The organism is Pseudomonas sp. D3 (assembly GCF_029320995.1).
Lineage (GTDB): Bacteria > Pseudomonadota > Gammaproteobacteria > Pseudomonadales > Pseudomonadaceae > Aquipseudomonas > Aquipseudomonas paraveronii.
This window is the reverse complement of sequence record NZ_CP119772.1, coordinates 2,806,367-2,864,037: the sequence shown is the minus strand read 5'-3', so window position 1 is coordinate 2,864,037 and position 57,671 is coordinate 2,806,367. Positions and strand designations below refer to the sequence as shown.

Genomic DNA, 57,671 nt, shown 5'->3' with positions numbered 1-57,671 from the left:
GCAACGCAGCTCAAGACCGGAAGCATCCACGCCAACCTGCACGCAGTTCTCCCAGCCCTTAAAGCGTTTCTGAGCGAAGACCGCACCAAACAAGGCACGACATTCCGGCCCATAAGGACTCTTGGCGCTGGGGACCTGGCCCATGTTCGGGTAGCTGTGAGTTGCTCGACCTGTTACAGCCCCGTTGGGGTTGATAGAGCCGTGCATTGAGCCGTCCGAATGGACCAGTCGCATCCATGCGTTATCACCTTCGGCCAACATCCCGATTCTCTTTTGGATCATCAGGTAGTCACGCACCAGGGCGATGCAGGCTTGGGCGTCCGAGTCAGCAACGGTCACGCCTTCAAGGGTCTCGTCGTCAACCTTTGGGGCGCCCTTGTCTGTGAACTCAGTCGGTTCCCATCCGGCGTCTTTGAGGACCTTGATTAGGTGCGCGCCGGATGCCGGATTGAACGTTACGAACTCGACAGGCGTGTATGGGGCACCCGCAAAGGTCTCCCGTGTGTCCTTCTTCTTGCCGTCCTTGAGGTAAACACCGCCGACCTTTGGGTACTTGACCCGAGGCATTGGGCGACCGTCAGACCACTTCTCAATGGCCTTACCTGTCTTGGGGTTTACGAACAGCTCATTGCCGCCCTTGGGTTGATACCAAGAGCCAAACGTCTTAATGAGCTTCACCAAGAGGTCAGAGCGCTGGCCTGCAAGATCAGCGTAGAGCCTTTCAGCCCCGTCAGAGTCGAACGGGAAACCGTTGCGCTCCATCTGAGCCAGAGTCCACGCAGTGTCATGCTCAAGGTGAACCGCACGGATTGACTGCATCCAGTGTTCGCCATTAGGAGCAAGCCCACTGGGGAAGTAGTACGGGTCTGACATCAACTTGGTAACGAGCTTGGTCGTGACTACAACGTCCTGAACGCAGTAGTCCTGCATGGCCTTTGACCAGTTCTTCCATTCGAGACCCGGCGTGTAAACGGTGCCATCTGCAAGGCACTGGGCCTTAAAGTCGGTCGTGTATTCCCCTTTCATCTCGCCTAAGCGATAACCCCAGGCTTCCAACGCATGCGACCCAAAGCGATTGCCTGGGAGTCGCCCAGTACGCAGAAGGCCACCGTCTGTGTCTCTAAGATTCGCGTGGATCAGTCGGGACAGGACAAGGGTGTCCATGACCTTCTTGCGGGGGATGTTGAGGCGTTTACCGAAGTACTGACGCTTCAGCTTGTCGAGGACCGGGATGTCGTATTTGATCCCGTTATGGAAGACCACAAGGCCATCCGGTTTGGCCGCTTCCGCTTCGAGCTGGGCGATGTATTCCTTGAGCTGGTCAGGGCCGAACTCGAAGACCTCACCAGTGAAATAATCCTTGCTGACCCCACAGTGAAACTTGCTGACGTTCTCAAGGAGCCCGTCTGTCTCAATGTCAGAAGTCAGCATTAGGCGTTACCTTGATGCAGCTCAGCGGCAACCACAGGCCTTGCTTACGGGCCGTACCGCGCATCTCAAAGTGAACTGCCCAGCCGGAAAACCCCTTCAACTTTTCGGATTTTTCAGAACCCGGCGCGATCCATTCCGAGGACTCTACGGAGAACACATACCGGCGATACATGTATGCGTTCAGGTAGTGCCCAGGAGGCAGGGAAGTCACAGTGAACGAAGCCCCATCACGTACAGGACTGGTGCGCTTCTCAGGAGGCGTAAGAAGCTCGTGAAGCTGCTCTTTGAACAACTCCAGCTCACTCTTCGCCGGGGCGACCCAACGAGGCTCTCGCTGAAGGTGGACTTTCGATTCGTCGTAGGAGTAACCCAGCGATTCCAGCAGCTTTACAGCAATTTCACCTTTGCGCAGGTGGGCGCGTACTTTTTGATTGTCCACAGTGAATCCTCCAAAGGAATTGGTGACTGGTTGGGTGTTCGAATTAAGGTTGAACGAAGGGTCCCCAAAGCGGAGACCCTTGAGTCACTCTTAGATCAGAGCGGAAACCTTGGCGGCTTCTTCAGTCAGGCGCTTACTCTCCTTGGCAGCTTCGAGGGCTTCAGCAGCCGCCTTTGCGCTGGCCTTAACGAGGAAGTCGGCTTGAGCCTTCTTGGCGTTTGCGGCCTTGGTCATTGCAGCGGCCAGTTTCTTCAGAGCGAATTTGTACAGTTTGATAATGGTCATAGGGTTTCTCCTTGAGTGGGTTAAAAGTCGGGGTTTGGTTCTTTCGGTATGTCGTCCTTCCAGTCGTCATCACTGTCCGGTTTCCAGCCATCGGGCATCTCGTCCAACCACCCGGTTTCCTTGTTGTAAACCAGATATCCGGCCACACCTGTGTCACCCGTAAAGCGGCACTTCAGGACCCTGATCGTGACCACGTTCGGGTTGTCCCCTTGCTGGTTACGCTCCATGGCAATGATGGTGTCGCTGAGCTGACGTAGAGAGCCGGAACCGCGAAGGTCCGTAATGGAAACCTGACGGCCTTCTTCGTGGGCCTTCCCTTTCTCGGGGTTCTTCAGGTGGCAGATAACGACCATGAGGATGTCGTTGGTTTTGGCGAAGGTCTTCAGCTTGGTCATCAAGCGGTCAATGGTCTTCCGCTCGTCGCCGTTGTCATCCATGCCCGAAACCACGATAGAGATGTGGTCCAGCACGATCACCTTGCAGCCCTGCCCCTTCACCATAAAGTGCAGCTTGGACATCAAGCGGTCTTCTACGGATTCCGCAAAGGAGTCATAGAGAAACAGCTTGTCCGTCTCAAAGATGGCGTCAAAGGCAGCGTCAAACTCTTCCTCTGTGGTGCCGTCAGGGTTCTGTCGATAGCGACGGCGCATGTGCAAGCCCACGAGGTCCTCAACGGTTTCCTCAACGGACTCTTCAAGCATCGCAACGCCTACTTCGAGGCCGTGTTGCTGGAACCAGCTATAGACGTTCTGGCGCACAAAGGTGGACTTACCCATGCCTGACCCGGAAGTCACCATAAGCAGCTCACCGGCCCGTGCATCCTTGGTCATACGGCGCAGTTCAGCAGGACCCGCCAAGGGAATCCTCGGGATGTCTTGCTTGTTCTTAATGCGGGACTTCAGGGACTTCGCGGAGACCACGCCATCGGGAACGAAAGGCGCGGCGTTCCACATTGCATCCATGATGGCTTTCGCTTGGCCGTTCATAACGCATTCGTTCGGGTCTTTCATGGGCAGTACGGCGATCTTCACCTTGCCCGCTGGCAGAACCTCAGCAGCATCCATTGCCGCTGCACGGCCAACGTCATCCATGTCAAACATGAGGATGATTTCGTCGAACGTATCGAGATACTCGTAGTTCTTAGCGCAGGCCTTACGGGCACTCGGAGCGCCTGTAGGAAGGGACACCACGGGATACTTCCCGCCCTGCAATTGGGCCACGGTCAGACAGTCAATCTCACCTTCCGTGATGATGATCTTCTTGCCTCCAGACCACAGATGCTTGCCGAAGAGGCAGTCAGCTCCATGCTTGCCCGTAGATGAGAAGTTCTTGTCTGCATCGCGGACCTTCTGACCTACCAAGTTCCCATGTTCGTCACGGTAGTCAGCGACTTGAATGTTCTTGCCACTGTGGGTCTTGCCTACCCAGTATCCGTACTGTTTGCAGATGGCCTGTTGCAGGCCACGCTTAGGCAAATCCTGAAAGCGGCCTTGGTGTTCTCCCATCGCCATTGTGCCGTTGGCACGCAAGGTGTTCGCTCGGGTCCTGTGACCCTCTGAGCCATCGCCTGGGGTGTGGTGATTGCACACGAAGCAAAAGGTATGGCCGTCTGAGTAAGTCGCCATGCCATCGCTGGATGAACACTCTTCAACGTTCGTGCAAGGACCTTTGTAGAGCAGTTCGCTTTCCGGTAGGTCCTCAGAACGGTCCATTAACACCGCCTACAGGAACCTCCAGGGCTTCCCCGGTTGCCCTACGATTGCGGAGGTCCACAAACTTGGCCTGCATCTTCTCCAGGCGCTTCAGCGAGTAGTCTTTACGGACAGCCGCCAAAGTGGACCAGTGGGTCTGCCCGACAAAACGAACATGTGCCCCGTCGATCCCGTGATGAATCCCTGAGATAACGAACTGGTTCAGGTTGAAGTCGAAAGCGTCAACCGCTTCGCCGACATCAGTGCAGTCGTAAAGGCAAACATCGATGTTCGTGCCTTCGATCTTGAAGACACCGATGATTCGATCGGAAGAAGACTCGTTGTAGAAGTGAATGACAGAGTGCGCGACCCCTGCCTTTTCAAGAAGCGATGAGGCATACAGTTTGTCATCGCAGCAGATAATCACGTCGACATCTTTAGGAGTGACCCCAAAGTAAATATCACGGGCTGCACCACCTGCGATAATGCTGGGGACGCCTTCTTTCTGGAACAATTCACATAGGTCAAAAGCCCCTTGCATAGTTGCCCGATTAACAGACATAAGTAATCCTCCTAAGTTAAGAGGTGAAATTGCTGTTAAAGCGAACCCATTAGGCCCGCCTTACAGTTGCTTGATGGGTATTACGCAGGGGTTCTCTTAAATGCCCATTCAGCCACGTCAAAGGACGGGCAGGCTTTGCCAGAGTCGAGGTCTCTATGGCCTTTAAGAGTGGCGTTCGGATACAGCGGCACAAGGGTTTCCCATACCAAAAGGTCCAGGGCTTTCCATTGAGCATCCGTGAAGTTGTTCTGAGGCTTCAACTTGTCGTCAACGCCTCCTACAAGACACACTCCAACAGACTCTGAGTTGTGCCCTTTAACGTGGGACCCTACGACATCGTGAGGACGGCCGATTTCCACGGTGCCATCTCTACGGATGATGTAGTGATAGCCAACGTCAAGCCAGCCTTGCTGTACATGCCACTGACGAATCTCACGCAAGCCAATGTCCATAGAAGGACGTGTAGCCGCGCAATGAAGAACGATAAGGTTTGTCACCTCCCGCTGTTTGAATTGGACACGAGCCATTAGTTACGCTCCTTTCTCTTTCAGAATTCCGTCAGGAATCTGCTTTTTCTTCTCCTTCATCCAAGCCAGTGGGACCAGCTTGTCTGCGAATTGAATATTGTGTTTCTCACACCACGCCCCGTAAGTTGTGGGTGAGCCCTTATAGAGCTTCGCCTTGCTCGATGAGAAGACCAATCGAATATCAAGCTGAGGATATTGTTCTCGCAGTAGCAGATGCTTTTTGCGGTCTTCAACTTCCCATATGCCCTTACACTCAATGATGATGCCGTTCCCCAGGATGAAGTCCGGGAGATACTTAGCGACTCGTGCAGGGATCGTGTAGTTAATCCAATGCTGCTCAAAGGTGTAAGGGATACCGTGCTTGTCCATCAGTTCGCTATTCTTCTCTTCCAGACCTGACCGAAAGGAACTTGCAGCCCTTCGGGGTCCGGCGTAGCGGCCTAATGCGGCCACGGTTAGAAGTCGCCGTCGTTGTCTGGGATTTCCTCGTCAGCGTGACCGCGAGAGCCGGACTCTTCGCCCTCTTCCCATTCGCCGGAATCATCAGCGGAGTAGCCGCCCTCTTCCACATCATCAGCCCAGTCGTTGCCGCCCTCGAACTCTTTCAGGTTCAGCAGCATTACACTGTCGATTTGCAGCTTCACGGAAGCACCGGCCACAGCGGTCCAGCCATACGGGAACAGAGTGAACTTCACTTTCAACTCAGAGCCGCCAGCAATGGCCGGTACGTTGTCGATGCGCTTACCTTTGGAATCGACCACCTTCAGGGGAATCGCTTTGTTCTCCTGGGTGTTCTTGTCGATGTACGAGGCGTAACCCTTGATCTTGAAGGTCACAGTGCCGTCGCCGTTATCCACGAAAGGCATATCGCCCTCGTAGGGCAGCAGAGGCTTCTTACCGCGAGGAACCGCTGGTGGGTTCTTTTCGTGTTCGGCCAAGAGCTTCTTATAGTTGGCTTCGTGCGCCTGAACGATCTTGTCGATCAGGGGCTGAGCCTCACGGGAAGGAACGGTGTGGTCAACCTTCCAGAGACCACGGGGATTGCCGAAGCCCTTTTCTGGATTGCCGTAGTCCGGCTTTTGAAGGGCGCAGTACGGTTCCGCGATCCCTTTAGGAGTGGTGAGAATTTCTTTACGTGGACCTGCCATAGTTATGGGTCTCCTTGTTGTGTCTGAATTGAAGGCGCAGGAGTCCGCTCAAGACATTTAAGTCTCAAGTGAATAGTCCGTGTGCTTTAAGTGGGTGTTTAAAACTTACGAGAAGCTCGGTTGAATAACCTTGCGGGATTCGCTTTGCAGTTCTTCACGACTAATAGCCATGGAGATTTCTTGTGCTGGCGACTTACGCACCGAGCGATATACCGAATAGACCACATGGACAAAGTGTTCCTTCAAGAACGACTTTTTGAATCTCCATACGTCATGTCTGAAGTGTGCATGACTTTCGGCACCCGCAAGCTCCAACAAAGTCAGCTCGACCAGCTCCTGTTGCTTTACGGTCATTAGGCGTTCATAGAGAACACCAGCAAGGCCCGACTGCCGGACATGGCTGAAGTTGTTCAGGTGCAGGAAGCCGTCAGGCTTTGCCCGACCGTTGCCCTGTGAGAGGTTCACAGAGTCACCCCAAAGCGATCCACATTCGGAGCGACCATAGGACGGATACGAGTTACACGGGCACCACTGCTAAAACGGGCCTCAGCAGATGCCCATGCAGCGTCCATACTGACCGCGTAGATAGTTACTTCGTCTACGTGATCGTCAATTTCTACTGTTGCCTTAAAGGTCTTATGCGCAAGTTCCACTATTTGATTACTCCTTGTTCTTTGAGTTGATCCAACATCGCCCACGGCTCGCCCAGTCGATTCACCACAAGGGCGTCGAAGGGATGGGCCATTAGTGCAATGTCGGAGATGTGATAAGGCTGATCGTCTACGCCTGGAATGAACCAATCGCGGACTATTCGGATTGTCTTAACGGAAGGCGCATAAAGCAGCCCTTCGTATTCGTTGATCATTCGCATGTCAGTAACCACAACATGGTCGTAAGTACCGACTTCGAGTGCCTTGCGAACTTCGATCATGCCCAAGTCAAACCAGACGTTAGGCTTACCGAGGAACTCACGGTGGTATTGAGTCCCGAAGGTCTGCAAGTGCCAGCGTAAAGAGCGAGGCTTTTGAAAGTCTTCACGACTCTCCATACGGGACTTCAGGAAATCCGTATAAGCGGAACGCTCCAGCTCTTCGATGGCCATACCTGGGCACGGCTTGTCCTTAGCAGAACTGTGCATGTCACGTTCAAACATGACCGCCAGCCCTTTACGGCGACCGGCCAGTTCTTCGGCGCACATTCGTTTAAGGACATCCGCAAAAGCCACACGAAAAACTTTGCGGCCCTCAGATTCCAACAGACTAATCAAAGTATCCTTACCGGACTTCCCTCGAATACTGTTAAGACACAGGAGGTCAGTCATTCACGTATTCCTTTACTTTCTGCCAGATGTCCAACAGACGATTCTTTATGCGAACCCACAGAGCCTCTTTAGGCTTCGGTGTCGATGTATGGCGTTGGGAGCGCTGAGAAGTAAATAGTGCAGCGTTATATGCACGATCATTTGCGGACTGCGCCAAACGATAGGCGAACGCAGGCGTGGAGCGAGACATAGGAGTCCTCCATTAAATATGGTTTAGAGAATTATTAGAGTTTCGGGTAAATCCCCATTGCAGCAGCTTGTTCAAGAGTGAGCAGGTAACGGACAGGCTTCATGCTTTCTATCTGAACCAACTGGTCCACCCAAGGCTTAGCCCGCTCCATGTACTCACGCTGTAAAGCCACAAGATGTTCACGAATAAACTTTTCGTGCTCTTCCATTAGTTACTCCACTGGGTTGCCCATTTGCAGAGCCTTCATGATGTCCCGCTGATTCAACTGCATGTCCCGTATCAGAGCAGATTGCTTTAAGATTCTCTGGTCAAGGTACGCAATAGTTTCGCTTTGATCCTTGAGGCGATTGACTCTCAGAATGAACTCAGCAAGATTCTTCCAGCGATAGTGCCCCAGCGGCTCACGGTGGCCGTATCGACGGTCTACCAACATGTCAGGGGTCGCAATGATCTGTTCAAGGTCGCTATACAGTTCCTTTCGGAAGTTGTTGCGGCGATCCTTCTCGCGCCCCTCAGCGACTTCCTTAGCGGCCTTTTCGGCAACTATGCGCGCCTCTTCCTTAGCCTTCTCACGAAGTGGTTTGTTAGTTTTCCAGCAGGCGAAGCAGGCCACGGAAAGGGCGGCGGTGACGATAGGGAAAAACAGTTGCAGAAGGGTCATGCATTACTCCTTAATGAGAGAGGACACGGAGACAGTAGAACCACGAGTGATCTACACGGCACTCCTGCCAAAGTGTTACTTCGTACCAAGCTGCGAGACCGATTACCGAAACCACGCCGAAAACAATAAGAGCTGACTTCATTGGTTACTCCTTAATAGTTGGCTCAGAGATGCCACGGAAAGAATCGAAAGATGGGTGACGCAAAGAACCGTCCGGATATCGCTCCATGAACGTGACGCGGACTGTGTGGCCGTGGTAGGGGTTCAGGTAGTCGGTATACGAGCGTTCCTCTTGATGTTCCTTAACCTTGGCCGTGAACTCTTCCATAAGTGCCTTGCTGATCTTGCAGGCATTCACAACATGGCCGGATTCAAGGAGAACCTCGAAGCCAATCACCTTTCCTTCATTAGCCAGCCCAGGAGTGCCCCAAACGAGACCCACAACCTTTCCGTCTTCGTTGTCATCGGGAACCATCTTCCACATACCGGATTGCTTAGAGCGCTTCCAGATACCGTTAGGGTCTTTAAGCACCACACCTTCTAACTTCCGCTCACGGACGGACTCATAAAAAGCGTCAACCTCTTGCATGCTGAAGCAGTCCATGGACTCAATAACCGACCAAGCAATCTCAGGGAAGCGCTCTTGCAGCAACTTCACTTGGTACTCAATGTGGTACTTCATGACACTGTGGGTCACGTCATAGTCTTGGCCCGAACGGACCACAGACATTGGCACAATGCCGAACACGATTACTTTCAGGCGACTCAGGTCGATAGGCTGGTGACGGCGAAGAGTCCCGGCGATGTCTTTACACGGTAGGTCATCAATACGCAGCTCAGCGTCCAGCATGAACCCTTCAGAGAACAAAGCCTCGTCTAACTCGAAGAACTTTGACCAACGAGGGTCAAGAGCTAAAGGAAGCTGATCATTAAACGCAGGAAACTCTTTACCTTCCCGGCTCAACCAATGGACTCGATGCACAGAACCAAAAGGCTCAACACAAAGGTTCAAACGGACACCATCCTCTTTAACATCAGCAATCAAATAGGTCTCATCAAGAACCTTAGTGACGGCTTTCGTATTGAAGTTGACTGGTCGGTGCGGGCTGGTTTCGAGGATTACACTTTGAACCTTGCTCATTAATTAGCTTCCTTGCCGGTCAGCATTTGGACTTTCGTGAAGGTCGTTGCGAACGCTCGGCGCACTCGCATCTCTACGGTGTCGTTGAGAAACTTCGCGTACTGATAGCAGCGCTTTGCGTCCGTAGTTGCCGTAATGAAACGAAGGGAGCGCAATTCGCGCTTATCTACCAATTGCCGGGTAGTCTTAGACGCATCCTCAATAGTCAACGTTGTGTCGAAACAAAAGGTCTTCTTATCGAGAGCCGAATAGGAGGTCTTTACGTTGATCATTCTGCGCTCTCCCAGTTATGGCGGGCTTGGCGCTGCACTTTATTCAACTTGCCGCGACGGACCCGTACAGCTTCCATCTCGTCATCAGTGCGGCGCTTGGAAGTGCGGGTGTTGCGTTCAATTGTCTTAGTGGATTGCATAGCGGAAAGAACTCCTAAAATATTGGGAAGGTTTGTGGTGCTTTTAGTGGGTGTTTTAAATCGCACAGACAAAGAAAAACCTCAGAGAGACCGGTTAAATCTCAATGAGGTTTCTTTGTGCTTTTAGTGGGTGTTTTTGAATCCGTACCGAGTAGTAAGCCAATTAGGCAAAGGCAAACTGGCTCTCAAGGATCTTGGTGATGTCAAGGGTCCCCTTCTGTGGAATCGGCGGCATCTTTTCAAGCTGGCTCTCGTGCAGTTGCTCCATGAACTGCTGACGGAAGTCCTCCAAGACATCGTTCTCTGTGTACGTCTCAACCATCGCTTCGCGCACAGCCCTGAACATCGCTCCGGCCTTCGCTGGGATGGTCCCGAAGCTGTCGTGAATCAACGCGAAGAACTCCACGCCGTAGCACTCGGAAGCCTTAACGACTGTCTTGCGCAGGTGGGACCCATCCTGACTGTGTACGAAGTTCGGAGAGATACCCGATTCCTGTTTGGCCCCGTCGATTTCGTTGGAATCCCGAACATTGATCGTTGAGCGCAAGCGAGCAGCACCCAGGAAGATCAGGTCGACCCGGCGTTGCACAGGCACCATGTATTCCTGCCACACAGGGAACCCGTCAGGCGTCACCCAGTACACAGGCATGCAAGGCTTCAGGATTTCGGGCTCGGGGTTCTTCTTGGTCTTCTTTGTGGCGGTCACTTCAGTAGCCAGCAGCTTTGCAGCCTTTTGGAGCCACAACATGGCCTCAACGGCCTTAACTACGACCAAGCTCACAGAATCCCAAATGAGGTTCGCCATATACCGGGCACATTGCTGTGCATCAGGGAACCACTGTTCACCGTCACCAGCGTCAAGAGCTGGTTGGATGATGTCTTCGCGTACTTGGTCGGTGAACCCAAAAGCCTTGGAGCCATACGCCAGAGTCATTACGGAACGCTTAGTCACCTTCCGGCTGATCCCGTAGCCCATCCAACCAGCGGCCATTGAGCGAGTACCCAACACGCGGCGTTCTGTAATCTCACCGGTCTTCTTGTTCGTCACCACTTCGGTGCTGTCTTCCGTGCCTTCAAGCATGTCCCGTTTGACCGCCTCAATGACTTCCTCAGCAACCAAGCGGTAGATGTCCTGCACCTCATCCGAAGGCAACAAGTTCACAGCACGACCGCCCCGCTCGTCTCTGAGCATCGCGGAGAAGTGCTGAATACCAGAGCAAGACCCATCGAATGCGATAGGCAGTGCCGACTCCCACAGCTCACCGTGTTCAACCACACCGGCCCACTCGAAGCAGAACGCCAGGAAGCAGAAAGGGCTATCCATCTTGGTCCACTCAGGCTGGCCCAGTGGGTCCCGAGCAATCTCAAGGATCAGCTCTTCGTTGTCCTCTACCCACTTCGTGCGCTGCCCAAAGTCGACCTTATCGACCCCTGCACAGTTGGCCCCGTGGATCTTCAGCCACTCAATACCGTCCTTGCCTACAGGCTCCGCAATGGAAGCCATCAGGAGGCCCTTGGTCAGGTCGTTGCCTTGTGGATTGAACGATGGGATGGCGTAAACACGGCCCCGCCAGTCGAGGTTGTACGGGAAGTAAATGGCCTCGTATTCAGAGAACTTTGTGGCTTGCTCTAAGATGAACTCATAGGACAGACGGCGGCTCACTCGGGCCCGGTCCTTGCGGTACACAGTCGAAGCGGCTTTCTTCCAGACCTTGAGGACCTCGGGGTCTTCGTCAATGTTCGCAGGCTTGACCGGTAAGGCTTCCTTGTCGGCTGTAGGAAACTTGTCGATTGGAACATGCTTCCACTGCATCACCTCCTTGGCGACTTCGAGGACCTTTGCGTTCACCTTCCACGCGGACGCCTGGGCGATGTTCACGGCCTTGTAGACCTCGGGCATCGACACGTCCTTGTAGCGCTGTAGAGCCTTCTTTGAGCGGACCCGAATCAACGGCACAGGCTTACGGCCCTTCGCCCAGTAACCACCACCAATCATTCCAGTCCACTCGCGTGGCGGTACGATCATTGGTTGGTAACGCGGAGTAATCTCGGCCAGTGCATATGCACGGTTGCATAGCTTTTCGGCCCACTCAGGGGTTAGGTAGATGAACTCGCCGTCTAACTTTGCGTTGCCTGCGTGTTCCCGCTTCATCTCGACCAACTGAGTCGACTCAATGAGCAGCTCCAGGAGCTTCACGCCAATATGAAAGGTGACGTAGTTGTCCAGTGAGTCCCAGGAGGTCCACTTAGTGGTCAGCTCATTAGCGGCCATCATGTGAGCCTCGACCTTCTCCATGAACTTAACTTTGTAGGTGTGGCCGTTGCGCTTGTTGAGTGCTGGGCGGATACGCTTGTTGAAGTGTTCCGCCTCCTGCTCGCGGATACGGCCAAATCTGGCCTCTTCCTCAACCGCCTTACCGAGGGATACTGAAACCTGCTGCACACTCAGCGGCCCCTTTTTGGCGACCATATTAAGAACTGTCTTGACGGTAATTGCCGCGACGTTCTCAGCCTTGACCAATTGCAGATAAGGCAGACCAATATTCTTTCGCTTCACCTTATTCACTTGATGCTCAACCCAGTCTTCGAAAGCCTTAGCCATCAGGGGAATCAGTGAGGCCAGCACAGGCTTAGCTGTGGCGTTGTCCGCGAACTCATTACGATCAATAGAACGATCAAGGACTTTCTTAAAGTGATCTTCACCAAGCGTGTAGGCTTCATGCTCAAGACTTAACTGAGCCGCCGCAAGGTCGGGGCCGTAGATATTAGAAAGGGTCTCATAGGCCCAGGATGAAACATCAGTGATTGCGCTAAAGTCATGCTTGGTTAGTTGGATGGTTTGGCTTTCTGCGGACACAAGAATCCCTTAGAGGCCACTTGGGCCTCCAATAAAGTTATGGAAGTTGGTTAGTTGGGTGATTTACTGAATTGAGGGCGTAGAGGGTCCTTAGAGGGGACTTAAAGAAGTCTCTAAGTTAAAGGCTCATAGGGTGGGAACAGCAGGGCTGCTTTTAGTGGGTGTTTAAACCCGAGGGCGAATCGTTACACGGAAGCAACCTCTATCCGACCAGTTATTTCGCTTACTAAGTAGATAAACTTCTTGACTTCGATTTTTCCCTCATCGGGAGCTGCACACTCTTGAAGGATCGTGAGGAAGTCCTTGTCCAGTTGATAACCGAGGCGCGTTGCAGTCCGCCCGCATGGACCGAGCCCTAATGTGAACTCACAGCGTTGGGTGCTGGAAGCATATTGACGGCGGCGAAAGTCTTGGAAACTTGGAACCTGTGCGAGAAACCGAATACGACTTACAGGGTTGCCAAATGATGTCACTGTGCTACTCTCCTTGTAACTGTTGACCTTTGAGCCGCCCTTAGTTGGGTGTTGCCCAAGTACGCATTCAATTCCTAACAGGCACGAAAAAAATGGCGGTGTCATTTAACTTCACTCCAATGCACTAACAGATTCCTTTCCCCGCTCGTTACGGGCATCCCGTAGTGCCTGTGCGCTTTCCCGTTGAAGAACATCGCGTGTCCTACAGGCAACTGAGGGACCACTATGTTTTCGCTGAAAGGCCCGGTATGAACTAACGTCCCGCCGCCTGTATGGGTTGCTGTTAGAGCAACTACCAACGTCACGTCTGAATCTTTATCGTTATGCCAGTGACCTCTTGGGGTGTTCTCAACGGTGTACTGAGCGGCCTGGATGGTCTTGAGGACGCTCGGGTCCTGCCCCATCAGAACCTTTGCCAAAGGGATGCCCGCGTTTGCCCATAGGCTGTGCAAGCAATCAAAGAGAGGGCGGCACTCCGTCAGAAAGGTGACTTCAGGAATCTGCGCCTCTTCTGGTTCATCGTCGTTCACGCTGTACGCCATGCAATCCAGCTCAAGCATTAGGTCCTTACAGAACGCCTCAGAGAGGTACGGGAACGAGTAGACCCCGCAGCCGTAATGGGTGATCGCGCTTAATGCACCTGCCCAGTCTGACGCCGCGATGTAATCCCCCAGGCTTATCGGGTGCTGGTCCTCAGCGTAATCGGCCATGTCCTTGATGGTGTCAAGAACGTCCCGAAGGTCCGTGTGGTACTTGTCCATAGATGGATAGGCCGTGAGAGCCCTACTCAATACGTGGTTCTGTCCTGCTGTGTTCATGCGGTTTCTCCATCCTAAACACTGGTTGCGCATACAGTATTATGCATTTTCGCAACAGATTCTATGCACTGATGCATATACGTTAGTAAAAGACCTCTGTCAGAGAGCGATACCAGGCCAGTTCAAGCGGTATCCAATCCACTCAGCGACCTTACGTCCCCATGAGAATTCTCGGCGCGCCCTCTCCGCTTCCTGGGCGTCCAGAATGGTATCCAGAGGATGCTGTGGGAGCCGGTACAACTCGGCGTGGAGCCCTGAGAACTCACGTTCATCCTCACGGGCCCAGTGGAACAGAGCGGCCTTTAAGAGGTGGTGCCCGACCTCCTGCATGGTGTCTGTGAGGAACTGGAAGTAGAGGCGCCCGTGGTCGTCCCGCTTGATGTCCACACGAAGCCACAAGCGGCCATTGCGGTTGGTCACGTACTGCGCGAGGCCTGTCTTGATGGCGTCTTGCATCGCGCCCAGGATCTTGTTAGCGACTGCGGCGGAAGTGAAGTTGGTCAGGTTGTAAATAGTCATCGGTTTTTGCCCTCCTGGGCATTCTTAAAGGTGGCTGTGGCTTACTGAGTTAAATCGTTGAGTAGGAGTCCAGGGCAACAGCAGCCCACGCGCCGCTTGGCATCTGGCCTACAGCCCAACCTACGGTGTACCCATTCGCCGCTGTCCAACCCAGCTTGGCGAGAAGCGCACTCACAGCGGCCTTTACGTTTCCTTCAGTGTTAAGGCCGTAGTCATAGCCCACCGTGATGGAGCCAGCGGCGGCAGTGGCCTTGAAGCGGGAGCCCTTGGTGTTGGTAGCTGGCAGGTACTTGATGGTGATTGCTTGCATGGTCTGAACCCTATTAATCGCACATAATGTGTTTATCTATTTAAGGCTTCCTGCTGGACCGCCTTGGTGTGAGATAAATCTACGCACCAAACGTGTTCATGTCAACACACCAAATGCGTTTATCTGCACAAAAGAAAACCCGGTGAATCCATGGGAGGACTGACCGGGCTCCTTGAGTGCGCTTTTAGTGGGTGTTTTAAATCACATCAGTAGATCGGGTGCCGTTTAACGGCCTGAAGGAGAACCAAACGCGTGTCCTCTCGGGAGACCTTGAGCGCCAGTGCCAGGCACAGCCAGGACCCGAACTTCAGGGCGACCCGCTCCCGATTCATCGAGTCCACATAGTGGTACTCTTCTGCGATCACCGTTTGATCTGCAAAGTATACCCCGAGCGCCCCGCCCTTCCGTGTAATGACACCACCTTGTGCAAGCTCTGAGAGCCCCTTGAGGATGGTACGCATCAGGTCGGAGTGAGTACGTACCGGCGCCAGTTCGTGAAGGCGCTCGGATGTCATGTGGAGTTCTGGCAGTGGGCATTGCATCTGTAATCAATCCTTAGAACGGAGCGTAAACGCCTGGGCTGTTCCTCCCAGGACGTACCAACAATTACGGTTAAGGCCGGACTCTTTCGTGATCTTTACGCCTGTGATTCCATCAGCGCCTTGAGCATACGCAGCCACCTTCAAGTCAATCAACACACTGGCTTCTGTAGGTGATTCCTCTACGAAGCTCCTATGGCACCGTCCAGCAGACACAGTGGTCAGTGGTTCAGCACCAGCAGGCATAGCCTCATAGACCTTCACGGTGCGTACAGCCTCACGCTGGTCCTTTAGGCTCGCGTAAGACTGCTCATTGCCGACTTGGAGATTCGAAGAGTGACTACCACAGCCAGCCAGGAGCAAAAGACCCAGCGCACCCGCAACACCAACATAACCACAGCGCATCACATGAAGCTCCCTTTAGAAAGCCTCACATGATACATCAAACGCCTTTTAGCATTCTTCGAGCGCAACCTTGATAGCGACTGCCATACGTTGTACCTGCACGCTCCTACCAGACCCGTAGAGGTCAAACGTAATACTTCCTGAGCTGTGCCCCAATACACCCTGAGCTGTGCCCTCATTGACCTCTACGGCCTTCATGGCCCCCGCAAGGTGGTGGCGCAGCGAATGGAAGGACTGGCCGCTACTTGATTCAAGCATCAGGATGGCCCGCAGGCGCTCGTTAAGGAGAGATGAAAAGCTGCTCAGAGACATCGTAAAGAGCGATCCTTGGGCGTCCTGGGCAAACTTCTCGAAGGCTTCCACATCGAAGCCCAACGCATCCACCACAGGAACCTGTCGGACGCTAAATTTGTTCTTTAGGGTCTTACCCTCGTTCTCGTTTACATCAATGACCAACTGATCACCGTCTTTGAAGACATCTGATGTGGTCAACTGATGAAGCTCACCGATACGAGCCCCTGTGACTACTCCAAGAGAGAGCGCCCAGCGCTGCCAGGAGTTCAGCGGGAGACCATTGGCGTATTCCATAATGGCCTTCACTTGATCCGCTCTGTATGCCTCACGCTCACTTTCAGCGCCCTTACGAATCAGTAAGCCCTTGTCGTAGCTCTTATCGATGTAGCCGTTATCTTCTGCCCAGGTCATAACCGATGAAAGATCAATCAGCAGCTTGTTGGCTGTAGATACCTTGCGACCATCCATGAGACGTTCTTTGAGGTCCGTCATGTCCTTACGAGTGTGCTTGCGCAGGTCCAAGTCACCCAGCAGTGAGCCAATCGTCTTAAAGCCCGTCTTCTTGGTCTTCTGAGTGTTCGGTTGCCAATCATTAGCGCGCTCAGACATGTGCAGCTCAGCGAGCTTCGTAAAGGTCAGTGCGCCAGAGTCCTGCACAACCTCGGGAGCCGCTTCAGGCACACCCACAGGACGCTCTGTAGGGACGCTAATAGTCTGATGCCCAGCTTCCCGCTTGATCTCTTCAAGTATCTTCAAGATAGGCGCGAAGTCACCCTCGGCGCGGCGCTCAGCGGCCCACATGACCCTCTGTGCAAAGGGCACTATCTTGGCCTGCTCAACATTGAGTGGCTCTGTGAGGCTAATGTCCTTCAGGTTGTCGTTAATGTCCGAGTAGGTAAGCCCCATGCCGCCGTGAGGGTTCCACTCAGTGCGAGCCTCTAAGACTCCCTCAGCGATGTCCCGTAGGCGCTCCCACAGTTCCTCCCTGGTAGCGTCCAGGCGGTCCAAGTGGAATGTCTTAAGGGTACTTAGGAGACGTGTTGCTGTAGCCAATGCTGTGTGCCTGTTCGTTGTCTTGAGGGCTATTGTACAGGTGTCCTTGGAGCCCTTCACGCGGACTCTTAGGGAATAACGACCCTCCCTCCTGTACAGATAAGGACGGGCAAGCTCTAACAAACTGTTAGAAATCTTCAAGGGATTCGCGGGGTTGTTCATGGTCAGAGCCTTACGCTGCGTGGCTTAGGGCTCATTGGTGGTCAACTTTAAGCATTCTCTGACAGAATACGGCGCAATTTCGTTCATCTACTGGAGCGCTTCTTCATGGCCACTTTCACCAAGACCGCCGTTCTGCTAGCCCTGGCGCTTAGCGCCGGCTGCGTATTCGCCGCGGCCAAACCGGCTGACCAGAGCATCTCCACCTTGGGCGGCAAGTTCACCTTCAACTTGCCCAAAGCCTACGTCGCCGACACCCTGCCAGCCGGCAAGGCAGCAGACGGCACCGGGGATACCCAAGGTACGATGTACGCGAACCCGACCACGAAAAGTGTGGTCATCGTCGCCGAAACCGTGCGCAACGACGGGGTAACCATTAAAGACAATGACCCGCAGTTCCTCGACGGCGCGGTAGCTGGCTTCATCAAGGACCAGAGCGCCGCCCTGCCCGACTTCAAGAAACAGAACGAAAAGAAACTGACCTTCAAGGGCCTTGGCCTGCGCCAGGTCGACAGCACGGCCACCCAGGGCGGCGGCAAGACCTTGAACTCCACCTTCCTCGGCGGTTCCGGCAATCACTTGCTGGTGATCCAGGCCATTTCGCGGGCGGATGATGTGAAGGGGCATGCAGAATTGGTGAAACAGATCACCGGCGGCAAGTAAACCGATCTATCAAGCGACACAGATCAACTGTGGGAGGGGGCTTGCTCCCGATGGCGGTGTATCAGTTGATAGATGTACTGACTGACACTCCGCTATCGGGAGCAAGCCCCCTCCCACAGTTCTAGCGGTGTTCACTTCACATTGGTTTCCAACCAGACCTTCAAATCCTGCACTTCTGCCGCGCTGATGGTGTGGTTCATGCCCGGGTAAGTATGAAACTCCGGCTTCAACCCCAACCCCGACAACACCTCGTTCGCCCGCGTCGCCGAGGCATACGGCAGCGCTTGGTCCAACGTGCCGTGGCCAATGAAAATCGCCAGTTGGCCCAATCGCTCATCCGGCTTGAGCTGCGCCTTGAGCACCGGCAGCACGCTGCCACTGAGCGCAGCAATCCCGCGCACCCACTCAGGGTCACGTAACGCCACCTCGTAGGACATGATCGCGCCCTGGCTGAACCCTACCAAAAACACCCGGTCAGGCTGGGTGTGGTATTTGGCGGTGGCCTTGGCGACAAACGCCTTGATCAGCCTGGCGCTGTTCTGCAGGTCCTCAGTCACCCCATCGTAATCGCCGTCGCCCGGGGTCTTGGTAAACCAGCGAAACCCATTGGGGCCTACCGGCGTCGGCGCCCGCGCCGACAGGTAGGTCCAGGTGGACGGCAGCGCATCCTTGATGCCAAACAGGTCTTCCTCGTTGCTGCCGAAACCGTGCAGGAAGATCACCAGCGGCTGGTTGCGCGCATCGCCCTGGGTCTGTTCCAGGTACGACAGCGGCAAGTCTGTGTGCAGGCTGGAATCGGCATGGGCGGCACCGGCCACCAGGGTCAGTGCCAGAGCGAACAGTTTGATCATGGGAATCGACCTCAGGGTTTGCGCAGCAAATAAGTGTCCATGATCCAGCCATTGGCCAGACGCGCAGCCTTGCGCACCCGTTGGATTTCTTCACCGACCTCACTCACCTTGCCGCTGATGAGGATTTCATCCGGCGTGCCGAGGTAGGCACCCCAATAAATATCCAGGTCCTGATCGGCCACGGTGCGGTAGGAATCTTCGGCGTCGAGCATCACCACCAGGGTGTCGGCATCACTCGCCTGCCCCGCCGCCAAGCGGCGCCCGGTGGTGATCTCGATGGAGCGGCCGATGCGGTTCAACGGCACTTTGTGCTGGGCCGCCAGGGCCTGCACGCTGGTAATGCCGGGGATCACTTCGAATTCAAAGACGCAGCGGCCACTGGCCAGGATCGCCTGCAAAATGCGAAGGGTGCTGTCGTACAACGCAGGATCGCCCCACGCCAGGAAAGCCCCCACTTCGCCGTCGGCCATTTCCTCGTTGATCATGCGCTCGAAGGTCTGCTGCTTGTCGCGGTTGAGGTCCTGCACGGCGGTGGTGTAGTCGATGTCCCCGCGCACCCGCTCGGGGCAATCGGCCTCGACGAAGCGGTAGCCGGGCTCGGTGATGTAGGTCGCGCAGATCTCACGGCGCAGGTCGATCAGCTTGTCTTTGCTCTGGCCCTTGTCCATCAGGAAAAACACGTCGGTGCGGTTCAGCGCTTTCACGGCCTGCATCGTGATGTAGTCAGGGTTGCCGGCACCAATGCCGATGATCAGGATGCGTTTCATGGGTTGCTCTCATTGCGGGGCGTGGATTTTGCCATGTTCACGCACTCAGGCGTGAGTTTCCAGGCGCAGACGCCAGACGCCGTTGAAACGCAGTTCAGTGCAAGACAGCGGCTCCACATCGATGCGATAGAACATCGAGATGGGAAACTGCATGACGTACAGCATTGCGGCGCGGATGACAAACGGGTGGGTAATTGCCACGACCTGGCCGGATTCGGTTTGCAGCGACTGCATCCACTGCGCGACCCGCGCGCAGAGCTGATCCACCGACTCGCCACCGTGAGGTGCGCTGGCGCTGTCGGTGAGCCAGGTGGTCAGTTCGGCGCTGTCGAGTGCGGCGATGTCCTGACCTTTCCAGTGCCCCACATCGCCATCGCGCAAGGCTTCGTCGATCACCGCCTGATTGCCGAACAAGCTCGCCGTCTGACGGGTTCGCGCCTCGGGCCCACAGCGCAGCCGCAGGCCTTTCTTGTAGCGGCCGGCCAGGGATAACGCCGCGCTTTGCCAATCCATCGCCACCGATTCGTCATCGGCAAAGAAACCGCGCTTTTGCAACGGCGTGGCGGCATGGCAGATCAATGTCAAACGGCTGGCTTGCATCGCAGATCGCAGCTAGGTGAAGGATAAGGCGACCAAGACTGGCGCAATTGGCGCCATGACGCAACGCCTTGAGCCAGAGGGCGCGGCTGCGCTAATCAAACCACTCCCGCCGCCCCTCGAACGTACTGGCGATCAACTCGACAATCCTCTGCACCGCCTCGGCATGCTGCACCCGCGCATTCACCGCCAGCCACACCTGGCGCTGCATGGGCTCGGCGAGCAATCCCGGCAAGGCCACCAGGCCACGGTCTAAGCTGCCCATGTAGTGCGGCAGCAAACCGATGCAGGCACCGCAGCGGATCATCTCCAGCATCAGCGAATAGGCATGCACCTGCACCACTGCGGCCAGGCGTTGTGCTACTACGGTGTTCCACGGCTGCAAGGCGTCCACCTGCCCATCCGGCTGCCACTGCACCAACATGTAGTCATCGAGGTCTTCGACACTGTCGGGGCGGGTCGTCGGCCGCGAGTAACGCTTGGCGATGTGCGGCAGGTAGTGCAAACGTGCCAGGACCCGAGGCGGCTCGGTGAGAAAACTCGGGCCGGGCGCGGGGCCGTCCGCGTCGGATAGCCACAGCACCACGTCAACGTCCACCGCTTGCAGGGACAGTTGGCTGTCGATGGAGATGATCTCCAGGCGCACGCTGGCGTTGCGGCGCAGCAAGGCGATCAAGTCGCGCCCGAGGATGTCGTGCAGGATCGGCTCGGCCACAGCCAAGCGAATCAGCGGCTGCGCCACCGCCGGCAAGCGCCGCGCGTGAGCCAGGGCCAGCAACTGCGCCTGCAACTGCTGGCCATCGCGGCTGAGTACCAGACCGTTGCCCTGGTAGCTGAACAACGCATGGTGCAGCTGCTCTTCCAGTTGCGCCAGGCGTTTGCGCAGCAGCGTCGCCTTGATATTCAGGCTGCGCGCCGCCTGCATGAAACAGCCGCAGCGCGCACTCACCAGAAAGTAGCGCGCGACCTCCGGTTCGATGTCGTTGGCCAGCGCCAGCCAGGCGCTACGGGATTGATTCGGCTCGCGATAGGGTGCGCGCCCCGGGGGGCCAGACGGTTCTAGAAATGCCATGGGAGACTCCCTGTCTTGTGGGTCTTGTGCATCCAATGCGGTCGACGCGGGTTACTCCAGCAACGTGTTCAACTGCGCGCCGTCGATACTCAACGTCGCGGTATTGAGCATGCCTTCCAGGTACGCCTTGGCGATCTGTTCCTGACGTTGCGCGCGCAGGGCCTGGGTCAGGCGCTCGCGCAGTTCGTCAAGGGTGGCGGTGCGCGCCGGTTGCTGGGCCGTGAGCTTGAGCACATGGAACCCCGCCGGGCTTTGCACCACCTCCGACACCGCGCCGACCTTGAGCCGCGACACCGCTTCGCGCACCGGCGGCACCAGTTGCTGCAACGGCTGCAAGCCCGAGTCGCCGCCGCGCTGGGCGGTGTCCGGGTCCTGGGAATATTGCGTGGCCAGGGCGGCAAAGTCGCCCGGCGCAGCCTGGGCCTTGCGGCTCAGCTCCTGGGCCTGGCGACGTACCGCGTCGACGCTTTGCAGGTCATTCACCGCGAGGAAGATCTGGCTGACCCGATACATCGGCGGCGTCACCCACTGCGCCTTGCCGCTGTCGTAGGCCTGCTGCAATTCAGCGGCGCTGGGGTAGTCGGCCGGCACCTGGCTGACCGAGAGCATGTAGTCGCGAAACACGATCTGTTCGGTGGCGGTGCGGGTCTGTTGTTCCACCTCCGGGCGCTGGCGCCAGCCTTGGGCGTCGGCCTGTTCGAGCACGGCCTTTTGCGCCAAGCGTGAACGCAGCCAGCTCTCCAGGGCGCCACGGTTGCCGCGCAGTTGCTCACGGGATTCGGCCGGCAGGCTCGCCAGCACGCTTTTCAGTTCAGGCAGGTCGATCTGCTGGTTGCCCAGGCGCGCCACGGCCGGTGCGCCGCGCTCGCTCGGCGAGGACGTGATGACAGGCGCCGGTTGCTGAGCGGCGACCGGGTCGCTGCCCGGTCGCAGGCTCAACCCCACCGCCACCACCAGCAACGTCAGCGCCCCGGCGCCGATAAGCAAGGTTGGCTTCTTCACAGCACCGGTACCTCTTCAGCCACCGGCTCAGCCGCCTGGGCCTGCAACTGCGCGGCGTGCTGGCTGTACTCACGCAGATAGACGATAAATTCCTGCAGCAGACGGTCCCACAGTTCCAGTTGGCTGCGCAGGTGCGTGGCACCGACACCGGCCACCACCACGTCCATTTCCATCAGCAAAAATTCGCCCTGCACGGACAGCCGGGCAAACCGGCGCGAGGCGTTCCACACCTGAGTCAGCCCTTCGGGCAAGTCGCCCTGCACGCGCAGCGCGCAGCTGTAGGTGAAATCCACATAGCTGCCCTGCTCCGCCGCCGGGTTACCGAAGCGCACGGCAAAGCCGATGCCCTGGCTAGCGCTGAGCAGTTGCACGATGCCGTTCTGTTCGCTTTGGTTGACCCGGTAGCCGGCTTCCTGCAACAGCGCGGTCAGGCTCTGGACGGTAACACTGGTGATCAATTCGCTCATGGGATCTGTTCCTTGTCTATCAGTGATTGGCGGCTGCCTGGGGCGCATCAAAACGGCTCTTGTACAACTCGTCGCCAAAGCCCTGGGCCAGTTCCTCGAACTTGACCCGCGCGCCGCTGGCAAAGGGCTGGCGAATACTCATCACCTCGGCCACATCGATTTTTTCGTAGGCCGCGAGCAACTGCTGGGCCACGCCGTACATCTGTTGATTCTTGGCTGAACATTGCTGCACTTGTGTGTCACGTTCGCTCAACTGCGCCTGCAGGCGCGCACGTTCGGTTTCTTTGCCCTTGGCCAACACCAGCAGTTCTTCATAAGCCTTCTTGAACTTGCCGATCTGCTCGTTGCTCGCGGCCACCTGGGCTTGCGCCTGGCTGTGCAGGCTCTGTTGCTGGCCGGCCATTTGCTCGGCGACGCCACGGGCCTTATCCAGCTCGGCGGTCAGTTGCTTGATTTGCGCCTGGGCCTGCTTGGCCTGGTTCTCGGCGGCCAGGCGTGCAGCACTGGCCTGGGCCTGCTCGCTTTGCAGCGCCTGCAACTGCTGGGTGGTGCTGCGCAGTTGCGTGCGCAGGCGCTCTTCCATGCCTTCGGCCGAGGCGCCGGTGGCAACCAGCAGCAACAGCAGCGCGCATATTCGCGTGTTCATGGGGCATCTCCCTGCGCATCAGAAGCGCGTGTTGAGTTCCAGTTGCATCACATCGACTTCGAACGGCGCGCCATACACTTCGGAGGCGCTCAACCAACGCGCACTGGCGTAGATGTTTTTGTCGATGCCGTAGTTAGCGCCAATGAAGTAGCCCTTGGCGTTGGTGCCGCCGAGGTGAAACGAGGAGTCGTTGAAACCGTCGGGCAACGCATCAGGCTGGATATATTTGTAGCCGGCCAACACGTTCCAGTCGCCGCGTTTGCGCATCTCCAGCGCGCTGCCGAGGGTGAACGAGACCATCATGGCGTTGCCGCCACTTTCAAACTGGCCGTTGGAATTGAGGTTGTTGACGATCTCGCCTTCGCTGCGCTTGAGCATTTCGCCCTTGTCGTAGGCCAGGTTGCGGATGTAGTTGCCTTGGGTGCGCAGCTTGAAGTCGCTGGGCAGTTCGCTGTCCCAGACCAGGTTGAGGTCCAGCACATCGAACTTGGACGCCAGGCCGACGTATTGTGGGTCCGGGGTTTTGGCAGGGTCCGTCGGGTTGGTGGTGTTGTTGCGCAGGTTGAACACGCTGTTGCCCTTTTGCATAAAGGCCACACGCGTGCCGTCAGTGTCGCAACCGGGTTCGCCCTTCCACGGGGAGCACGGGCTGGAACGCTGACCCTCGATGTCCTGGAACTGGTAGTAGGCAGCGGCAAGTTTGAGGCTGTTGGCGCGGTTGATCTTCCAATTCGCGCCGATTTGCCCACCGAACAGCCACTTGGTCTCACTGTCTTGCTTGTCGATGCCGTTGGTGCTGGCGGCATCCGAGGAGTATTCAACCGGGAATGCGCCGAGGGTGCCGAACAGCCCCCACTCGCTGTTGAGCTTATGGTTGAAGATCGCGGCCACACCGTCAAAATTGAGCTCGTTGGCATACATCATGTCGGTGGCGTAGAACGGATTGGCGATTCGCCCGCCGGTCAAGGTGATGGCGTCGGTGGTTTTCCAGCTCAGGTAACCCTGGTCGAGCCAGATGTCTTTTTTGCCGAAGCCACCGCCCAGGGTCTGGGTGGTAGACACCGGGTTATTGTCAGAACCGGTGCCCAGGCGAATACCGGCGGTCCACTCTGGCGAGATCACCGCTTTCATGCCCAGGCGAGCGCGCAGGCGGAACAGGTTTTCGCGGTCCTTGATGGTGTTGATCAACGGCGGAAACTTGGTGTTCGAGTTTTTGTTGACGTCATAGGGCCCCGTTTCATTGACCTTGGCGAAGTCGGTGATCTGAGGGCTGTTGTTGCCCGAGAAATAGCGCGACTCGTCACGCAGGCGAATATCGCCGTCAAAGGTCACGCGCGACACCCAGTCGGGGAAGGTATTGGGCTGGGCCCAGTTTTCCTGCTTGGCGGTGGCCATGACTTCGGCTTTCACCTGATCGCGGATCTGATCGCGCACCGCTTGCGGCACATACTGCACGCGCACGTCGCCAGGCGCCGCCGTCGGGCCGCTGGCGACCACCGGGGCGGCATTCGCCTGGCGAGCCTGTTGGGCTTCTTTTTCCGCTTGGGCAATCAGCCCATTGGCGGTGTCCTGGGTGAGCACGCCTTGCTGCACCAGCAGGCGGATCAGGTTGATCGTGACGTTTTCCGAAGGGGCGACCGGGGCTGCCGTCGCCTGGCCGACCAGGGTCGCGATGACCATGCCGACCGCCAGGGTCAGCCGATTCACGGGGGAAATCATTCGTAAGCAACTCCTGTAAAAAACTGCAAAAAATGGGTTCGATCAATCCGGGCGCCGGCCCTTGAGGGACAGGCGTACCGGCATGCTCACCGAGGCTGGAACGCGTTGCCCCGCATGGGGTACACGCAACGCCGCCAGCACCTGGGCGTCGGTCTCGCTGTCGCCGCTGGACTTGGCCAGCTCCACACGCGTGACCTGGCCCTCGGCGCTCAACCACACATCCGCCTGTACCGCGTAGGCCTTTTTGCGCAACTCCGGGTCTTCCCTCAGCAGGCGTTGAAACACCCCCGCCAGGTATTGCTTGTACGTGCCGGCCCCGAGACCACCGCCGCCGGAACCGGCCATGCCACCGCCTTTGCCAGCACCGATGTTGAAGCCGTCGTTGCCGGACTGCGCATCGCCATCGATCTGCATCGGGTTGGCCAAGTCATCGGCCGGTGAAGGCGGCGCTTCTTCCGCCGGTTTCACCTCTTCGGGCTCAGGTGTGGGCACCGGCTCAGGGACTTTTTCCTCCACCTGGGGCTCGGGCTCCTTGGGTTTTTCCGGCGGCGGTGGCGGTGGTGGCGGCAACGGGATAATGGTCGGCACCTTCGGTGCTTCGCGGCGTACCCCACTCATGTCATTGGCCCATTGCCAGAGAAACCAGGCGGCCACGGCGCCCAGCAGCAGGCCGGCGCCCCACTTCAGCGGGCGCAACGGCGGCTTGTTCTTCACGGGCAATGGCGGCATCGGGATCTGTGCGGTCATGACTCAGCCCTGGCTCGGTTTGCCGGTGACCAGCCCGACCTGGGACAGCTCCAGCCGCCGCAGCAAATCGAGCACCTCGATCACCTTCTGGTACTGCACGGCGGCGTCGCCGCGCACGATCACCGGGAAATCCGGGTTCAGCGCTTTCTCGATGCGCAGGCGCTCCTCCAGCTCCCCCAGGGTGACCGGGTAGGCATCGAGGAACACCTGGCCGCCATCGTTGACGGAGATGGCCTTGGTCTTGGCCTGCGACAGCGACACCGAGGCGCTGGCCTTGGGCAGGTGAATCTGGATGCCCGAGACCTGGGCGGTAGCGGTGAGGATGAACATCACCAGCACCACCATCAGCACGTCCACCAGGGGCGTGATGTTGATGCTGTCGACGGCGGCATCGTCGTCATCGTCGTGGGAGGCATTTACGGAAGCCATGGCGATTCTCCTCAGGCCGAAACCGGCGCGTGATGCGGCACGCGGTGCGCCGTTTCACTGAACTGGCTCTCACCGTGCATCTCCGCCAGGCGCGTGATGAACTCGTCGACAAACACGCGCATGTCGGCGCTGACTTCCTTGTTGCGCGTGATCAGGCGGTTGTAGCCGAACAGCGCGGGGATCGCGACGAACAGGCCCATGGCCGTGGCCAGCAAGGCCGCCGCCATGCCCGGGGCGATCGCATTGATGTTCACGTCACCGGCCATGGCCGTGCCGAGGAACACCACCATGATGCCCAGCACCGTACCGAGCAGGCCGATGTACGGGCCGCCGGCGATGGCGTTGGACAAGGTCGACAATTTGGAACTGAGTGCCTGGTTTTCGCGGGTGCGCACGCCGTCCATGGAGCAGCGGATGGCTTCGATGGTCGCCGCCGAGACCGACGAGGTGTCGGCGCCCTGGGCGCGGCGGGTGCGGATTTCCTTGACCGCCACGCAGTACAGGCGCCACAGCGAAGAATGGGTCAGGCGTTGGGCAAGTACGCTGTCGTCGTAGAACATTTCCAGACGAGTGCCGATCTGTGCGAACTGCTCGCGAAACGCCTCGTTGCCGCTGCTCACGCGGCTGACCATACGGTTCTTGCGGATCATGATGACCCACGACTGGAACATCATCGCCACCAGCACCAGGATGATCACCCAAGCGTCTACCGGCACCGCGTTAAGCAAAAAGCCCAGGCTGCCGAAACCGTAGCCCGACTGTTCTTCATCCACGCCATAAGCCACCAGTTTCGACTCGGCACCCTGGGCACTCGCGTCAGCCAGCAACAAGGTCGCTGGACGGGCCACTTTGGACAGGCGCAGCTCATCCATCGCCCCGGCAAACGGCAGGTGCGGGCTCGCCGCTTCCGGCAGATCGGCACCAATCGCCAGTTGGGTGTTGAACGCCGGCATGGCCACTGCCAGGCTCGCGGTTTCGCGGCCGTTGACATACAGCGCGAGTTTTTCACCCTCGGCGGTGAACGCCAGGTGCTGCCATTGGCCAGGGTTCAGCGGCTGGGTCGAGACGGCGCGCTGACCGTCGATTTCCACGAACGGCGTGCCTTGGTTCAACCCGAGCAACAGGCTATGCAGGCCCTCACGCCGGGCCAGGACGATTTGCTCGCCGTTGGCCTGGTCCAGGCGCAGCCAGGCGCTGAATGTGAAGGCGCTGCCGGCGGTGTGTTGCAGCGACGGGCTGGCCGGCAACAGCAAGGGCTGGCCACTGAACTGCAAGGCACGCCCGACCACACCGTCGATGCTGCTGCCGGTGGCGTTCAGCGCGGTGTTGGCGTAGGCCGTGGTGTCCCGTGGCGGTGTACCGCTGGCCCCATCAAAGTGATACAGCGCGGTGTAGTTCGGGTCGAAGGTCAGTTGGCCGTTGGTGGTGGCCGGGGCCTTCTGGTTACCGTAGTACATCCACAGATCCTGGCGCTGGCCGCCTTCGACCTTGGGCACATCGACCCAGATCAGCGCCATGCCCATCAGCGGGTCGAAACTTTCGATCTGGTGGTTGAACACGGTCTTGTCGTCGGCACTGACAAAGCGCACGTCACTGCCGTCATCCTTGACCCCGTCAAAGGTGAAGTTACCGGTGTGCAGGCGCACCAGCAGCGCGGTGCGGCCCAGCGCCTGGTTGATCGCGGCGCCTTGGGCGGTGGTGTCCACGCTGATCTGTTTGCGGTAGTGCCAATCGTCCTGCCACCAGGCATGGGCGGTGGCCGGGAGCGCGAAGCCCAGGCAGATCAACAGGCTCAGGAATAGGCGTTGCATGGGAAGAATCTCCGGGGAAAAGGGTCAGAAAGTCGCCTGCACACTGAAGTGCAGTCGCGAGTCCTGTTTCTGGGTGTTTGGTCCGTCGAGCAGCGGGTAGCCCCAATCCAGGCTGCCGGACAACCATTTGCTCAAACTGGCGCGGGTGCCGAGGCCGACACTGGCCAGGCTGTATTCGTCTTCCTGTTCGGGCAGCGGGTCGTGCAGACGCATGCGTGCGCCTTCGGCGAACGCGTAGAAGCGCCACTCCTGCACGTAGCTGCCGAGGAACTTGGCCAGGGACGGTGTGCGCAACTCCTGGGAGAGCAGGTAACCTTCATCCCCGGTGCGCTCGGCCGCCAGGTAGCCGCGCACCGAGGTGGCGCCGCCGGCGGAATATTGCTCGTTGGACACCAGCGGCCCCGACGCCAGTTGGAAGCCGGCCTTGGACGCCGACTGCCAGTCGTTGGCGAAGGTGTAGGTGTAATTCAGGTCGCCCTTAAGCACCGCAAAGCTGGCGCTGGCCTTGTAGCGTTTGTAGTCGAACTCTTTGGCGTCGCTGCCATAGCCAAAGAATGCGCGGGTGCCGACGACCAGGTTCAAGCCCAGGCCCAACTGGGATTGCTCGGTGTAGCGATAGCCGTTGTAACCCAGGGTGAACGGCGCGTACTTGAGCGGCACCTGATCGCTGCTGGAACCGAACTTCATCTCCTCGTCGAAGTCCTTGAAGTCGACCCCGAACGAGAACGAATTGGCCCAATTGCCCGCCGCCGGCAGGCTGTAAATGGCCGACACCCCGTAGGAGTGGCCCTTACCCAACACGTTGCTGCCGCCGATGGTGGCGATGTTGCTGTCGGACTGATAACCGGAGAACTGCAACGTCCAGCGTTCATCCAGCGGCGCGCTGTAGGAACCCGACCAGACCTTGGCATTCGAGCTGTCCTGGGGCGCGGTGAAGTACGTCAGCGAGAGGCTGTGGCCCAGTTGCCAGAGGTTGTCGTAGCCCAGGGTCGCGACCGAGCGCAGCTTCTCGGTGTCGGCGCTGTAGTCGTTGTTCAGGCCGATACTGGCGTGCCAGGGGTTCTGGTCTTCCACTTGCAGGTCGACATCCATCGTGCCGGCGCGCTGGCCCTCACGTACCTGCGGCGTGACCTGGCGTCCGGCGCTGCGGTTGAGCGCGGCGAGCTGGGTTTGCACGCTGGCGAAATCCGGCACGGCGCCTTCCTTGAGCCCAGGCACTTCCTCGCGGATGTCCACCGGCGAATAGTGCTTGGCCCCCACCACCCGCACGCGACCGACCTTGGTTTCACTGACCTGCAGGTAGACGATGCCGTCATCGACCTTCTGCTCCGGCAGCTCCACAAACACCGACTGGTAGCCGCGCGCCTGGTAGATCTTCTGCAGCGCATCGCGGGCGCCTTCGATATCGTTCAGGGTCTTTTGCGGGCCGAGAAACGGGTACACCGCCTCTTCGATCGTTGCCGCATCGAGCACGGTATTGCCGCGCACGAAGTACTCGTTGACGTCCACCCGGCGCGCCGGGGCATCGCCCTCCTCGGCCAGCGCCGGCTGCACCAAGGTGCCCAGCGCCAGGCAACACAGCGCCAGCGTTGACTTGAACAGATGCTCCACACAGCCCCCTAAATAACGAAAATGTTGCGCCCTCGCCGATTGCACGGCGTTTGGCCTGCTCAATTGCGGGTTGTCGAAAGTTGGCTGTGCCGTGCCAGCCAGGTGTGCAACAAGGCGAAGTTCAACGAGAACTCCGGCATGTGCAGCAAGGCACCGCAAAACACGTCACCGATGATGGTCTGGATCAATTGCACCGCCCGTGGGTCGTTCAACAGGGTGGCGATATCGCGTTGCAGCACATGGATGCCCCACACCTTCTGGTGCAGGTCGAGGCCGACGAACCAGCGGAACAGCAGGTTGTAATTGAGCTGCTCGTGCAGTTGCTGTTCGCTGGGCACGGAATACAGCAGTTGCAACAGCAGGATCTGCAGCACGGTGCGCGGCGCGATCAGCATCTCCGGTGCGGGGCGCAGCAGGGCGTGGTGCCGGTCGAACATCTCGTCGATCTGCGGGCGCAACAACACCAGCGAATGGCCCGCGGGGATGTAGCTGGAAACTTCCTTCAAGGCGCCCTGCCAATCGTCCTGCGAGACGATCCACACCCAGGGCGCGCCGTAGCGGTAGACCGAAACCGGCTTTTTGCGCGCGGCTTCGACGATCTTCGACAGGCGCTGATCGAGCTCCTGCATGCCGACTTTCGAGTAACGTTCCATAGTTCCCATTTGCCCCACTCCTGGCGTCCTGCTGACGGCTGGGGAGGCGACTTGTGGCCGCCTCCAGCGCGTTACATAGGCAAGACGGGCGTGGGTGGGAGCTACCGAACTTTTGTCATGAAAGCTTCATTTGGGATTGAGTGGGGGGCATTTTTGGGGGAGGGTGAGCGGGTACATATTCGGTTCTTTGAGCGTGGCGGTTGTTGGGGCGGTGGGTATATCCGGTTCTTTGGTAACGGCGGCTATTGGTTCCGCCCTTACGGCGGGTCACTTTGGAAAAGCCCCAAAGTAACCATTAGGGCTCTTGCCCCACCACTCGGTGCCTCGCCTAGGCTCGGCATGCCCTCACTCCGGCGTGGTTTGACGGGGCGCCTAAGATCAAAATCAAAATCAAAAGCCAGAGCAAAGCCAGAGCAAAGCCAGAGCAAAAGCAAAATGAGGTCTATCTGACCTATGGAGATATCTGATCCATGGAGATCCAAATGTGGGAGGGGGCTTGCCCCCGATAGCGGTGTGTCAGTCAACTAATCTGTAACTGACCCACTGCTATCGGGGGCAAGCCCCCTCCCACATTTCTGACCGAGTTCGGCTTCCAGTATCAGGTCGGCTATTAGGCCGCCGCGCCAACAAAAAAAACGGGGCAATCACTGATCGCCCCAAACGTACATCGAGAGGTCCTTCCACTTACAACGTGATCTGCTTGCGCTCCTCATCCGTCAACCGCGCACGCGCCTGTTCGCTCAACGGCCCGGCGCCCAGTACCTGCACCGGGCTGTTGGGGTTGTACTCCGAGGTTTTCTGCTGTTCCTGCGGCTCGCGCTGCACCGGTTCGGAGCCAAAGCTCAACACCTCCACCGTCACGATCGACGCCCTGCCCTGCTTGGCCGCCGCCTGCTGGCTGCGCGCCGCGTCTTCCGCCGCCTGGGACGCCGCCGCCCCCGCCGCGCTGGCCGAGCTCATGGCGCCGGTATTGACGCTGGCGGTCACCGGCACCCCGGACGACTTGCCCTGGGTCAGGATGTTGGCCGCGTTGACCACGTGCAAGGCGGCGATGTTGACGTTGCCCGAGACCCGAATGCCCGCCTCGCCCGCGTCGATGGTGCCCAAAGGCGCGATCAGGTCGATATCCCCCGCCGGTACTTCGGGGATCGGGTTCAGCGTGGCGATCCCCGCGCCGGTACTTGGCACCGCCGGCGACAGGCTCACGTTGCCCCAGTTGTCATAGACGCGCTTGGGCGGCGTGTACACCACGGTGGTCTTGGAGCCGCGCCCGGCGTTGATGTCGCCCTCGCTGGTCCAGGCCATGATCGAGCCACCGAAGGTGGTCATGATGCGGCTCTGGCCGAGCAAAATGCTGCCCATGGAGTACAGCTGGATATCCCCCGCACCCTGGGTGATCACGCCGGCCGTGGACGGTGGCGCTGCGCCTTCGATACCGAAGGTCTGGCTGCCGCCTGGGGTGAGCATCTGGATCGAGCCGCCGAAGTTGGTGTGTACGCCCGAGCCGCCGAACATCGTGATGTCGCCCTTGTAGGTAATCGGGTTACCGGCCACGTCCGTCTCAGGAAACAACTTGGCAATCGCGGCACGACCACGCACATAGCTGCCCTGGCGCACACTGCCGTCCTGGTTGTATTCACGGCCGGCGGCCTTGAGTTCGGCGAAGTACACATCACGGGCGAAGACCCGCTGTTGTTCGGCGGGCAACGCCGCGTAGTAAGCGCGGGCCTGTTCGCTGCTGCCGACGAAACCGAAACGCTCGGCCAACCAGCGGACCAGTTCGTTTTCGTAAGTCTTGGCCACCTTGCCGCCCTGCAAGGACTCGCCCGCTTGTGCCAGGTTGGCAGGGTCCAGGTAAGCCTCGACAAAGTGCAGGTAATCCGGGCCGTTCGGACCGACACCGGCCTGCATCACGATGCTCGCGCCCGGGCGATTGTCGCCTGCCACCACTGCGCCGAGGCTGGTGACGCTGACCTCGCCCCCCGCCGCCGCTGGCCGCCCAGCCATCAGGATATTGCCGCCCGCCGTCACCTCCAGCAGGCCGGGGCCGGCGACCTGGAAGTTGCTGTAGAGAATGTCGCGGCCGGCGGAAACGATGGAAATGTCGTTGGGGTTGTTATGAATAAAGAGGTTGCCCGTCTGCTGCTCCGACAAGGTTCCCCGGGCATCGTTGAACAGGCTGCCACTGCTGACAATGTCACGCCCGGCCATCATCCACACCGGACCGTTGCCCTCGTACCAGGTCTGCCCCGAATTGCTCGCCGTCGGCGCACTGTTGAAGCCAATGACCCTGCCGCTGCTGACCCCGACCAGGTCGCCGCTCAGCGCATAGAAACGCGCTGGGGATTTGGGCACATAGGCAGCAGCCGACGCCGTGGCCGACCCAAACGTCAACAATGGACGCGGGTCAGAATAGGTGACCGTACCCTCCGTCGGCAGACCGCTGTTGGCTGACAGATTATTGCCATCGGCGACCACCTGACCGTCAATCCTGCCGACAAATGCCGGCTGCCAAGGCGTGGCCATGATGCCCGGGTCGGCCGCAGACGGCGTGACGAACATGCCGCCGGCGTAAATCGAGTCGCGGGCCAGGAACTGCAACTCACCGTCAGGGCCCGGGGCAAGCAACAGCGTGCCCGAATAACTGCCATCGGACTGGGAAATATGCGCGGCCTTCCCATAGTAGAGATTGCCTCCAGCCGCGGTCGCACGAAGAATCGACGGATAGACGATTGCCAGGTCAGTCGCTGTGCCGCTGACATTCGGGGTCAAATTGCCGCCTGCCGAGAACAGATCTATCGCCGTGTGGGCCGTCCACAACGTGAACCAACTTTCCCCGTCCCCCGACTGGGTCCCGCGAGTAAAGGCGGACCTGTTAGCCACCTCGACCCGTCCCGGGTCGAGTACATCCTGCACGACCAGATCGCCGGCCGTGGCCAGACTGAACGTGGCATCACCCGGTACCAGTGTGATACCGCCCGAAGGCAAGCCACGGGTGGCCTGCAACGGGTCGTATGCGCGTGTTTCGCCGGGGCTGTGCTGTATCGAAATGCTGCCATACGTCAGGCTGATATCACCCGCCGTACCACTGCTTACTTGCGCATTGCCGCGCAGGTTGACCAGCACCCCATTGCGCGAATCCACAGCCTGTGAGGCGACCGGGTTCAGCGAACCGCCGATGTGCAACTGCAGGTCGCCGCCGCCGGTCAGCACCAGGCTGCCATCGCTGGCCACCCGACCGGTACTGCCCACCGCCAGCACCAGGCCTTCAGTGCGCACGTTCAGCGCCGCGTTGTTGGCGCTGTCCGCGAGGCTATTCAAGGCCCCCGCATTGCCGCGCACAGTCACGTCCAGGTCACCACCGCCGAGGGTGCCAAAACCGGTGAAGCCCACTAACTGATCGGATGTCGTCAGGGCCGTCTTGACCGTGGTGAAACTGCCGAAATTGACCCACCAGGCGGTCGGCTGGGCTTGCTCGCCCGTCACCACGTCCGCGCTGCCCTGGCGCCATAACCAGTTACCGACGGCGGCCGATGGGTTGCCGACGTCCTGAGTGTCGGGACGACCGAGAAAGGAGGTCGAAGGGCTCACGATATTACCGGTGAGATTCCCGCCCACGTTCAACGTAAGGTTGCCGCCGGCCTCCGGGTACCAGGCCCGGTACAGGCTGTCCGAAGAGCCGTTGACGAACTGCTCGTAGTAGCTGTTTGGGCTATTGAGTACGGTCTTGTTGCTGTTCAGCACCTTAGCCTGGTTATACGGATCGCCGGCTTGGGTGGTAACAGAGGAGGTGCCTGCGGTATAGACCCCGAACAGTGACTCCATGCTCAGGTTGCCGCCACTCAACAGCTCCAGGTCACCGGTGCCGGTGCGGATCACACTGAAGCGCGTACTGGACGGCGTGGCCGCATACTGCTTGCCGCCACCCAGCAGGCAGTACGACGGTGAACTGGTGCAGAAATCAGCGATAGCTGGCAAGCCCAGTTGGTCCAGCTCACTTTGCTTGATCACATCGCCCGCTTTCACGAAGACCCCATAATCGGCCAGCTCCAGCGCAGCGGACTGGGTCCACAGGTAATCGACCTTAACCGCGCAATACGCCGGGTTGCCGTTGCAGAAATCGGCAATCGAGCCCAACCCGAAACCATCCAGAATCGCCTGGTCGACCGGGTCGCCTTCCTTGACGGTCACACCGTTGGCGGCAAAATCTTCGACGGCAAAGGCGCTCCAGGTCTGCACGCCGGTGGCGGGCAATTCCTTGGCAAACATGCCGTAGTGAGCGTCAGCCAGGCGCAGGTCGCCACTGCGCGGATGGCTTTGCAGGATGCGGCTGTCGGCCGCCTCGGTATCGGCGCCAGCGACCAGGCGCAGCGACCAGGATTGCGTGCCCTCGGCCAACATCGGTGCAATCGCCCACAACTTGCCCTGGCGTCCGGCGACTTCCGGGCGCAGTTGCACCGAGCCAACCCCGTCGGGCAACTTCACGTTGGTACCGGCGGGGATCAATGCACCCCGTGGCAGCGCCTTGCTGCCATTGAGCATGACGATGTTGTTATTCAGGTTCGCCCCCGCCACCGCCGGAAGCGGTACGCCTTTTGGCCAGGTCATCGCCGCCAGGCGGGTGCCCTGGGCCAGCAGGGTGCCCGCCTCCAACTGCGTACCGGCCACCAGCGTTTGCGCCCGGTCGAGCAAGGTGCCGGCGGCAAACAGCAGGTTGCCGCCCGCATCGCGTATTGCCGCCGCCAGGACGGTGCCGGCCGGCAGCACCAGGGTCTGGTCGAGGGTCGCCGCCACGGGCAGACGAGTGCCGGCCGCCACCGTCAGGCCTTTGATCGGCACGTCGTAGTTCAAGGTGGCCCCCGCCGGGAACGCGGTGCCATCGGCCAGGGTCACGCCGTTACCCGGCACCACCACCGCGCCGCCGGTAAAGTCGATTCCGGGCAGCAACACCCAGCCCTTGTCGTCCACCGTGTCTGGCGGTGGGGCAAAACCATCGTTGATGCTGCCGTATATGTTCAGGTCGCCACCAGCACGCAGGGTCAGGCTGCCGGACTCGCCGGAGCCGTACACCGAGGTTTTCTGGCTGTTGGGGTTGAGGCTGGCGTAGCGGTAGCCGGACAGGTCCAGATCGCCCTGCACCACCAGATCGCCGTCCGGTGTACGGCTGACGATTTCCACACCCGGGCGCAAATGGAAGGCATTGGCGTAGGTCGCATTGTTGAGCCCCGCCAGTTTGCCCTGCAACAGGTCCTGGTTGAGCAGTGCCGCGTTGATAAACGCCGTGCTCAGCGCATGCTTGCCATCCAGGTAGGCCTGGTCGATCTGCTGGTAAGGCCGCCCGCTGGCGGTAGGGTCGTTAACCAATGGCGCATCGTCATAGGTGGCCATGCCGTTGAGGGTGATCGAACGCGCGCCCTGGATGGCCAGGCGGCCACGGGCGTCAATGTTGATATCGTTGCTGCTGCCATCGGTGTTGACCAGGCGCGGTGCATTAAGCTCCAGGGTGCCGCGATTGCGCCCGTCGTTGCTGGACGAGCCATTGGTGCCGTGGCGCAGGTCAATGCGCATGCCGTCGGCGAGGGTCAACTGGCCGTCGCCGGAGCCGAGGACCACCATGGCGCGGTTGGGTGAGTCGATGATCTTGCCATAGCTGTCCACCCGCAACCGGCCGCCGTGGGCGTCCAGCATGGCGCTGCCGTCCAGGCTCAGGCCATGTTTGCCCGCCAGGTTGATACTGCCGACGCGCTCACCGCTGGCATCCACCAGGCCGGTGACGCGCAGGCTGCCGTTGTCCACCGAGACGCTGACGGTGCTGGCCTTGACGCCGTTGCCGATGGTCAAGTCGCCTTGCTTGAGCTGGAAGCTGCGCGCGCCGAAGACTTGGCCCGCATTGAGGCGCTGGTTCAAGTCCGCGAACTGCTGGTCCAGCGAACCGCTGCTGCCCAGGCGCTGGGCCTGGATTTCCACGGTACCGGCCTGGTACGGCATCAAGGTGCCGCCCGCGTCGTAGTCGCCGCTGCTGCTGCCGAGGATCTTGCCTTGCATGTCGACAATGCCGCCCGCCGCATCCACTGCGACGGCACGCAGTTTGCCGGCCTGGTTGTTCTTGGCCGACAGGTCGATCGTCGAGCCTGCCGCCTGGTAGATGTTGCCATTGCGACTGTCGAGCAGCACATCGCCACCCCAGCCGTACTGGGTCACATCGTTGAACCCGATCCCACGGCCGGCGACATCAATCAACGCAGTGTCCGTCAACACCACGTCGCCGCGGGCGCCGAGGCTGACCTTGCCGCTGGGCAGTACCACCGCGCTGGCCAGGCGAAGGCTGTCGCCCTGCAACGACAGCTCGGCGCCCTGGCCGTCGACTGTGCCACGTGGGCCGGCGGAGCTCGCCACATCAATCGCACCGCCAGCGGTGATGCGGTTCACCGAGCCGGCTTCACCTGTCATCAACGGCGTAAGAATCGTGAGGTTGCCGCCACTGTACTCAAAGCCCTTCACCGAATCGTAGGCGCCCTGGGCCTGATAAACCGACAGGCTGCCCTTGTGGTTGGCGGTGATGCGCTCGCTGGCGTTCAGGTTGACGTTGGCAAAGCCCAAGGCCAGGCGGTCGAATGTCAGGGTGGTGCTCGGCTGCGCAAACGCCCCGTAACCGAATTCGATGCGCTCGGCATTGATATCCAGGCGCCCGCTGCCGGTGCCGGCACCGCCGCTCACCACCGCGCCCGCCGGGTCGGTTGCGCCCTGCCAGATCAGGTTGGCGGTGTGGATGCTGGCCACGTCGTTTGTCCCGCCGGCACCGTAGATGGCCGGCGTGGCAATCATCAGGTTGCTCAGCAGCGATTTGCCGGTGAGCGGGTCGTAGGTGTCCAGGGAGGTACTGCCGTAGAAATTGAAGCTGTCGCGTGCCGACAGTTGCAGGGTTTCCAAGGCGGGCGCGCCGAACTGGGTATCGCCACGCAACAGGCGGTCGAGCAGGGCCTGGGTGAGTGTCAGGCCAGCCGGCACTTGGTTCGCGGCAGCAGCAGCCGCCAGCGCTTCAGCGCTGCCCAGGTTGATGGCGCTGACGCCCAGGTTAAGGTGGCGCGTACCGTAACGCACCTGGTCACCCAACTCGAACCTGGCGTCGGTCAACGCAACGATACTGCCTTCGGAGTACAGCCCGGTCTGCCCACTGCAGAGCACGTCGCTGCATGTGCCAATGCTGATCCCCGCGCTGACCTCGCCACCGGCGCCCGGTGCCGCGATCACATTGAGCTGGCCGTTGGACACCGCAAGCATGTTGGCGACCTTGTAGATATAGCCGTCTTTGGCATCGTAGCTGGCCTGGCCGTGGCCGATCGTATCGATCGATGCGCCTTGCTCCAGAGTGATCGCGCCAATGTTGCTCACCAGGAACACCTCAGGCGCGGCAAGCGTGGTGCCCTCGCGCAAGATGATCGAGCTGTTGGCCCGATTCGACCCGTTCGCCAAGATGATGTAGTTGCCGGACTGGCCATACACCACCGCCGTCATCCCTCCCACCATCAGGCGTGATGCGCCCAGGGCATTGAGGCTGTCGGCCTTGAGGGTAATGCCTGTAAAGCCGCTGGTCGCCGGTTGGTCCGCCGCGATGACTTCGATGCCGCCGTGGCCGGGGTCGATCACCGCGACGGTGCCGCCGTAGCCACCCTCCGCCGCCTCGAAGCGGCCAGTGCCCTGGAAGGAAAACGCATCCGCCCCACCGCCCGAGCGCAACGCCAGCTTCAGGGTCTTGGCGTCGACTTCCAGCATCGGTCGCGGCACCCCGAGTTTCGCCGCATCCGCCCTGGCGAACTGCGCATAGCTGGTTTCGTTGTACTGGGAATACTGGCGCAGGGTATCGGCCGAGGTCAGGACCACCTGGCTGGCAACGCTGTTGCTGATACCGGTATTGGCGATCGATAAGCGCCCGGCGGTCGTCCACGAGCCGTTGCTCATCAACTGGGTCGCGGCTTCGCTGCCGGGCCCGGCCAAGCCGTTGACCTCGACCCGGAACGCGCCTGGCAGTAATGCGTAGGTCGACGGCATGAGCGTGTAAGTACCCGCTGGCAGCCCAGGCACCCCGGCGCCAATGGTGATTTGCTGGCCAATCAACGGCGACCCCGCCCCGCTGTCCCCGCCCGCAGGTGCAACAACGGGCTGCACGCCCGGCACAATCGCGTAGACCGGGTTGGTGGACAGCCCCGGCAACACAAACGTTCCGTCGGCGCCAAACTGTACCAACGGGTTGTACCGCGCATCCGTCGAACCACCGCGCCCGGAGACGAAACCGGCGCCCAACAGCTCACCGCCACCGGAAAGGTCCAGAGTGGCGTCCGGCAGCACGCTGACCGACTTGCCGCCCAGCACCACACCAATCGCTAGTTCTTCGGTGACCACCCCGCCTTGGCCGATAAACGCCACCTGCTTGCCGTTGTAGCTGTAGACCTGGCCATCCACCGTGCCGCCATACGGCAACACCAGGCCCTTGCCACTCACCGACGTCAGGCTACCCGGCAGCAGTTGCACCAGGTTGCTGCCCAGGCTGCCGATATCGATCAAACCCAGGGGCGCCCGCACCACGCCGCCTTGGCGCACAGTGGCTGCGTTCATCTGCAAACGCCCGAACACCGAGTACGGCATCGTCGCCTGCGCCGTTCCGGCGCGACCAATCGTCAGCGTGCGCAGAGGGTCGAACTTGAGATCGCCGCCATTACCTTCGCCCTGATAGCCGGCGACCACCCGCGCACTGACTTCCGTACCGGGGTACAACTGCGCCGCGCGCAAGGTCATATCGCCCTGGGTCAGCAATTGGGTACTGATGCCCTTGGCAACCGCGTTGGTACTGGCGCCGGCAAGAAAGCGCAGGTCGCCCTGGCTGGTCAGGTTGACCTGATCAAAACCGCGCCGCTGCAGGCTCGCCAGACTGCCGTTAGCCTGGCGCAGGCTGCTGCTGTTGCCGAATACCACGCTGCCCTGCACATCGATCACCTGGGCGTTGGCATTGAACTGCGCCTGGGTCGCCAGCAACGACGGTTTGATCAGCGTCGGCACCGCGCGCACGTAGTTATCCCGGTTAGCCTCCTCCGGGGCGAGGATGCCGGCCAGCAGCACATACGGGGCCGACAGGTTGACGCGGGAGCTCGCAGACGCGCTGTCGGCGAGGCTATAGCCGGTGCTGTACAGCCGCAGGCTCTGGCCCATGTTCAAGTTCACATCACCGGCAACGCTCAACAAACCATTGCTCAACAGCGCCAGGTTATCGAAGCCCCCGGCGCTGACCTGATCCACGCCCAAGCTGCCATGGCCGTATGTCAGGCTGGCGGCGGCATCCTCGGCGGTGCCGGCCAATGCGTGGGGTTGATGAGTCTGGCTCAGTACCAGTTCGCGGGCTTGCAGCACGCGATCGGTGACCACACCTTTTTGGTAATACGGGCTTTCCAGCGCCACCGCCAGGGTCCCACCCGCCGCACCGGCACCGCCGGCCTTGGCGACAAAGCTGCCGTCCAGATACAGGCCGTTGTTGGACGCCAGGCTGATGCTGCCACCGTTACTGGCCACGGGCACCGTGCCCTGCCCGGCAACGTTCAACCGGGCCTCGGTACCGGACGCCTCCAGCCGCGCGCCATCGCGCACCACCACAAACAGGTCGCTGGCCTTGGCGATGCCGGTGGCCGTGTCAATCTCGCCACCGATGCTGATCTTGCCGCCGTCGCGCACCTGGCCGTAGGTGCGACCAAGGTAGTCCAGCGCTGTCACCGCGCGCGCCGAGACATCGATCAGCGCGTGCTCACCGATCCAGATCGAGCGGCCATGGCCGATCGCGTTGGCCTGCTCCATCGCCTGGGGCACAACCGTCGGGCTACCCAGACTGACAGTGCCGCCCCAGGCATTGAGGGTGCCCTCCAGGGTCAGTTGCCCGACACTGCGCAGGTTGATGGCCTGCCCCGGGTCGACCGTGATCACTGCGCCTTGGCCGACCGTCAGCGCCGTGGTTGCCAACTGCGCCGCCGTGGAATCCGCGTGCCCGGCATTCAGGTTCAAGCTGGCACCACGGCGCTGGGTGAGCACGCCCTTGGCCGCGTCTTCTTGGTACACCGACGAGGTCCAACGTTCCAGGGCCTTAGCCGGGTCGCTCCCGGTTGGCATGTTCGAGGCTTGTTCGCCCTGCCGCAAAACGGGCGCGATGACCTCCACCTGGGTGCCGTCGGTAACGATCAGCCCTTCATTACCGGTAATGTCATAGGCCGAGAAGCCTTTGTTGAAAAAATCGCCGGCCAATTTCAAGGTATCCGCAGCCGGCACGTCGGTGCTGTCGCCGATCTGCACCTGGCGCGCCTGCAACGCCAGCGTGCCGCCGCCGTTGACGCCATAGCCGAGCACCTCACCTTGCAGCCCCAGCGCACCGAGCGCAGCCAGGGTCACGTCACCGCCCTTGCCGCCTGCGAGCGTGCCATTCACGCCAAGGGTGCCACCGGAAGAGGCCTCCACCACGCTGCCTGCGCCCAGGTTTACGTCGCCGGTGCTGCGAAGCGACACCTTGCCGCCATTCACATAGGCAACGCCGCCGATGCTGGAAGAGTCCAGCGCCAGGTTGTTCCAGCGCCCGCTGGTATCGAGCCTGACCCCGCCGGCCACCCTGATCCCGGCGCTGCCCGCCAGGATCGTATCGACCACCAGCCCTTTCGTCGGGTCGACCTGACTGAGGATGTTACCCACGTTGAGGGTGCCGCCGTGGGCCGTCAGGTTGGCGTTGATATTGACCCCTGGCCCGAACAGGGTGATATCGCCGCCGTCCGCCACCTGCAGCGCAGCGTTGACGCTCATTTGCTGTCGGGCCCCGACCTTGATCGCACCCAGTTGGTAGCCGTTGAGCTGATCGCTGTCGAGCACCATCTTGCCTTGGCGATCCGCCGGCAGCGCGGTGGCAAGGTCCAGGCCCTCGGCGACTTTCTGGGTGTTGCTGTCGATCAGCACCTGGTCGGTGGTCGCGCCCAATGCATAACGCAAGGTGCCGGTGGTCTTGTTGTAGATCGGTAGGTATTGGCCAATGATCAACTGCGCGCGCTGGGCCTGGGCCTTCTGCGATTGCTGGTAGCCATCGAGGTTGATATTCGCCGCCTGGGTCTGGCGTTCGCCCTGGAACACGTCGCTGATCAGTTGCCCTTCCAACACCGCGCTGGCAGTGCCGACCACCAGCTTGCCGGCATCGCGGCCCACGGTGTAACCGGACTCGTAACGGCGTTGCGTGGCGATCATCGGGTTGTAGTAGTACTCGGTCTGGCCCCAGCGTTTACTGGTGTCTTCAAAGCCCTTGTAGAAGCCGGAGTAGAGAATGTCGCCCGGGGCTCTGGACACTTCATACAAACGCCCATCGGGGCCCTTCAGCCAAGTCTGTTCGATATAACCGGCCTGCACATCCACGGTGCCGCCCGACAGGTTGATCTGCGCGCCCTGCTGGGTCACCACGTCCTTGCCGGTAAAGGTCACGGTGCCGCCCTGGGCCATCCACTCGCCCACCGAGTGGCCCTGGGTGCCGAGGTAACCGCCGACTTCCAGCAAGCCGCCAGCGGTGTACCAGCGGTCCGTTGCATAACCGTTGGTGCCCGCCGGTACAAACACCAGCTCGCGCAGGTCGACCCACACGTCGTTGTTGATCAGTTTGCCGTCGTCACGGTTGACCGACGCATCGCGCTGCTCGTTGCCCTGCACGTTGATCTTGATGTTGTTGGCGTTCATCGCCACCTTGACGCCGACCGCGCCGGACACGTCGATCATCGCCCCATCGCGCACCAGGCTGCGCCCAGCGGCGCTGACGGCGACCTGCCCGCCAGTGGCCAGGGTGATCGAGCCCTTCTGGAAATCCACGGTGCCGCCACTGACGATCTCGATGCGCGACTGGTCGGTGCGGTCGGCCACGGCGCTGAGGTGGTTGAACTGGCCGGTGATCAAGTTGGCGGCTTGGCCGTCGAGCTTGGTCAGGCCGGCGCTCTTCTGGCTGTCGAGGGCGCTGCTGTCGCCGGCATCGAGCAGGATCGCGGTGGTGCTGCCCTCGCCGAGGGTCACGCTGCCGGTGGTGTCAGTGGCCGAATTGAGCAAGTGAACGGTGCCGCGCGTGTCCACCGAAGTGCTGGTCAGGACCACGCCATTTTGCTGGACCTGGTGCCCGGTCAGGGTGATATCACCGGTGGAGGCCATGATCAGGCCGCTGTTGCTGACCTTGCCCGCCGTGGAGCCAGCCTTGAGGCTGGTCGCCACTTCATTGCCACGGGTGGTAGAGCGGTCGTTGCCGGTGGTGCCGACGCCCTTGCGAATGTAGAAACTGTCGCCGGCCGCCAGGGTGGTCTGGCCTTTGGCAGTGATGAGCGTGCCGGCGTTTTCCACTTCACTGCCGAGCAGTAAGGCATAGCCGCCCGCATCGGTGGAGGTGGCGGGGTTGTGGGTCTGGATCAACGCGCCGTGCTGCACCTCAACCTTGCCGGCCGCGTCGGTGAATGTCGGCTGGGTGCCGTTGGTGTCGACGTAAATACCGCGCTGGGTGAACTGCTCGTCGGTGATGTTCGCCGCGGCGGCCACCAGATTGCGCACGTTAACCTGGCTGGTGCCGCTGAACACAACGCCGTTACGGTTCAGGATCATCACCGTGCCTGCGCCGGTGATCTGGCCCTGAATCTCACTGGGGCGCGCGTTGGGGTCATTGACACGGTTGAGTACCGCCCAGTTGGACTGCTGCTGGAAGTCGACGGCGGTGTTGCGCCCGACGTTGAAGGTCTCCCAGTTGAGGATCGCTTTGTCGGCGGTCTGCTCGACGGTCACCGTGGTCTTGCCACCGGACTGGCTTTGGGTCGGGCCCTTGGCGTTGGTCCAGCCCTGGGTCAGGCTGTTGTCGACCTGCAGGCCGCCCTTGCCCAGGCCATCGGGAATCGTCGAGACCTGGCCGAACGCCGCCTGGCGCCCTGCCGCTTGCGCCGCCTGCTGGGCCGCAATCGCCGCGACGCTGGTGTTCAAGGTGCTGATCGAACGCGCTAGCTGCTGGTTGACCTGCGCCTGCTGGTTCAGCGTCGGAATCCCCGGCACCTGCCCGGCACTGATCCGCGCCGCCGTCGCTGCCTGGGAAGCGCCTTTTTCGGCAAACCAACCGGAACTGAACGCCGTGGCCGCCTGGGCATTGCCGGCCACCATCAACAGGGCAATGGCCTGGGCCAGTGGCTTGAGGCGCAACACAGCCGGGGCACTCGGGCCTTGGGCATTCAGCTTAAGCGTTGGTTTGCAGCGGACCATCGGGAATCTTCCTTCTTTGTTAACGCCCAGGGGTAAGACAGGCTCACGTATGTGGGTTAGGCGGTTGGCAAGGAGCACGACTGAACTTCTGTCATGCAAAGTTCATATAGGCCTGCTAACCGCAGGCAGAAATGCAAAAAATCAGCAACGGCACGGGCCGTTGCTGATCAGGTATTGCAGGTCGTTGAAGCGAGGGTTACAGCGGACGACCGATGCCGTTGCAGACGTCAGCCTTGCCGATGCTCAGCGTGCTGGTCGCAGTGACGAAGTTATTGGTAATAGCGGTTTTCCAGGTGGTCGGCAGCGGCACAAAGCGGTTGGCCTTGATGGCGTTGTCGTTGCTGTTCAAGGCGCTGGAACCGAAGTGGCGGGTGAAGAACGCACGCACTTGCGAGGTTTGGGTCGCGTCGGCGTAGCACTGACTGAAAATCAGGTTGGTGAAGCCCAGGATCGGGTAGCCAGTGGTGGGGTATGGCACAACGGTTGGATCCGCCGAACCGGCAGGGCCAAACACCGGTACCCAGGCGTTCTGATCGTTGACGTTGGTTGGAACCGGCACCACCGCAATGGCTGCCGAGACGTTATCCGGGGCTGGGGAAACACCGCCAACCTTGGCGACCTTGGTGGCGTCATCCAGACCGGCCAGGGTAGACGCGGCGTAGTCCGGGCTCATGTAAGTGATGCCACCGTCAGTCGCGTTCAGCGCAGTCATTACGCCTTGGCTGCCGGTGGCGGCCACTGCGGTGGATGGAACGCCAGTGCCGTAGCTCGACGAAAACGTCGTGGTCACGGCAAAAGGCAGTGCCTCGGAGCATTTGGCGTTAAGGAAGCGTGTGAAGAGTTCGGTGGTGCCGCTGGACTCGCTGCGGTACACCAAGGTGATGGCGCCAGTGCGGCCGGAACCAGTGACCTGGCTCCAGTCAGTCAGACGGCCCGAGAACACGCCGCACAACTGGTTGACGCTCAGATCGACATTCGCAGTGCCTGCTTTGTTAAAGGGAATGGCGACCGAAGTGGCAACCGATGGCACCTGGATCAGCTTGCCCCAGGTAGGTTGTTTGTTGGTGAGGTAGGTCGACAACTCAGTCGCGCTCAGTTTCGAATCGCTACCGGCCCAATGCACATTCTTGTTGGTAACGCCCGCCACGAACTTGGTGTAGTCGTTGGTCAGGAAGGCTGCCTTGCCGTTGCCGCTGCCCACACCGATGTAAGGGGCGAAACCGGTGGTGAGGACGCCTGTAGTCTGGTACAGCGCTTGTGGCAAAGTGGCGCCGCCGCCGTTGATGTCAGCCATTGCCGCCTGTGCCGAGCACAGTGCGGCGAGGGTCATGGATACCGCGAGAACGTTGCGCTTAAACATGAAGAATCTCCTTTCGTCGTGTTTGTACGTTTGGGTAGATGGCTCTTGCATGACGCCATGGCTCCGGTCCCAAGCCGTGTTCCGGGGGTGGCTGGGGGTGAGGCCATGGCTAGAGAATTTCGCAGTTTCCGATGACAGCAATGGGAAAAAACCTCGGGAGGAAGGGCTTGATTTTTAAAAAGATTCTCGGGTGTTTTGGTCATGCTTTTGAGCGGTTTGGAGGCAGGTGACAGCGCGGTTTCAGTGGGGGTTTCGTCAAGGCGGCGCGGGCGGTGGCGAGGGGCTTGGATGTGACGGAATGAGGAACCCGAGGTCTGGGGCTGGCGGTATCGGCCCACCCCGACATCAACTGAACAGATAGGGTCCACTGTGGGAGGGGGCTTGCCCCCGATGAGGGAGTGTCAGCCACAGATGCATAAACTGACCCACCGCAATCGGGGGCAAGCCCCCTCCCACATTTTTGACCGCGTGTAGTCAGGTCACCAGTTGGTTGATCTCGATGATCGGCAACAGCACCGCCATCACGATCACCAGCACCACGGCGCCCATCACTACGATCATCAGTGGCTCGAGCAGCGCGGTCATGCCCATGGCGCGGCGCTCGATGTCCCGCGACAGGGTCTGCGCCGCGCGTTCGAGCATCGGCGGCAGTGAGCCGGTTTTTTCGCCGCTGGCGATCAGGTGGATCAGCACCGGCGGGAATACCTTCTCCACCGCCAGCGCGGGCGCAAGGTTGACGCCTTCGCGCACTTTGGCGGTGGCGTCGTTGACGCACTGGCTCAGGCGCTCGTTGGACAAGGTCTGGCGCGCCGCTTCGAGGGCGCGCAACAGCGGCACCCCCGCGCCGCCGAGGATCGCCAGGGTCGAGGCAAACCGTGCGGTGTTCAGGCCCAGCACAAAGCGCCCGATCAGCGGCAGGCGCAGCACCCGGCTGTGCCAGTTCAGGCGCGCCACGGGGTTGCGCAGGTACAGGCGCCAGGCCCAGAAGCTGCCGACGATCCCGGCAAAACACAGCCAACCCCAGGCGCGGATAAAGTCGCTGGCGTTGAGCATCGCCAGGGTCAGCCCCGGCAGGTCCTGGCGCGCCTGGGAGAACGCGCTGACCACCTGGGGCACCACGTAGCTCAACAGGAAAATCACAATGCCGATGGACACCAGCCCCACCACGCCAGGGTAGATGAACGCGGTGAGGATCTTGCCGCGCAGGTTGTTGCGCTCTTCGATGTAGTCGGCCAAGCGCTCCATCACCTGGGCCAGGTCGCCGGACTCCTCCCCCGCCGCGATCAGCGCGCGGTAGATCGACGGAAAGTCCCGAGGCCGCGCCGCCAGGGCATCGGCCAGGCGCATGCCGCCGCGCACATCGGCGCGCACGGCGGCCAGGGTCTGGGCGATGTGTTTTTTCTCGGCCTGTTCCACCGTGGCGCTCAGCGCCGCCTCCAACGGCAGGCTGGCGCCGAGCAGGCTCGCCAGTTGCCGTGTGGCCCAGGCCAGGTCGTTGTCCGACAGCTTGGCGCTGAACAGGCTGCTGGCGCCCGCTGCCTGCTGATTGCCTTCGACCTGCACCCGCAACGCGGTCAGGCCACGGCTGCGCAACGCGGCAAACGCCGCGCTCTGGCTGTCGGCCTCCAGGTGCCCGGCCTCGACTTTGCCGCTGGCGTCGGCGGCTTCATAGCGATAGCGATTCATCAGGCGTCCCGTGTCACGCGCAGGATTTCTTCGGCGGCGGTGGTGCCGCTGCGCACCCAACGCTCGCCGTCTTCACGCAGGCTGAACATGCCGGCGCGGCGTGCAGCCAGGCGCAGTTCCTGTTCGCCAGCGCCCTGGTGGATCAGGCTGCGCACCTCGTCGTCAACGCAGAACAATTCATGAATGCCGGTACGCCCGCTGTAGCCGATCTGGTTGCACTGCGCGCAGCCCACCGGTCGCCAGGTGCCGGGCGCGGCCGGGTCTGCCTGCTTGCAGTGCGGGCACAGGCGCCGCACCAGGCGCTGGGCCAACACGCCCAACAGCGAAGACGCCAGCAGGAACGGTTCGACGCCCATGTCGATCAGGCGGTTGACTGCCGATACCGCGTCGTTGGTGTGCAGGGTGGCGAGCACCAGGTGGCCGGTGAGCGAGGCTTGCACGGCGATCTGGGCGGTCTCCAGGTCGCGGATTTCGCCGATCATGATGATGTCCGGGTCCTGGCGCAGGATCGCGCGCAGGGCCAGGCCGAATGTCATGTCGATCTTGGCGTTGACCTGGATCTGGCTGATACCCGGCAGGTCGTACTCCACCGGGTCTTCGACGGTGAGGATATTGCTGGTGCTCGCATCCAGTCGCGCCAGCGCGGCATAGAGGCTGGTGGTCTTGCCGCTGCCGGTAGGCCCGGTGACCAGCACGATGCCGTGGGGCTGGCGGATCAACGTGTCGAGGCGCGCCAACAGGTGCGCTTCCATGCCCAGGGTTTCCAGTTGCAGGCGCCCGGCCTGTTTGTCCAGCAGCCGCATCACCACGCGCTCGCCATGCCCGGTGGGCACTGTCGACACGCGGATATCAATCGGCCGCCCGGCCACGCGCAGGGCGATGCGGCCGTCCTGGGGCAAGCGTTTTTCGGCGATGTCGAGTTGGGCCATGATCTTGATCCGCGACACCAGCGCGCCATGCAGCGCCTTGCGCGGCGAGACCACGTCGCGCAGGGTGCCGTCGACGCGGTAGCGCACCACGGAGTGGGTTTCGTAGGGTTCGATGTGAATGTCACTGGCCTCATCGCGGGCGGCCTGGGTCAGCAAGGCGTTGATCATGCGGATCACCGGCGCGCCGTCCTGGGTGTCGAGCAGGTCGGTGATCTCGGGCATGTCCTGCATCAGGCGGTCGAGGTCGACTTCGTTTTCGGCGGCGCCAACCACCGCGGCGGCGCTGCCGGTGTCGGCATAGGCGCTGGCGAGCAGGCCGTCGAGTTCGTCGTCGCGCACCTGTTCAAGGTGGCTCTGGCCGAACTGCCGCTGGACTTCGCTGATCGACCAGCCGGGGGTCGACGGGCAGACGGTCAGCCGCATGCCGGCCGCGCCGGGGCGCAGAAGGATGCGCTGGGATTTGGCCCAGGCGTAGGGGAGCAGGCTCATGGGATTTGCTCGCTTGCGCTGGCTTTAGATGGACTGAGTACATATCCGTTGCTGCGGTAACGGCGGCTATGGGTTCCGCCCTTACGGCGGGTCACTTTTGGAAAGAGCCCAACAGTAACCAAAAGGCTCTCGCCCCACCACTCGGCACCTCGCTTAGGCTCGGTGTGCCCGAACCCAGGCATTACTCCGCGGGCCGCCGCGACGGGCCATCCATGGCCCGGCGCGGGAACTGGCGCGCGCTGTAAATGTGGGAGGGGGCTTGCCCCCGATAGCGGTGGTTCAGTTACAGATGAATTGACTGACACACCGCTATCGGGAGCAAGCCCCCTCCCACATTTTGAAGCGGTGAGTGCCCGGGAGTTCTCAGTCAAATCCGACAGCCCCCCTCTGGGCACTGCATTGATTGCAGCAGGGTTGTGGCACACATCCAGGCCATGAAAAAGCGCCGGAGCCCCGCGTAACCACTTTACGGAGCGCTTAAGATCAAGATCAAAAACAAAGCCGAGGCGGCCGGGTCGCCGACCTGATTTCGCAAGCAAACGCGTCCCCCGTGTAGGAGCTGACGCGCGCTGTAAATGTGGGAGGGGGCTTGCCCCCGATAGCGGTGGTTCAGTTACTGATGAATTGACTGACACACCGCTATCGGGGGCAAGCCCCCTCCCACATTTTGAAGCGGTGAGTGCCCGGGAGTTCTCAGTCAAATCCGACAGCCCCCCTCTGGGCACTGCATTGATTGCAGCAGGGTTGTGGCACACATCCAGGCCATGAAAAAGCGCCGGAGCCCCGCGTAACCACTTTACGGAGCGCTTAAGATCAAGATCAAAAACAAAGCCGAGGCGGCCGGGTCGCCGACCTGATTTCGCAAGCAAACGCGTCCCCCGTGTAGGAGCTGACGCGCGCTGTAAATGTGGGAGGGGGCTTGCCCCCGATAGCGGTGGATCAGTCATGCATGTATTGGCTGACACACTGCTATCGGGGGCAAGCCCCCTCCCACATTTTGAAGCGGTGAGTGCCCAGGAATTGGGGGCCTTCCAAAAGTGAGCCGCAGTAAGAGCTGAACCATTAGAGGCCGCTACCGCAACAACGGATATGTACTCCATCACCGCTGCGCCCCCCCCGAAGCCGGCACCGCCCTGATCACCGCCCTCGGCCCAGCCCCCGGAATCGCCTTCTCCACCGACGGCAACTGCGGCGCCTGCACATCCGGCAGCGCCCAACTGCGCTCCGGCTGCAAGCCTCCCTGGGCGCGGCGCATGAACTCATAGCGGTTCAACGTAATACTGCGCCCCGCGCCACTGTCGCGAATGATGTAGGGCCGCAAAAACACCATCAAATTGGTCTTGCTCACACTGCGCTTTTCGTTGCGAAACAACGCGCCCAACCCCGGGATATCCGACAACCACGGCACCGCGTCATTGCTCTGGCTGTAGCCGTCCTGCAACAACCCGCCGAGCACCATGATCTGCCCGTCGTCCAACAGGATGCTGGTATCGATCGCACGCTTGTTGGTCACGGTGCCCGCGTCCACCGACGCCCGCGTGTCCACGCTGCTGACTTCCTGGTAGATATCCAGCTTCACCGTGCCGCCCTCGGAAATCTGCGGGCGCACGTTGAGCTTGAGCCCCACTTCTTCGCGCTGCACGGTCTGGAACGGGTTGTTGCTGGTGCCGCCGCCGCCCGTCACATAGCTGCCGGTGACGAACGGAATGGTCTGCCCGACAAATATGCTCGCGGCTTCGTTGTCCAGGGTCAGCAGGTTCGGCGTCGACAGCACGTTGGTGCCGCCCTTGCTCTTCAAGGCGCGGGCCAGCACCTTGAGGTCGAGCACCTTGCCGATCCCGGGGATGTCCACGCTGCCATTGACCAGGCCGATATTCAGGCCCTTGGGCAACACATCGATGCTGGTCTTGCTGGTGGACGTGGCATTCACCCCGCTGCCCCCCAGGTTCACCCCGCCAAAACCGCCCTTGCCACCGAGGTTGCCGGCCTGCCATTGCACGCCGAATTCGCTGGCGTCGTCTTCGTTGACTTCGACGATCAGGCTTTCGATCACCACCTGGGCGCGGCGCTGGTCGAGCATGTCGATCACTTCGCGCAGGTTGCGGTACAGCGGGTCCGGCGCGGAGATCAGCAAGGTGTTGGTGGTGGCGTCGGCCTGGATCGTCACGCCGCCAGCACTGAACGCGGTGTTCTGATCACTGCCGGGGGTACTGCCAGTCGCTTTCTTATCCTGGCCATACCCGGTCTGCACGCCGCTGCCGGTGGGCGTTCCGCTGCTATTCTGCGCGGTGCTGCTGCCCTGCGTGCTCTGCGCATTGCCGCCCATGGCACTGAGTTTGCCCCGCGCCTCGTCGCTGACGCCGGCCTCGCTCTCGCCAGTGAGTAAGCCACGCAGCGACTGCGCCAACTTGCCCGCCTGGGCGTTGCGCAGGTAGACCACGTGCATGTTGCTCGGGTTGCTCTGGGCATTGTCGAGTTTGTAGATCAGGTTGCGCGCCAGCTCGGTGCGCTCCGGGCTGCCGGAACGGATAATGATCGAGTTGGAGCGCGGGTCACCGATCACGTTGATCTTCTGGGTCTGGTCGGCGCCCTGGGTGTCGAGGAGTTCGCTGACCATGGCGGCGATGTCCACGGCGATGCCGTTCTGCACCATCACCACGTCGGTGTCGATGGCGCTGGGGGTGTCGATGCCGTCGATGATCTGCGCCACCCGCGCAAGGTTTTCCGCGTAGTCGGTGATGACGATGCTGTTGTTGCCGGGGTAGGCGTTGATCGGGTTGTTCGGCGAGACGATCGGGCGCAGCACCGGGATCAGGTTCACCGCGTTTTCATATTGCAGGCGAAAGGTGCGCGTCTGCATGCCGCTGCTGCCGGCGCTGTAGATCGGCCCGCCGAGCAACTTCGCATCCGCCTCCGGCACCACCTGCGCCACGCCGCCGACGTCGACCACGCTGAAGCCCTGCATGCGCAGCGCCGCCAGCAGCATGTCGTAGGCTTGATGCGCCGGCACCTGGCCTTCGCTGACCAGGGTCAGGTTGCCTTTGACCCGAGGGTCGACCAGAAACTGCTGGCCGGTGGCACGGGACAGCGCACGCACCACCGCCTGGATATCGGCGTCGACAAAATTCAGTTGCACCGGCTGATCGCCCAGTGGGTTGCGCGCCTTGACCGCCGCCGGGGCGTGGCCACGGGCGCTGTTGGTCAGCGGGTGCTGGAGGCGGGGCTTGGGCGCGGGTTCGTGCTGACGCTCCAGCACACTCTCGCTACTGCGCCGGGTGTCGGCCAGGGGTTGGCCGAGTTCGCTGTCCACCAGCAACGGCGTGGTCGGCGACGGGTTGTTGCTGCACGCGCTCAAGGCCAGTAACAGCAGCGGCGCGACCTTGCGAAAAGGCGCAGGGTTGAGGACTGACCACTTCATGAAGCTTCCTTAGCGCCAAGCGCCTGATCCATGCGAACGGTCCCGGACACAGTGCCGGCCGAGCTGTCGACGGCGTCCGCGCTACGCTGCAAACGCGCCTCGGACACCTCCAGGGAAAATGAACGCGGGTTGCCCAGCAACCACTCCACCACCGCATCGGCCGGCGCGTTGTCGAAGCTCAGGCGCCAGCCACCGGCGTCCAGCGCCTGCAACTGGTAACGACCTTGCAGGCCGGCGCTATCCAGGGCCTGTTGCAGCCCGGCGGCATCGGCGGGACGAGGCGCCACGACGCCCTGCAACAGCGCGTGCAAGGTGTCGGCCTGGGCGCGCAACTTGGGCGTTTCGGCCTGCCAATACGCAATCTTCTTCAAAGGTGGCTGAATCAGCACCAGCCAGGTCAACAGACTGGCCAACACCAGGCCGGCACCGCTGAGCATGCGTTGTTCGCGCAGGGCCAGGCCGCTCCAGAACGCCTGGGCCTGGCTGCGTAGGCGGCGCCACTTATTCATCACCCGCTCCCGGTTTTTCAGCGGCGTCCACCGGGCCGAGGGTCCAGCCGTGCTCATCGCGCGTCGCGCCAAACCCGGCCTGGGCCAGCGCCGCCTGCCAATCGCCTTGCACGGCGGGGCTACGGCTGTCGGCCAGCAACCCGAGGTGCAAGCGCCCCTGTTCGAAGGTCAGGCTGTCGACGTTGCCGACCATGAACGGCAGGCTGCTACCGGCCACTTGCAGCAGGCTGCCAAAGCGCTGGCCGGGGTCGGCGGCGGCGCCGGTTTGGCGGGCGGCCAACTGTTGGCGGGCCTGCTGCAAGGGGTTGAGGATCACCGGCAGTTCGGGGAAGGCCTGGCGCACTTGCTGGCTCAGCAGCGCCTTGAGCTGCTGGCCTTCGTCCGCCTGGCGCGCGGCGTACAGGTTCAGGCCCAGGGTCCAAATGGCAGTGGCCAGGGCGACAGCGGCCAGCGCCCTGCCCCAGCCGCCGCTCGCCGGTTGGCTGAGACGGCCGTGCAAGCCCCAGCCGGGTACGAGGCCACTCCAGCGCTGTGCCTCCTGCACCAGCGGCACCCCCAGCCCTTGATCCAACGTCTGTTGCCCGAGCGGATGCACCGTCGCTTGTTGCACGCTATGGCGCGTCAGCAAGTAGCCCTCGTGCATGGCCGCAGCGCCTGGCGGCAAGGCATACGGCGCCGGGTAAAGGCCGCGCAACGTGAGCCGGCCCTGCGCCAACACCTGGCCCAGTCGCGCCAACCCGGCCTTGGGCACCCAGGCCACCTGCACGCGCCCATCGCTGTCACGCGGGCCGTGGGCCACCTGCATCTGCTCCACCGGCCCGAGAATCAACGCCTGTGCGGCACAGGCCACGGCGGCCGCCGTTTTGGCGGCGGCCAGCGGCGGCAGGTCGAGGCTGGTCAGCAGGCTGTCAGCAGGGTGCAGAAAACACTCCACCTGCGGCTTGGACCGGCCCAACTGCAGCAGGCTTTCGCGGCCTTCGCTCAGCACCGCGCCACGCTCCAGCCAGGCAAATTGCACCTGGCTGTCGGCCGTCAATTGATCGAGTGGCGGCAAGCCGATCCGCAGGCGTTTCATGCGCCCACCCGCGACCAGATCACCTGGGGCCGGCGGTCTTCGGGCCGATGCAACAACGCGTCGATCGTCACCCGGCGCTGTTCACGGCGGGCCTGGCCCTGCAGGCGAAACCACTCGCTGGTAATGCCCACCTGCACGCTCTCTACCGCCACTTGCGGCAGGTGCAGGCGGTTGACGAAATCGCCGCGGTTGATAAACCAACGCCCGCTGTCGCGCTCGGCCACCAGCGCCTGGGCCTGGGCCAGGCTGAGCTGCGGCACCACCGCGCTGAGCACTTCGGCGCTGGCGGTGTTGCCGTTGACCCAAGTATTACCGGGCAGCACGCTGACGAAGGTCTGCAGGCGCCGTAGCAGCAACGGGTCCAGGCCGTCGATACCGCTCAAGTCATCCAGGCTGCGCAGCATCGGGTAGCGGGCCGGCAGCAGGGAGTTGTCGGCACGTTGCTCGTAGGACCCGATCACTCGCTGGCTGATGCGTTGGCTCACAGCCGAATCGATGCCGATCAGGCGGCACAGGCGCTCGAAACTTTGCACCTGTTCGGCGTCCACCTGCTGGCGACTGACCAGGTTGCGCAGGTTGAACTTGCCCTGCTCATCCTCCAGGCGCCCTTCAAACGCGCCGCCCTGAGGACGTGCCCACGGTTGATCAAGACGGGTCAGCACGTCCTTCTGACGGGCATCCCATAGCAGCAGCCGGCTGTGTTCCAGGCTGCCTTGCAACAACCATTGGCCCTGAATGCGCAATTGCTCGGCCTCCACGCTGCGGGTGAATACGCTCTGACGCGTGAGCATGGCGCCGGCGATCACCGCCACCACCGCCGCGATCAGCAACGCGCTGATAATCGCCATGCCGCGCTGCTTCGCCGCTGCGGGCGAATGCCGTTTCATGGGGCGCCTTATAGCTGCCAGGAGCCGATATCGGCATTCACGCCGTCGCCATCCGGCTGGCCGTCGGCGCCCAGGGAGAACACATCGACCTCACCGTTGGCGCCCGGGTTGAGGTAGTGATAGGGGTGGCCCCACGGGTCATTGGGCAGACGGTCGAGGTAAGCGCGCCAGTTGCTGTTCTTCGCATCCGCCGGGCGCTCCACCAGGACTTTGAGGCCCTGGTTCATGCTCGGGTAGGTGCCGTGGTCGAGGCGATAGAGTTTCAGCGCCTGCATCAACCCGCCGATGTCCTGTTTCGCTGCGGTGGCACGTGCCTGGTCCGGGCGATCGAGCACCTTGGGCACCACCATCGCCGCCAGAATCCCAAGAATGACCACCACCACCATGATCTCGATCAGGGTGAAGCCACGCTGGCCGCGAGGGCCTGGCAATGGGGATGTTAGGCGTGCGATATCCATCTCGACATTCCTTGGCTTGAGTGCGTTTCGGGGCGCAGTGTTGCAAGAACACATGTCAGTCGTATTGAAAATCCTCGGGAGTTTCGGTCGCCAATCGGTCAACTGCCGGCGCTAGGCTGCGCACCTGTTTCCAGGCTTTGAGAACGCCATGCGCAGGCACCGCAACGAGCGAGGTTTTACCCTGATTGAAGTGCTGGTGGCGCTGGCGATCATCGCGGTGGCCATGGCCGCGGCCGTGCGCGTGGCCGGGCTGATGACCCAGAGCAACGGCCTGTTGCGCGACAAGTCGATGGCGCTGCTGGCGGCGCAAAGTCGCCTGGCGGAGTTGCAGTTGGAGGGGCATTTGACCCCCGGCAAAAAGACCTTCGAGTGCGATCAGGGCCGCTTGAAATTGCGTTGCGAGCAGACCCTCAGCAGCGGCACCGATAGCCGGCTGGTGCAGGTCGATGTGCAGGTGTGGGACATCAGCCGCGAGGCGCCGCCCCTGGCGCGCCTGGCGACGTCGTTGGCCAGGCCACAGGTCAAGGCCGAGTGAGCCGTGGCAAGGCGGGTGCCTGCGGCAATGTGTCGAGCTGCACGCGCACCTTCTCGCCGCCGCGTTCGATCTCGACGCCGTCGCCCGCGATGGCCGTCAAACGCATGCCTGGGCTGACGCGCTCGCCGAGCAGAAAGCTGCGCGGCGGGCCATCGTTGAGGCTGAGGATCGCCACCGCGCCCCGCGCTCCAGCCAAGACTCCCGAGACCTTGACCTGCAGCGCCGCTGGCGCCGTAGAAAACCATTGCAACGCCGGGTTATCGCTGCGCGCCGCCGCATCGGCTGCGGCCGGCGGCGTGTGGGATTCGGCAGTGCTGAGCAGCAACGGCGTCCATACCGCCACGCCGGCCAACGCCGCAAGCAAGGCCAGCGCCTGCACGCCGTGGGCGGCAGAGAAACGAAGGGCAAATGCCATGGGGAGGACCTCCTGTTTGTCCGTGGCACCAGCCTACAGGCCAATTCGCACGTTTTTATTTCATAACCTCGCCAGCTTTCCAGGTGCCGCCCCATGAAACAGCAAGGTTTCACCCTGATCGAGTTGATGGTGGTGCTGGTGATCATCGGCATCGCCAGCGCCGCCATCAGCCTGACGATCAAGCCCGACCCGTTGCACCTGCTGCGCAAGGATGCCGAGCGTTTGAGCCAGTTGCTGCAAGTGGCCCAGGCCGAAGCCCGCGCCGATGGGCGGCCGATCACCTGGCGCGCGGACGCCAAGGGGTTCCGCTTCAACCGCCGCAGCGATGACGGCCTGGGCGTGGAGTCGTTCCAGGGCGACGACCAACTGCGCCCGCGCCCGTGGGAGAGCACGCCGATGCAGGTCACGATCGAGCCCCGGCAAACCTTGGTGCTCGACGCCGAATGGATCAACCCGCCCGTGCGGGTGGAACTGTCCGACGGGCAACACCGCCTTAGCCTGCAACGTGATGCCGCCGGTTTGATGCGCGTGGTGAGCCCACCATGAGCCGCGCCCAGCAAGGCTTCACGCTGATCGAAGTGATGGTGGCGATCATGCTGATGGCGCTGGTCAGCCTCATCGCCTGGCGCGGCCTCGACAGCGTGACCCGCGCGGATCAGCACCTGCAGGCCAGCACGGAACAGACCGAGGCGCTGTTGCGGGCGCTGAACCAGTTGCAGCGCGATCTCAACATGCGCGCCAGCGTTGAGCTGAGCGTGCCGGCTTCCCTGCAAGAGGAAAAATCCAAGCCCAGCGGGTTGGCGGCGGTGACGGTGCGCAGTTCCGACAGCAAGGGTTTTCGCCTGGACGTGATCCGCAGCGCGCCGGTCGCGGGGGATGGGTTGCAACGGGTGCGTTGGTGGCTCAAGGGCGACAGCCTGTACCGCGCAGCAGCGCCGGCGCGGGATCGTTTTCCGTTGCCGGCGGCGAAGGATGGGGTGGTGGTGTTGACCGGGGTCAGTGATGTGCAGGTGCGGGTGTGGGAGGCGGACAAGGGCTGGCGGCAGTTGAGCGGGAATCGGCGGGAAGATCCGCTGGGGGTGGAGGTGAGTCTGGTGCGGCAGACGGCGCAGGGAGTAGAGCGGTATCGGCAGGTGGTGGGGCCGCTTTGGTAGGGTTGGGTGATGGGGGCATATTCGTTTTTTCGGTAGTGGCGGCGGCTGAGTGCATATCCGTTTTTTTGGGACTGTCATAAATTTTGTGTTCGGGCATAACATTGCAGAAGAGGTGCATATATGCCGACCAAAAAGAAACCGGCCCGTGAGGCCCCGCGTGATCTTCCAACCATTCCCAAAGAGCTGATCGACCAGTTCGTCAGCGGTCCGATGAGTGCCGAAGCCATTCAGGATGCGTCGATGGCGTTCAAAAAGGCGCTGATCGAGCGAGCCCTTGGTGCCGAACTGGGTCACCACCTTGGCTATCCTCAGGGCGCGGAGCGCCCTGAGGAGTCGAGTAACCAGCGCAATGGCAAGAGCGGCAAAACGGTGCTCACCGATGACGGCCCGCTTCGCCTGGACATCCCCAGAGATCGCGATGGAAGTTTTGCGCCGATCCTGATCCCAAAACACGAACGCCGATTTACGGGCTTTGATGACAAGATCATTGCGATGTATGCCCGAGGCATGACGGTCCGTGAGATCCGTGCATTTCTATCCGAACAGTACGGAACAGAGGTCTCTCACGATTTCATCAGCTCAGTGACCGATGCGGTTTTAGACGAAGTCACTGCCTGGCAACAACGACCGCTTGAGCCGATGTACCCGGTGATTTTCTTCGATGCGTTGCGAGTCAAAATTCGCGACGAAGGTTTGGTTCGCAACAAGGCAATCTACCTGGCGCTGGGTGTCTTGCCGGATGGAACCCGAGACATCTTGGGCATTTGGATTGAAACAACCGAAGGTGCGAAGTTTTGGATGAAGGTCTTCAACGACCTCAAAACCCGAGGTGTCGAGGACGTCTTGATCGCAGTAACTGATGGCCTCAAAGGTATGCCTGAAGCGCTGAGCGCGGTATTTCCCGAGACGACGTTGCAGACCTGCATTGTGCATTTGATCCGTAACAGTCTTGATTACGCGCCTTGGGATAAGCGCCGCGAGCTGGCGAAAGCGTTGAAGCCGATCTATCAGGCACTCAACGCTGACGCCGCTGAACAAGCGCTGTTAGCCTTCGAAACCGGCCCTTGGGGCAAGCAATATCCAACGGTCGCAAAGGCCTGGAAGCGTGCGTGGGATCGAGTTATCCCCTTCTTCGTGTTTCCTCCGGCCATACGTAAAGTGATCTACACAACGAACGCCATCGAGAGTATCAACGCTCAGTTGCG

The 57,671-nt window shown here is 60.8% G+C and carries 48 protein-coding genes (2 of these 48 running past the window's edge); 5 read left to right on the top strand and 43 right to left on the bottom strand.

Annotated elements, in window-relative coordinates:
• The 20 genes from P3S72_RS13230 to P3S72_RS13135 form a co-directional block, all read right to left on the bottom strand.
• A protein-coding gene (locus tag P3S72_RS13230; protein ID WP_276197679.1) for a DNA polymerase crosses the window boundary here: on the bottom strand, positions 1-1,431 show its 5' portion. Its footprint begins 717 nt before the window's first position; the window shows 1,431 of its 2,148 coding nt (coding positions 1-1,431); its start codon is at positions 1,429-1,431; its stop codon lies beyond the left edge, outside the window.
• Positions 1,418-1,870, bottom strand: a complete 453-nt coding sequence (locus P3S72_RS13225) for a hypothetical protein (RefSeq protein ID WP_276197678.1) — start codon at positions 1,868-1,870, stop codon at positions 1,418-1,420. The genes P3S72_RS13230 and P3S72_RS13225 overlap by 14 nt, the downstream gene beginning before the upstream one ends.
• 90 nt (positions 1,871-1,960) lie before the next feature.
• Entirely contained in the window at positions 1,961-2,155 is a 195-nt protein-coding gene (locus tag P3S72_RS13220; protein ID WP_276197677.1) for a hypothetical protein, read from the bottom strand.
• Positions 2,156-2,175: 20 nt separating this feature from the next.
• A complete protein-coding gene (locus P3S72_RS13215) occupies positions 2,176-3,867 on the bottom strand; it encodes a DnaB-like helicase C-terminal domain-containing protein (protein WP_276197676.1) in 1,692 nt (563 codons plus the stop codon).
• Positions 3,854-4,408, bottom strand: coding sequence for a hypothetical protein (locus P3S72_RS13210; RefSeq protein WP_276197675.1), 555 nt, complete (start codon positions 4,406-4,408; stop codon positions 3,854-3,856). The genes P3S72_RS13215 and P3S72_RS13210 overlap by 14 nt, the downstream gene beginning before the upstream one ends.
• Before the next feature lie 80 nt (positions 4,409-4,488).
• Entirely contained in the window at positions 4,489-4,935 is a 447-nt protein-coding gene (locus P3S72_RS13205; RefSeq protein ID WP_276197674.1) for an N-acetylmuramoyl-L-alanine amidase, read from the bottom strand.
• A gap of 3 nt (positions 4,936-4,938) precedes the next feature.
• The gene (locus P3S72_RS13200; RefSeq protein WP_276197673.1) at positions 4,939-5,388 is read right to left on the bottom strand and encodes an endodeoxyribonuclease; all 450 of its coding nucleotides are present in this window, start codon (positions 5,386-5,388) and stop codon (positions 4,939-4,941) included.
• Between the two features lie 2 nt (positions 5,389-5,390).
• A complete protein-coding gene (locus tag P3S72_RS13195; protein WP_276197672.1) occupies positions 5,391-6,083 on the bottom strand; it encodes a DUF2815 family protein in 693 nt (230 codons plus the stop codon).
• Between the two features lie 105 nt (positions 6,084-6,188).
• Complete coding sequence (locus P3S72_RS13190; RefSeq protein WP_276197671.1) at positions 6,189-6,548, bottom strand: hypothetical protein; 360 nt, start codon at positions 6,546-6,548, stop codon at positions 6,189-6,191.
• 187 nt (positions 6,549-6,735) lie between these two features.
• Positions 6,736-7,404, bottom strand: a complete 669-nt coding sequence (locus P3S72_RS13185; protein ID WP_276197670.1) for a hypothetical protein — start codon at positions 7,402-7,404, stop codon at positions 6,736-6,738.
• A 224-nt stretch (positions 7,405-7,628) separates the two neighbouring features.
• Entirely contained in the window at positions 7,629-7,802 is a 174-nt protein-coding gene (locus P3S72_RS13180) for a hypothetical protein (protein ID WP_276197668.1), read from the bottom strand.
• 3 nt (positions 7,803-7,805) lie between these two features.
• On the bottom strand, positions 7,806-8,255 hold the full coding sequence (locus P3S72_RS13175; protein ID WP_276197667.1) for a hypothetical protein: 450 nt from the start codon (positions 8,253-8,255) through the stop codon (positions 7,806-7,808).
• Positions 8,256-8,400: 145 nt separating this feature from the next.
• Positions 8,401-9,396 carry a hypothetical protein gene (locus tag P3S72_RS13170; protein ID WP_276197666.1) on the bottom strand — a complete coding sequence of 332 codons (996 nt, stop codon included), beginning with the start codon at positions 9,394-9,396 and terminating at the stop codon, positions 8,401-8,403.
• Positions 9,396-9,668: a hypothetical protein gene (locus P3S72_RS13165; RefSeq protein WP_276197665.1), complete on the bottom strand. Its 273-nt coding sequence runs from the start codon at positions 9,666-9,668 to the stop codon at positions 9,396-9,398. Before P3S72_RS13165 ends, P3S72_RS13170 begins: the two co-directional genes overlap by 1 nt.
• A 303-nt stretch (positions 9,669-9,971) precedes the next feature.
• Positions 9,972-12,665, bottom strand: coding sequence for a DNA-directed RNA polymerase (locus P3S72_RS13160; RefSeq protein ID WP_276197664.1), 2,694 nt, complete (start codon positions 12,663-12,665; stop codon positions 9,972-9,974).
• A 574-nt stretch (positions 12,666-13,239) separates the two neighbouring features.
• Positions 13,240-13,956 carry a hypothetical protein gene (locus tag P3S72_RS13155; protein WP_276197663.1) on the bottom strand — a complete coding sequence of 239 codons (717 nt, stop codon included), beginning with the start codon at positions 13,954-13,956 and terminating at the stop codon, positions 13,240-13,242.
• Between the two features lie 99 nt (positions 13,957-14,055).
• Positions 14,056-14,475, bottom strand: coding sequence for a hypothetical protein (locus P3S72_RS13150; protein ID WP_276197662.1), 420 nt, complete (start codon positions 14,473-14,475; stop codon positions 14,056-14,058).
• A gap of 49 nt (positions 14,476-14,524) precedes the next feature.
• Entirely contained in the window at positions 14,525-14,785 is a 261-nt protein-coding gene (locus tag P3S72_RS13145; protein ID WP_276197661.1) for a hypothetical protein, read from the bottom strand.
• Between the two features lie 206 nt (positions 14,786-14,991).
• Positions 14,992-15,327, bottom strand: a complete 336-nt coding sequence (locus P3S72_RS13140; protein WP_276197660.1) for a hypothetical protein — start codon at positions 15,325-15,327, stop codon at positions 14,992-14,994.
• A 450-nt stretch (positions 15,328-15,777) separates the two neighbouring features.
• The gene (locus P3S72_RS13135) at positions 15,778-17,031 is read right to left on the bottom strand and encodes a tyrosine-type recombinase/integrase (protein WP_276197659.1); all 1,254 of its coding nucleotides are present in this window, start codon (positions 17,029-17,031) and stop codon (positions 15,778-15,780) included.
• A 312-nt stretch (positions 17,032-17,343) separates the two neighbouring features.
• Here P3S72_RS13135 and P3S72_RS13130 point away from each other — a divergent pair, with 312 nt between their 5' ends.
• Positions 17,344-17,898 (top strand): hypothetical protein, encoded by a 555-nt coding sequence (locus tag P3S72_RS13130; protein WP_276197658.1) that lies wholly within the window; start codon positions 17,344-17,346, stop codon positions 17,896-17,898.
• A gap of 131 nt (positions 17,899-18,029) precedes the next feature.
• Here the strand turns inward: P3S72_RS13130 and P3S72_RS13125 are convergent, their stop codons facing one another.
• From P3S72_RS13125 to gspG, 22 genes are all read right to left on the bottom strand, one after another.
• Entirely contained in the window at positions 18,030-18,749 is a 720-nt protein-coding gene (locus tag P3S72_RS13125; RefSeq protein WP_276197657.1) for an alpha/beta fold hydrolase, read from the bottom strand.
• Between the two features lie 11 nt (positions 18,750-18,760).
• Positions 18,761-19,516, bottom strand: coding sequence for a precorrin-6A synthase (deacetylating) (gene cobF, locus P3S72_RS13120; RefSeq protein WP_276197656.1), 756 nt, complete (start codon positions 19,514-19,516; stop codon positions 18,761-18,763).
• 45 nt (positions 19,517-19,561) lie between these two features.
• The gene (locus P3S72_RS13115; protein ID WP_276197655.1) at positions 19,562-20,116 is read right to left on the bottom strand and encodes a histidine phosphatase family protein; all 555 of its coding nucleotides are present in this window, start codon (positions 20,114-20,116) and stop codon (positions 19,562-19,564) included.
• Between the two features lie 91 nt (positions 20,117-20,207).
• Complete coding sequence (locus P3S72_RS13110) at positions 20,208-21,185, bottom strand: LysR family transcriptional regulator (protein WP_276197654.1); 978 nt, start codon at positions 21,183-21,185, stop codon at positions 20,208-20,210.
• A 51-nt stretch (positions 21,186-21,236) separates the two neighbouring features.
• Positions 21,237-22,187, bottom strand: coding sequence for a peptidylprolyl isomerase (locus P3S72_RS13105; RefSeq protein ID WP_276197653.1), 951 nt, complete (start codon positions 22,185-22,187; stop codon positions 21,237-21,239).
• The gene (locus P3S72_RS13100) at positions 22,184-22,654 is read right to left on the bottom strand and encodes a YbjN domain-containing protein (protein ID WP_276197652.1); all 471 of its coding nucleotides are present in this window, start codon (positions 22,652-22,654) and stop codon (positions 22,184-22,186) included. The genes P3S72_RS13105 and P3S72_RS13100 overlap by 4 nt, the downstream gene beginning before the upstream one ends.
• Positions 22,655-22,673: 19 nt before the next feature.
• On the bottom strand, positions 22,674-23,300 hold the full coding sequence (locus P3S72_RS13095; RefSeq protein ID WP_276197651.1) for a DNA repair protein: 627 nt from the start codon (positions 23,298-23,300) through the stop codon (positions 22,674-22,676).
• 18 nt (positions 23,301-23,318) lie between these two features.
• Positions 23,319-25,019, bottom strand: coding sequence for a putative porin (locus P3S72_RS13090; RefSeq protein ID WP_276197650.1), 1,701 nt, complete (start codon positions 25,017-25,019; stop codon positions 23,319-23,321).
• Positions 25,020-25,061: 42 nt separating this feature from the next.
• A complete protein-coding gene (locus tag P3S72_RS13085) occupies positions 25,062-25,766 on the bottom strand; it encodes an energy transducer TonB (RefSeq protein WP_276197649.1) in 705 nt (234 codons plus the stop codon).
• Between the two features lie 3 nt (positions 25,767-25,769).
• Complete coding sequence (locus tag P3S72_RS13080; RefSeq protein ID WP_276197648.1) at positions 25,770-26,195, bottom strand: biopolymer transporter ExbD; 426 nt, start codon at positions 26,193-26,195, stop codon at positions 25,770-25,772.
• 11 nt (positions 26,196-26,206) lie between these two features.
• The gene (locus P3S72_RS13075) at positions 26,207-28,006 is read right to left on the bottom strand and encodes a MotA/TolQ/ExbB proton channel family protein (protein ID WP_276197647.1); all 1,800 of its coding nucleotides are present in this window, start codon (positions 28,004-28,006) and stop codon (positions 26,207-26,209) included.
• Between the two features lie 24 nt (positions 28,007-28,030).
• Positions 28,031-29,617, bottom strand: coding sequence for a ShlB/FhaC/HecB family hemolysin secretion/activation protein (locus P3S72_RS13070; RefSeq protein WP_276197646.1), 1,587 nt, complete (start codon positions 29,615-29,617; stop codon positions 28,031-28,033).
• A 59-nt stretch (positions 29,618-29,676) separates the two neighbouring features.
• A complete protein-coding gene (locus P3S72_RS13065) occupies positions 29,677-30,270 on the bottom strand; it encodes a transposase (RefSeq protein WP_276197931.1) in 594 nt (197 codons plus the stop codon).
• 684 nt (positions 30,271-30,954) lie between these two features.
• Positions 30,955-43,551, bottom strand: a complete 12,597-nt coding sequence (locus P3S72_RS13060) for a filamentous haemagglutinin family protein (protein ID WP_276197645.1) — start codon at positions 43,549-43,551, stop codon at positions 30,955-30,957.
• Between the two features lie 196 nt (positions 43,552-43,747).
• Positions 43,748-44,911 carry a substrate-binding domain-containing protein gene (locus P3S72_RS13055; RefSeq protein ID WP_247407671.1) on the bottom strand — a complete coding sequence of 388 codons (1,164 nt, stop codon included), beginning with the start codon at positions 44,909-44,911 and terminating at the stop codon, positions 43,748-43,750.
• A gap of 474 nt (positions 44,912-45,385) precedes the next feature.
• Complete coding sequence (gene gspF, locus P3S72_RS13050) at positions 45,386-46,597, bottom strand: type II secretion system inner membrane protein GspF (RefSeq protein WP_276197644.1); 1,212 nt, start codon at positions 46,595-46,597, stop codon at positions 45,386-45,388.
• Positions 46,597-48,015: a type II secretion system ATPase GspE gene (gene gspE, locus P3S72_RS13045; protein ID WP_276197643.1), complete on the bottom strand. Its 1,419-nt coding sequence runs from the start codon at positions 48,013-48,015 to the stop codon at positions 46,597-46,599. Before gspE ends, gspF begins: the two co-directional genes overlap by 1 nt.
• 1,099 nt (positions 48,016-49,114) lie before the next feature.
• Positions 49,115-51,433: a type II secretion system secretin GspD gene (gene gspD, locus P3S72_RS13040; protein WP_276197642.1), complete on the bottom strand. Its 2,319-nt coding sequence runs from the start codon at positions 51,431-51,433 to the stop codon at positions 49,115-49,117.
• Positions 51,430-51,942 carry a type II secretion system protein GspM gene (gspM, locus tag P3S72_RS13035; protein ID WP_276197641.1) on the bottom strand — a complete coding sequence of 171 codons (513 nt, stop codon included), beginning with the start codon at positions 51,940-51,942 and terminating at the stop codon, positions 51,430-51,432. Before gspM ends, gspD begins: the two co-directional genes overlap by 4 nt.
• On the bottom strand, positions 51,935-53,017 hold the full coding sequence (gene gspL, locus P3S72_RS13030) for a type II secretion system protein GspL (RefSeq protein WP_276197640.1): 1,083 nt from the start codon (positions 53,015-53,017) through the stop codon (positions 51,935-51,937). Before gspL ends, gspM begins: the two co-directional genes overlap by 8 nt.
• On the bottom strand, positions 53,014-53,904 hold the full coding sequence (gene gspK, locus P3S72_RS13025) for a type II secretion system minor pseudopilin GspK (RefSeq protein ID WP_276197639.1): 891 nt from the start codon (positions 53,902-53,904) through the stop codon (positions 53,014-53,016). Before gspK ends, gspL begins: the two co-directional genes overlap by 4 nt.
• 8 nt (positions 53,905-53,912) lie before the next feature.
• Positions 53,913-54,362, bottom strand: a complete 450-nt coding sequence (gspG, locus tag P3S72_RS13020; protein ID WP_058427239.1) for a type II secretion system major pseudopilin GspG — start codon at positions 54,360-54,362, stop codon at positions 53,913-53,915.
• 148 nt (positions 54,363-54,510) lie between these two features.
• Here gspG and gspI point away from each other — a divergent pair, with 148 nt between their 5' ends.
• Positions 54,511-54,897 carry a type II secretion system minor pseudopilin GspI gene (gspI, locus tag P3S72_RS13015; protein WP_276197638.1) on the top strand — a complete coding sequence of 129 codons (387 nt, stop codon included), beginning with the start codon at positions 54,511-54,513 and terminating at the stop codon, positions 54,895-54,897.
• Here the strand turns inward: gspI and P3S72_RS13010 are convergent.
• Positions 54,884-55,312, bottom strand: a complete 429-nt coding sequence (locus tag P3S72_RS13010) for a type II secretion system protein N (RefSeq protein ID WP_276197637.1) — start codon at positions 55,310-55,312, stop codon at positions 54,884-54,886. The two genes, gspI and P3S72_RS13010, sit on opposite strands and share 14 nt — an antisense overlap.
• Positions 55,313-55,405: 93 nt before the next feature.
• On the opposite strand from P3S72_RS13010, the gene gspH reads away from it, so the two are divergent.
• From gspH to P3S72_RS12995, 3 genes are all read left to right on the top strand, one after another.
• Positions 55,406-55,858, top strand: a complete 453-nt coding sequence (gene gspH, locus P3S72_RS13005; protein ID WP_276197636.1) for a type II secretion system minor pseudopilin GspH — start codon at positions 55,406-55,408, stop codon at positions 55,856-55,858.
• Positions 55,855-56,466: a type II secretion system protein GspJ gene (locus P3S72_RS13000; RefSeq protein ID WP_276197635.1), complete on the top strand. Its 612-nt coding sequence runs from the start codon at positions 55,855-55,857 to the stop codon at positions 56,464-56,466. Before gspH ends, P3S72_RS13000 begins: the two co-directional genes overlap by 4 nt.
• 120 nt (positions 56,467-56,586) lie before the next feature.
• Positions 56,587-57,671, top strand: the 5' portion of a protein-coding gene (locus P3S72_RS12995; RefSeq protein ID WP_276194114.1) for an IS256 family transposase. Its footprint extends 175 nt past the window's final position; 1,085 of the gene's 1,260 nt are visible here — the first part of the coding sequence; the start codon lies at positions 56,587-56,589; its stop codon lies off the right edge, out of view.

What these genes read in the sequence shown, in the direction of transcription:
- P3S72_RS13220 (WP_276197677.1), bottom strand. Translation starts at nt 2,155, where the DNA reads ATGACCATTATCAAACTGTACAAATTCGCTCTGAAGAAACTGGCCGCT.
- P3S72_RS13215 (WP_276197676.1), bottom strand. Translation starts at nt 3,867, where the DNA reads ATGGACCGTTCTGAGGACCTACCGGAAAGCGAACTGCTCTACAAAGGT.
- P3S72_RS13210 (WP_276197675.1), bottom strand. Translation starts at nt 4,408, where the DNA reads ATGTCTGTTAATCGGGCAACTATGCAAGGGGCTTTTGACCTATGTGAA.
- P3S72_RS13205 (WP_276197674.1), bottom strand. Translation starts at nt 4,935, where the DNA reads ATGGCTCGTGTCCAATTCAAACAGCGGGAGGTGACAAACCTTATCGTT.
- P3S72_RS13195 (WP_276197672.1), bottom strand. Translation starts at nt 6,083, where the DNA reads ATGGCAGGTCCACGTAAAGAAATTCTCACCACTCCTAAAGGGATCGCG.
- P3S72_RS13185 (WP_276197670.1), bottom strand. Translation starts at nt 7,404, where the DNA reads ATGACTGACCTCCTGTGTCTTAACAGTATTCGAGGGAAGTCCGGTAAG.
- P3S72_RS13180 (WP_276197668.1), bottom strand. Translation starts at nt 7,802, where the DNA reads ATGGAAGAGCACGAAAAGTTTATTCGTGAACATCTTGTGGCTTTACAG.
- P3S72_RS13175 (WP_276197667.1), bottom strand. Translation starts at nt 8,255, where the DNA reads ATGACCCTTCTGCAACTGTTTTTCCCTATCGTCACCGCCGCCCTTTCC.
- P3S72_RS13170 (WP_276197666.1), bottom strand. Translation starts at nt 9,396, where the DNA reads ATGAGCAAGGTTCAAAGTGTAATCCTCGAAACCAGCCCGCACCGACCA.
- P3S72_RS13165 (WP_276197665.1), bottom strand. Translation starts at nt 9,668, where the DNA reads ATGATCAACGTAAAGACCTCCTATTCGGCTCTCGATAAGAAGACCTTT.
- P3S72_RS13155 (WP_276197663.1), bottom strand. Translation starts at nt 13,956, where the DNA reads ATGAACACAGCAGGACAGAACCACGTATTGAGTAGGGCTCTCACGGCC.
- P3S72_RS13150 (WP_276197662.1), bottom strand. Translation starts at nt 14,475, where the DNA reads ATGACTATTTACAACCTGACCAACTTCACTTCCGCCGCAGTCGCTAAC.
- P3S72_RS13145 (WP_276197661.1), bottom strand. Translation starts at nt 14,785, where the DNA reads ATGCAAGCAATCACCATCAAGTACCTGCCAGCTACCAACACCAAGGGC.
- P3S72_RS13140 (WP_276197660.1), bottom strand. Translation starts at nt 15,327, where the DNA reads ATGCAATGCCCACTGCCAGAACTCCACATGACATCCGAGCGCCTTCAC.
- P3S72_RS13130 (WP_276197658.1), top strand. Translation starts at nt 17,344, where the DNA reads ATGGCCACTTTCACCAAGACCGCCGTTCTGCTAGCCCTGGCGCTTAGC.
- P3S72_RS13125 (WP_276197657.1), bottom strand. Translation starts at nt 18,749, where the DNA reads ATGATCAAACTGTTCGCTCTGGCACTGACCCTGGTGGCCGGTGCCGCC.
- cobF (WP_276197656.1), bottom strand. Translation starts at nt 19,516, where the DNA reads ATGAAACGCATCCTGATCATCGGCATTGGTGCCGGCAACCCTGACTAC.
- P3S72_RS13115 (WP_276197655.1), bottom strand. Translation starts at nt 20,116, where the DNA reads ATGCAAGCCAGCCGTTTGACATTGATCTGCCATGCCGCCACGCCGTTG.
- P3S72_RS13110 (WP_276197654.1), bottom strand. Translation starts at nt 21,185, where the DNA reads ATGGCATTTCTAGAACCGTCTGGCCCCCCGGGGCGCGCACCCTATCGC.
- P3S72_RS13100 (WP_276197652.1), bottom strand. Translation starts at nt 22,654, where the DNA reads ATGAGCGAATTGATCACCAGTGTTACCGTCCAGAGCCTGACCGCGCTG.
- P3S72_RS13095 (WP_276197651.1), bottom strand. Translation starts at nt 23,300, where the DNA reads ATGAACACGCGAATATGCGCGCTGCTGTTGCTGCTGGTTGCCACCGGC.
- P3S72_RS13090 (WP_276197650.1), bottom strand. Translation starts at nt 25,019, where the DNA reads ATGATTTCCCCCGTGAATCGGCTGACCCTGGCGGTCGGCATGGTCATC.
- P3S72_RS13085 (WP_276197649.1), bottom strand. Translation starts at nt 25,766, where the DNA reads ATGACCGCACAGATCCCGATGCCGCCATTGCCCGTGAAGAACAAGCCG.
- P3S72_RS13080 (WP_276197648.1), bottom strand. Translation starts at nt 26,195, where the DNA reads ATGGCTTCCGTAAATGCCTCCCACGACGATGACGACGATGCCGCCGTC.
- P3S72_RS13075 (WP_276197647.1), bottom strand. Translation starts at nt 28,006, where the DNA reads ATGCAACGCCTATTCCTGAGCCTGTTGATCTGCCTGGGCTTCGCGCTC.
- P3S72_RS13065 (WP_276197931.1), bottom strand. Translation starts at nt 30,270, where the DNA reads ATGGAACGTTACTCGAAAGTCGGCATGCAGGAGCTCGATCAGCGCCTG.
- P3S72_RS13060 (WP_276197645.1), bottom strand. Translation starts at nt 43,551, where the DNA reads ATGGTCCGCTGCAAACCAACGCTTAAGCTGAATGCCCAAGGCCCGAGT.
- P3S72_RS13055 (WP_247407671.1), bottom strand. Translation starts at nt 44,911, where the DNA reads ATGTTTAAGCGCAACGTTCTCGCGGTATCCATGACCCTCGCCGCACTG.
- gspF (WP_276197644.1), bottom strand. Translation starts at nt 46,597, where the DNA reads ATGAATCGCTATCGCTATGAAGCCGCCGACGCCAGCGGCAAAGTCGAG.
- gspE (WP_276197643.1), bottom strand. Translation starts at nt 48,015, where the DNA reads ATGAGCCTGCTCCCCTACGCCTGGGCCAAATCCCAGCGCATCCTTCTG.
- gspD (WP_276197642.1), bottom strand. Translation starts at nt 51,433, where the DNA reads ATGAAGTGGTCAGTCCTCAACCCTGCGCCTTTTCGCAAGGTCGCGCCG.
- gspM (WP_276197641.1), bottom strand. Translation starts at nt 51,942, where the DNA reads ATGAATAAGTGGCGCCGCCTACGCAGCCAGGCCCAGGCGTTCTGGAGC.
- gspL (WP_276197640.1), bottom strand. Translation starts at nt 53,017, where the DNA reads ATGAAACGCCTGCGGATCGGCTTGCCGCCACTCGATCAATTGACGGCC.
- gspK (WP_276197639.1), bottom strand. Translation starts at nt 53,904, where the DNA reads ATGAAACGGCATTCGCCCGCAGCGGCGAAGCAGCGCGGCATGGCGATT.
- gspG (WP_058427239.1), bottom strand. Translation starts at nt 54,362, where the DNA reads ATGGATATCGCACGCCTAACATCCCCATTGCCAGGCCCTCGCGGCCAG.
- gspI (WP_276197638.1), top strand. Translation starts at nt 54,511, where the DNA reads ATGCGCAGGCACCGCAACGAGCGAGGTTTTACCCTGATTGAAGTGCTG.
- P3S72_RS13010 (WP_276197637.1), bottom strand. Translation starts at nt 55,312, where the DNA reads ATGGCATTTGCCCTTCGTTTCTCTGCCGCCCACGGCGTGCAGGCGCTG.
- gspH (WP_276197636.1), top strand. Translation starts at nt 55,406, where the DNA reads ATGAAACAGCAAGGTTTCACCCTGATCGAGTTGATGGTGGTGCTGGTG.
- P3S72_RS13000 (WP_276197635.1), top strand. Translation starts at nt 55,855, where the DNA reads ATGAGCCGCGCCCAGCAAGGCTTCACGCTGATCGAAGTGATGGTGGCG.